At 70.3% G+C, this 55926-nt stretch carries 54 protein-coding genes, 5 tRNA genes and 1 pseudogene (2 of these 60 running past the window's edge); 18 read left to right on the forward strand and 42 right to left on the reverse strand.

What is annotated here, in order from left to right:
- From rplS to ACIOJD_RS00520, 6 genes are all read right to left on the reverse strand, one after another.
- A protein-coding gene (gene rplS / locus ACIOJD_RS00495) for a 50S ribosomal protein L19 (RefSeq protein WP_401907457.1) crosses the window boundary here: on the reverse strand, nt 1-89 show its beginning. Its footprint begins 259 nt before the window's first position; only the first 89 of its 348 coding nucleotides appear in the window; it begins with the start codon at nt 87-89; its stop codon lies off the left edge, out of view.
- Nucleotides 90-219: 130 nt separating this feature from the next.
- Nucleotides 220-1041, reverse strand: a complete 822-nt coding sequence (trmD, locus tag ACIOJD_RS00500; protein WP_401907458.1) for a tRNA (guanosine(37)-N1)-methyltransferase TrmD — start codon at nt 1039-1041, stop codon at nt 220-222.
- Nucleotides 1041-1601, reverse strand: coding sequence for a ribosome maturation factor RimM (gene rimM / locus ACIOJD_RS00505; RefSeq protein WP_401907459.1), 561 nt, complete (start codon nt 1599-1601; stop codon nt 1041-1043). Before rimM ends, trmD begins: the two co-directional genes overlap by 1 nt.
- A gap of 174 nt (nt 1602-1775) precedes the next feature.
- Nucleotides 1776-2015: an RNA-binding protein gene (locus ACIOJD_RS00510; protein ID WP_020868149.1), complete on the reverse strand. Its 240-nt coding sequence runs from the start codon at nt 2013-2015 to the stop codon at nt 1776-1778.
- A 2-nt stretch (nt 2016-2017) separates the two neighbouring features.
- Nucleotides 2018-2464 (reverse strand): 30S ribosomal protein S16, encoded by a 447-nt coding sequence (gene rpsP / locus ACIOJD_RS00515; protein WP_401907460.1) that lies wholly within the window; start codon nt 2462-2464, stop codon nt 2018-2020.
- A gap of 232 nt (nt 2465-2696) precedes the next feature.
- Nucleotides 2697-3290 (reverse strand): hypothetical protein, encoded by a 594-nt coding sequence (locus ACIOJD_RS00520; RefSeq protein WP_401888754.1) that lies wholly within the window; start codon nt 3288-3290, stop codon nt 2697-2699.
- A gap of 654 nt (nt 3291-3944) precedes the next feature.
- On the opposite strand from ACIOJD_RS00520, the gene ACIOJD_RS00525 reads away from it, so the two are divergent.
- The 7 genes from ACIOJD_RS00525 (at nt 3945) to ACIOJD_RS00555 (ending at nt 10494) form a co-directional block, all read left to right on the forward strand.
- The gene (locus tag ACIOJD_RS00525) at nt 3945-4826 is read left to right on the forward strand and encodes a methyltransferase domain-containing protein (RefSeq protein WP_401907461.1); all 882 of its coding nucleotides are present in this window, start codon (nt 3945-3947) and stop codon (nt 4824-4826) included.
- 212 nt (nt 4827-5038) lie between these two features.
- On the forward strand, nt 5039-5416 hold the full coding sequence (locus ACIOJD_RS00530) for a transcriptional antiterminator (protein ID WP_401907462.1): 378 nt from the start codon (nt 5039-5041) through the stop codon (nt 5414-5416).
- A 49-nt stretch (nt 5417-5465) separates the two neighbouring features.
- On the forward strand, nt 5466-5822 hold the full coding sequence (locus ACIOJD_RS00535) for a DUF2620 domain-containing protein (RefSeq protein ID WP_401907463.1): 357 nt from the start codon (nt 5466-5468) through the stop codon (nt 5820-5822).
- A 36-nt stretch (nt 5823-5858) separates the two neighbouring features.
- A complete protein-coding gene (locus ACIOJD_RS00540; protein ID WP_401907464.1) occupies nt 5859-7220 on the forward strand; it encodes a YhfT family protein in 1362 nt (453 codons plus the stop codon).
- A 21-nt stretch (nt 7221-7241) separates the two neighbouring features.
- The gene (locus ACIOJD_RS00545) at nt 7242-8183 is read left to right on the forward strand and encodes a phosphotriesterase (RefSeq protein WP_401907465.1); all 942 of its coding nucleotides are present in this window, start codon (nt 7242-7244) and stop codon (nt 8181-8183) included.
- Between the two features lie 20 nt (nt 8184-8203).
- A complete protein-coding gene (locus ACIOJD_RS00550) occupies nt 8204-9331 on the forward strand; it encodes an aminotransferase class V-fold PLP-dependent enzyme (RefSeq protein WP_401907467.1) in 1128 nt (375 codons plus the stop codon).
- Between the two features lie 2 nt (nt 9332-9333).
- A complete protein-coding gene (locus ACIOJD_RS00555; protein ID WP_401907468.1) occupies nt 9334-10494 on the forward strand; it encodes an alanine racemase in 1161 nt (386 codons plus the stop codon).
- Nucleotides 10495-10925: 431 nt separating this feature from the next.
- On the opposite strand, the gene ffh is transcribed toward ACIOJD_RS00555, so the two are convergent.
- The 5 genes from ffh to ACIOJD_RS00580 all read right to left on the reverse strand — a co-directional run bounded on the left by ffh (nt 10926) and on the right by ACIOJD_RS00580 (nt 18867).
- Complete coding sequence (gene ffh / locus ACIOJD_RS00560; protein WP_401907469.1) at nt 10926-12482, reverse strand: signal recognition particle protein; 1557 nt, start codon at nt 12480-12482, stop codon at nt 10926-10928.
- Between the two features lie 176 nt (nt 12483-12658).
- A complete protein-coding gene (locus tag ACIOJD_RS00565; protein ID WP_401907470.1) occupies nt 12659-15193 on the reverse strand; it encodes a [protein-PII] uridylyltransferase in 2535 nt (844 codons plus the stop codon).
- A gap of 237 nt (nt 15194-15430) precedes the next feature.
- Nucleotides 15431-15769, reverse strand: a complete 339-nt coding sequence (locus tag ACIOJD_RS00570; protein WP_401907471.1) for a P-II family nitrogen regulator — start codon at nt 15767-15769, stop codon at nt 15431-15433.
- Nucleotides 15766-17052, reverse strand: coding sequence for an ammonium transporter (locus ACIOJD_RS00575; protein WP_401907472.1), 1287 nt, complete (start codon nt 17050-17052; stop codon nt 15766-15768). The genes ACIOJD_RS00570 and ACIOJD_RS00575 overlap by 4 nt, the downstream gene beginning before the upstream one ends.
- A gap of 336 nt (nt 17053-17388) precedes the next feature.
- Nucleotides 17389-18867, reverse strand: a complete 1479-nt coding sequence (locus ACIOJD_RS00580; RefSeq protein ID WP_401907473.1) for a hypothetical protein — start codon at nt 18865-18867, stop codon at nt 17389-17391.
- A gap of 424 nt (nt 18868-19291) precedes the next feature.
- Between ACIOJD_RS00580 and ACIOJD_RS00585 the strand changes: the two genes are divergently transcribed.
- On the forward strand, nt 19292-19939 hold the full coding sequence (locus ACIOJD_RS00585) for a bifunctional DNA primase/polymerase (protein WP_401907474.1): 648 nt from the start codon (nt 19292-19294) through the stop codon (nt 19937-19939).
- A gap of 328 nt (nt 19940-20267) precedes the next feature.
- On the opposite strand, the gene ftsY is transcribed toward ACIOJD_RS00585, so the two are convergent.
- Complete coding sequence (gene ftsY, locus ACIOJD_RS00590) at nt 20268-21482, reverse strand: signal recognition particle-docking protein FtsY (RefSeq protein ID WP_401907476.1); 1215 nt, start codon at nt 21480-21482, stop codon at nt 20268-20270.
- Between the two features lie 171 nt (nt 21483-21653).
- Between ftsY and ACIOJD_RS00595 the strand changes: the two genes are divergently transcribed.
- Nucleotides 21654-23144: a cytosine permease gene (locus ACIOJD_RS00595; RefSeq protein ID WP_401907477.1), complete on the forward strand. Its 1491-nt coding sequence runs from the start codon at nt 21654-21656 to the stop codon at nt 23142-23144.
- Between the two features lie 113 nt (nt 23145-23257).
- Here ACIOJD_RS00595 and ACIOJD_RS00600 read toward each other — a convergent pair whose 3' ends face one another.
- From ACIOJD_RS00600 to ACIOJD_RS00615, 4 genes are all read right to left on the reverse strand, one after another.
- Nucleotides 23258-24673 carry a sugar porter family MFS transporter gene (locus tag ACIOJD_RS00600; protein WP_401907478.1) on the reverse strand — a complete coding sequence of 472 codons (1416 nt, stop codon included), beginning with the start codon at nt 24671-24673 and terminating at the stop codon, nt 23258-23260.
- A gap of 234 nt (nt 24674-24907) precedes the next feature.
- Nucleotides 24908-28801, reverse strand: coding sequence for an AAA family ATPase (locus ACIOJD_RS00605; protein ID WP_401907480.1), 3894 nt, complete (start codon nt 28799-28801; stop codon nt 24908-24910).
- 213 nt (nt 28802-29014) lie between these two features.
- On the reverse strand, nt 29015-29233 hold the full coding sequence (locus ACIOJD_RS00610) for a hypothetical protein (protein ID WP_401888707.1): 219 nt from the start codon (nt 29231-29233) through the stop codon (nt 29015-29017).
- Between the two features lie 392 nt (nt 29234-29625).
- The gene (locus ACIOJD_RS00615) at nt 29626-29907 is read right to left on the reverse strand and encodes an acylphosphatase (RefSeq protein ID WP_401888704.1); all 282 of its coding nucleotides are present in this window, start codon (nt 29905-29907) and stop codon (nt 29626-29628) included.
- Between the two features lie 134 nt (nt 29908-30041).
- On the opposite strand from ACIOJD_RS00615, the gene ACIOJD_RS00620 reads away from it, so the two are divergent.
- Nucleotides 30042-30968: a CAP domain-containing protein gene (locus tag ACIOJD_RS00620; RefSeq protein ID WP_401907482.1), complete on the forward strand. Its 927-nt coding sequence runs from the start codon at nt 30042-30044 to the stop codon at nt 30966-30968.
- Between the two features lie 64 nt (nt 30969-31032).
- Nucleotides 31033-31452, forward strand: a pseudogene (locus ACIOJD_RS00625) (winged helix-turn-helix transcriptional regulator); the annotation flags it as partial.
- Here ACIOJD_RS00625 and mutM read toward each other — a convergent pair.
- The 9 genes from mutM to ACIOJD_RS00670 form a co-directional block, all read right to left on the reverse strand.
- A complete protein-coding gene (gene mutM, locus ACIOJD_RS00630; protein ID WP_401907484.1) occupies nt 31431-32399 on the reverse strand; it encodes a bifunctional DNA-formamidopyrimidine glycosylase/DNA-(apurinic or apyrimidinic site) lyase in 969 nt (322 codons plus the stop codon). The pseudogene ACIOJD_RS00625 and the gene mutM overlap by 22 nt on opposite strands.
- A gap of 146 nt (nt 32400-32545) precedes the next feature.
- Complete coding sequence (gene rnc / locus ACIOJD_RS00635) at nt 32546-33409, reverse strand: ribonuclease III (protein ID WP_401907486.1); 864 nt, start codon at nt 33407-33409, stop codon at nt 32546-32548.
- A gap of 19 nt (nt 33410-33428) precedes the next feature.
- Nucleotides 33429-33602, reverse strand: a complete 174-nt coding sequence (gene rpmF, locus ACIOJD_RS00640; RefSeq protein WP_003965982.1) for a 50S ribosomal protein L32 — start codon at nt 33600-33602, stop codon at nt 33429-33431.
- Nucleotides 33603-33604: 2 nt separating this feature from the next.
- Nucleotides 33605-34243 carry a YceD family protein gene (locus tag ACIOJD_RS00645; protein ID WP_401908824.1) on the reverse strand — a complete coding sequence of 213 codons (639 nt, stop codon included), beginning with the start codon at nt 34241-34243 and terminating at the stop codon, nt 33605-33607.
- 178 nt (nt 34244-34421) lie between these two features.
- The gene (locus ACIOJD_RS00650) at nt 34422-35648 is read right to left on the reverse strand and encodes an ATP synthase F0 subunit B (protein ID WP_401907488.1); all 1227 of its coding nucleotides are present in this window, start codon (nt 35646-35648) and stop codon (nt 34422-34424) included.
- A gap of 98 nt (nt 35649-35746) precedes the next feature.
- Entirely contained in the window at nt 35747-36226 is a 480-nt protein-coding gene (gene coaD / locus ACIOJD_RS00655) for a pantetheine-phosphate adenylyltransferase (protein ID WP_401908827.1), read from the reverse strand.
- Nucleotides 36227-36252: 26 nt separating this feature from the next.
- The gene (gene rsmD, locus ACIOJD_RS00660) at nt 36253-36837 is read right to left on the reverse strand and encodes a 16S rRNA (guanine(966)-N(2))-methyltransferase RsmD (RefSeq protein WP_401907489.1); all 585 of its coding nucleotides are present in this window, start codon (nt 36835-36837) and stop codon (nt 36253-36255) included.
- Nucleotides 36838-36944: 107 nt separating this feature from the next.
- On the reverse strand, nt 36945-39164 hold the full coding sequence (gene recG / locus ACIOJD_RS00665) for an ATP-dependent DNA helicase RecG (RefSeq protein WP_401908829.1): 2220 nt from the start codon (nt 39162-39164) through the stop codon (nt 36945-36947).
- A gap of 82 nt (nt 39165-39246) precedes the next feature.
- Entirely contained in the window at nt 39247-40881 is a 1635-nt protein-coding gene (locus ACIOJD_RS00670) for a DAK2 domain-containing protein (protein WP_401907491.1), read from the reverse strand.
- Between the two features lie 189 nt (nt 40882-41070).
- Here ACIOJD_RS00670 and rpmB point away from each other — a divergent pair, with 189 nt between their 5' ends.
- Nucleotides 41071-41256 carry a 50S ribosomal protein L28 gene (gene rpmB, locus ACIOJD_RS00675; protein ID WP_003957616.1) on the forward strand — a complete coding sequence of 62 codons (186 nt, stop codon included), beginning with the start codon at nt 41071-41073 and terminating at the stop codon, nt 41254-41256.
- A gap of 113 nt (nt 41257-41369) precedes the next feature.
- Here the strand turns inward: rpmB and thiD are convergent, their stop codons facing one another.
- A complete protein-coding gene (thiD, locus tag ACIOJD_RS00680; RefSeq protein ID WP_401907493.1) occupies nt 41370-42185 on the reverse strand; it encodes a bifunctional hydroxymethylpyrimidine kinase/phosphomethylpyrimidine kinase in 816 nt (271 codons plus the stop codon).
- Nucleotides 42186-42337: 152 nt separating this feature from the next.
- Nucleotides 42338-43309 (reverse strand): thiamine-phosphate kinase, encoded by a 972-nt coding sequence (locus tag ACIOJD_RS00685; RefSeq protein WP_401907495.1) that lies wholly within the window; start codon nt 43307-43309, stop codon nt 42338-42340.
- 206 nt (nt 43310-43515) lie between these two features.
- Here ACIOJD_RS00685 and ACIOJD_RS00690 point away from each other — a divergent pair, with 206 nt between their 5' ends.
- Together ACIOJD_RS00690 and ACIOJD_RS00695 are read left to right on the forward strand one after the other, a co-directional pair.
- Entirely contained in the window at nt 43516-43749 is a 234-nt protein-coding gene (locus tag ACIOJD_RS00690; RefSeq protein WP_329823058.1) for an Lrp/AsnC ligand binding domain-containing protein, read from the forward strand.
- A gap of 213 nt (nt 43750-43962) precedes the next feature.
- The gene (locus ACIOJD_RS00695; RefSeq protein WP_401908831.1) at nt 43963-44457 is read left to right on the forward strand and encodes a DUF3515 domain-containing protein; all 495 of its coding nucleotides are present in this window, start codon (nt 43963-43965) and stop codon (nt 44455-44457) included.
- A 42-nt stretch (nt 44458-44499) separates the two neighbouring features.
- On the opposite strand, the gene ACIOJD_RS00700 is transcribed toward ACIOJD_RS00695, so the two are convergent.
- From ACIOJD_RS00700 to ACIOJD_RS00710, 3 genes are read right to left on the reverse strand one after another with little or no spacing between them, the layout of a single operon-like run.
- Nucleotides 44500-45681 carry a D-alanine--D-alanine ligase family protein gene (locus tag ACIOJD_RS00700; protein WP_401907497.1) on the reverse strand — a complete coding sequence of 394 codons (1182 nt, stop codon included), beginning with the start codon at nt 45679-45681 and terminating at the stop codon, nt 44500-44502.
- 34 nt (nt 45682-45715) lie between these two features.
- A complete protein-coding gene (locus ACIOJD_RS00705; protein WP_401907499.1) occupies nt 45716-46717 on the reverse strand; it encodes an NAD(P)H-dependent glycerol-3-phosphate dehydrogenase in 1002 nt (333 codons plus the stop codon).
- A complete protein-coding gene (locus ACIOJD_RS00710; protein ID WP_401907500.1) occupies nt 46714-47460 on the reverse strand; it encodes a lysophospholipid acyltransferase family protein in 747 nt (248 codons plus the stop codon). The genes ACIOJD_RS00705 and ACIOJD_RS00710 overlap by 4 nt, the downstream gene beginning before the upstream one ends.
- 159 nt (nt 47461-47619) lie before the next feature.
- Between ACIOJD_RS00710 and cofC the strand changes: the two genes are divergently transcribed.
- Nucleotides 47620-48309: a 2-phospho-L-lactate guanylyltransferase gene (gene cofC, locus ACIOJD_RS00715; protein WP_401907501.1), complete on the forward strand. Its 690-nt coding sequence runs from the start codon at nt 47620-47622 to the stop codon at nt 48307-48309.
- 191 nt (nt 48310-48500) lie between these two features.
- The gene (locus ACIOJD_RS00720) at nt 48501-48704 is read left to right on the forward strand and encodes a hypothetical protein (RefSeq protein WP_401907503.1); all 204 of its coding nucleotides are present in this window, start codon (nt 48501-48503) and stop codon (nt 48702-48704) included.
- Between the two features lie 228 nt (nt 48705-48932).
- Here the strand turns inward: ACIOJD_RS00720 and ACIOJD_RS00725 are convergent, their stop codons facing one another.
- From ACIOJD_RS00725 to leuC, 4 genes are all read right to left on the reverse strand, one after another.
- Nucleotides 48933-49574, reverse strand: coding sequence for an HU family DNA-binding protein (locus ACIOJD_RS00725; protein ID WP_401907504.1), 642 nt, complete (start codon nt 49572-49574; stop codon nt 48933-48935).
- A 143-nt stretch (nt 49575-49717) separates the two neighbouring features.
- Nucleotides 49718-49945, reverse strand: a complete 228-nt coding sequence (locus tag ACIOJD_RS00730) for a hypothetical protein (RefSeq protein WP_401888668.1) — start codon at nt 49943-49945, stop codon at nt 49718-49720.
- Nucleotides 49946-50049: 104 nt separating this feature from the next.
- On the reverse strand, nt 50050-50658 hold the full coding sequence (leuD, locus tag ACIOJD_RS00735) for a 3-isopropylmalate dehydratase small subunit (protein WP_401907505.1): 609 nt from the start codon (nt 50656-50658) through the stop codon (nt 50050-50052).
- Nucleotides 50659-50660: 2 nt separating this feature from the next.
- The gene (gene leuC / locus ACIOJD_RS00740) at nt 50661-52100 is read right to left on the reverse strand and encodes a 3-isopropylmalate dehydratase large subunit (RefSeq protein WP_401907507.1); all 1440 of its coding nucleotides are present in this window, start codon (nt 52098-52100) and stop codon (nt 50661-50663) included.
- 183 nt (nt 52101-52283) lie between these two features.
- Between leuC and ndgR the strand changes: the two genes are divergently transcribed.
- Nucleotides 52284-53000: an IclR family transcriptional regulator NdgR gene (ndgR, locus tag ACIOJD_RS00745; protein ID WP_006383662.1), complete on the forward strand. Its 717-nt coding sequence runs from the start codon at nt 52284-52286 to the stop codon at nt 52998-53000.
- A gap of 158 nt (nt 53001-53158) precedes the next feature.
- Here ndgR and ACIOJD_RS00750 read toward each other — a convergent pair whose 3' ends face one another.
- Nucleotides 53159-53641: a DUF4188 domain-containing protein gene (locus ACIOJD_RS00750; protein ID WP_401907508.1), complete on the reverse strand. Its 483-nt coding sequence runs from the start codon at nt 53639-53641 to the stop codon at nt 53159-53161.
- 96 nt (nt 53642-53737) lie between these two features.
- Between ACIOJD_RS00750 and ACIOJD_RS00755 the strand changes: the two genes are divergently transcribed.
- The gene (locus ACIOJD_RS00755; protein ID WP_401907509.1) at nt 53738-54394 is read left to right on the forward strand and encodes a MerR family transcriptional regulator; all 657 of its coding nucleotides are present in this window, start codon (nt 53738-53740) and stop codon (nt 54392-54394) included.
- Nucleotides 54395-54448: 54 nt separating this feature from the next.
- Here ACIOJD_RS00755 and ACIOJD_RS00760 read toward each other — a convergent pair.
- From ACIOJD_RS00760 to ACIOJD_RS00790, 7 genes are all read right to left on the reverse strand, one after another.
- Nucleotides 54449-54521: transfer RNA gene (locus tag ACIOJD_RS00760), tRNA-Glu, on the reverse strand.
- Nucleotides 54522-54538: 17 nt separating this feature from the next.
- Nucleotides 54539-54610, reverse strand: a tRNA-Gln gene (locus ACIOJD_RS00765).
- Between the two features lie 13 nt (nt 54611-54623).
- Nucleotides 54624-54696, reverse strand: a tRNA-Glu gene (locus ACIOJD_RS00770).
- A 61-nt stretch (nt 54697-54757) separates the two neighbouring features.
- Nucleotides 54758-54830 (reverse strand) — tRNA-Glu (locus ACIOJD_RS00775).
- An 18-nt stretch (nt 54831-54848) separates the two neighbouring features.
- Nucleotides 54849-54920: transfer RNA gene (locus ACIOJD_RS00780), tRNA-Gln, on the reverse strand.
- 88 nt (nt 54921-55008) lie between these two features.
- Entirely contained in the window at nt 55009-55728 is a 720-nt protein-coding gene (locus tag ACIOJD_RS00785) for an HAD family hydrolase (protein WP_401907511.1), read from the reverse strand.
- A gap of 51 nt (nt 55729-55779) precedes the next feature.
- On the reverse strand, nt 55780-55926 hold the end of the coding sequence (locus ACIOJD_RS00790; protein WP_401907513.1) for a hypothetical protein. The gene runs 225 nt beyond the window's last position; 147 of the gene's 372 nt are visible here — the last part of the coding sequence; the start codon falls outside the window, past its right edge — the gene reads right to left on this strand; its stop codon occupies nt 55780-55782.

The following is a 55926-nucleotide window of genomic DNA, read 5'->3' on the forward strand; positions in this document are numbered from 1 at the left end:
ACGTGGACGTTCACGGTGTCACCGGGGCGGAAGGCGGGGAGGTCGCTGCGGAGCGACGATGCGTCGACTACGTCGAGCAGGCTGGACATGGAGGTCTGCTTCCTCGTTGATGCCACAGGTCATCAACGGATGTCGAGAGGAGAGTCTGAGGTGCCGTTCACGTCGGGCGGGCGTCTTTCCCCCTGTGGCAGGGGCGCACGTCGGACGTACAGCAACGGCTCATTCTTCCACGGCCTCGGGCCTTCGCCAAAATCGGCCGCCGGGCTCCGGTGACCAGCCCAGGATGGAGAGCATCTCGCGGTCCTTCTTGTCGAAGGCCGAGGGATCGCAGCGCTCGATGAGGTCCGGCCGGTTGGCCGCCGTACGCCGGAACGCCTCGTCCCGCCGCCAGCGCGCGATCCTGCCGTGGTGCCCGCTGAGCAGGACGTCCGGAATCCCGCGACCGCGCCACTCGGGCGGCTTGGTGTAGACCGGCCCCTCCAGCAGATCGGCCATCGCGCCGGGGGCGAAGGAGTCGTCGCGGTGCGACTCGGCGTTGCCGAGGACGCCGGGCAGCAGCCGGGCCACGGCTTCGGTGATCACCAGGACGGCGGCCTCGCCACCGGCGAGCACGTAGTCGCCGATGGAGACCTCGACGACCGGTATCCGGGTCGCGTACTCGTCGATGACCCGTCGGTCGATGCCCTCGTAGCGGGCGGGCGCGAAGAGCAGCCAGGGCCGCTCGGAGAGCTCCACGGCGAGCTCCTGGGTGAACGGGCGGCCGCTGGGGGTGGGAACGACCAGGACGGGGCCATGGGCGCCCGACTCGTACCCGCTCGCCAGGGCGTCGTCGAGAGCCTCGCCCCACGGCTCGGTCTTCATGACCATGCCGGGACCGCCGCCGTAGGGAGTGTCGTCGACCGTGTTGTGCCGGTCGTACGTCCACTCCCGGAGGTCGTGCACATGTACGTCGAGCCGCCCGCGCGCGCGGGCCTTGCCGACGAGCGAGACGTTCAGGGGGTCCAGGTACTCCGGGAAGATCGTGACGACATCGAGCCGCATCAGCCGCCGCCCTCGCCGGACTCGTCGTCCTTGCCGGAGGCGATCACGGCCCGGTCGTCGATCAGGCCCGGCGGGGGGTCGATCACGGCCCGCTGTTCCTCCAGGTCGATCTCGGTGACGATCTCGCCCACGAAGGGGATCATCACCTCGCTGCCGTCCGGCCGCTCCACGATGAACAGGTCCTGCGACGGCAGGTGGGAGATCTCGGTGATCCGCCCGATCTCCGTACCGTCCGCCAGGACGACATCCAGGTCCATCAGCTGATGGTCGTAGAACTCCTCGGGGTCCTCGGGGAGTTCCTCCGGGTCGATCTCGGCGATCAGCAGGATGTTGCGCAGGGCCTCGGCGCCCGTACGGTCGCGTACGCCCGCGAAGCGCAGCAGCAGCCTGCCGCTGTGCACCCGGCCCGTCTCGATCGTCAGCGGTCCGGCCGAGGCCGGTTCCGTGGCGAGTACGGCGCCGGGTCCGAGCCGCAGTTCGGGCTCGTCCGTACGCACCTCGACGGTGACCTCGCCCTTGATCCCATGGGCCCGGCCGATCCGCCCGACTACCAACTGCACCTGCACACCGCCTCTTCGCGGCAGCGCCGCCGCCGCTCTCGTGGACGTGGCTGCTCACCGCTGTGGATCCTCGATTGATGGTTGCTGTCACCGATTGTCGCCGTCACCACCGGAAACAACGCGGGCCGGGAAGAGCCGTGGCCCTCCCCGGCCCGCGCCGGTGTGTCAGCTGTGTCAGCGAACCTGGTCCACGTCGACGAGGTCGACGCGGATACCGCGACCGCCGATGGCGCCCACAACGGTCCGCAGCGCACGCGCGGTGCGGCCGTTACGGCCGATCACCTTGCCGAGATCGTCCGGGTGCACCCGGACTTCCAGCACCCGGCCGCGGCGCAGGTTGCGCGAGGCGACCTGCACTTCGTCCGGGTTGTCGACAATGCCCTTCACGAGGTGCTCGAGAGCCTCCTCGAGCATGATCAGGCCTCGGTCGACTCGGCGGCGGCCGAGGACTCGGTCCCGGCTTCGTCGGCCTTCTTGTCGGTCTTCTTCGCCTTCTGAGTGATCGCCTCACCCTTGGGCTCGTCGCCGGCGTCCTTCACAAGGGCCTCGAAGAGAGCACGCTTGTCGGCCTTCGGCTCCGGCTGGAGCAGCGGCGCGGGGGCCGGGAGGCCCTTGTGTGCCTGCCAGTCACCGGTGAGCTTGAGGATCGCGAGAACCGGCTCGGTCGGCTGGGCGCCGACGGACAGCCAGTAACGCGCGCGCTCCGAGTCGACCTCGATACGCGAGGGGTTCTGCACCGGGTGGTACAGACCGATCTCCTCGATGGCCCGGCCGTCACGGCGGGTACGGGAGTCGGCGACGATGATGCGGTAGTGAGGCGAACGGATCTTGCCCAGACGCTTCAGCTTGATCTTGACTGCCACTGGAGTGGTGTCTCCTGGTCTTGACGTGGTTGGGCACAACGGGATGCCGCGTGGGGTTGCGGTACCCGATCCGCCCGATGGACGCGTCAGCCGGAGGAGAGAGGGGTCCTGTGCGACTGTCGAGTACGGCTGGCCATTCTGCCACACAGCCGCGGCGGGACATGACCCGGCCGATCTCCCGCCGCGGTACGGAGCGGGCCGGGACCGGGTCCCGCCCGCCTCGGGGCGCGTCTCAGCTCGCGGCGGCGACCACTTCCGGGATACGGAAGGGCTTGCCGCAGCCCCCGCAGACGATCGGTGCCTGGGCGAGGACCGAGGGAACGACCCGTACGTTCCGACCGCAGTCGCAGACCGCTTTGACGCGCACCCCGCCCCCGGACGAGCCGTGCCGGGCGGCCGGACCCCGGAAACTGCGCTTGGTGTCGGAGGCCGTCGCGACCGTGTGCGCCTTGAGCGCACGCTGGAGGCGCTCGATGGTGGGGCGGTAGCGCCGCTTCGCCTCGGGGCTGAGCGAGACCAGGGAGAAACCACTGCTGGGATGCGGCTCCTCCGGATGGTCAAGACCCATCTCCTCGGCGATCGCGAGGAATCGGCGGTTGTGATAGCGGCCCGCCCGCGAGGTGTCGCGGACGCCTCTGGCCGCGGCGATGCCGTGGACCGCTTCGTGAAGCAGTCGTTCGAAGGAGAGCTCGGCGCCACAGGCGGACGAGGACTCTCCGATCAGGGACTCTGGCGCGGCAAGATCCGGCAGCTCGGGGTGGGACCGCTGAATGTCGGCCCACGCCTGCGCCAGCTCTGCGGCGAGAACAGGTGGTGTCGTGCTCACGTCGTGAACAACGAGCCGGAGCCCTCACGGGTTCCATTCCGGGGCATCTCAAATAATTTGCACGTACCCGTCAGTTGCCATTGATGCGTCCTGACGAGGGCGGGTGCGCTGATCTGCGGAGAAGCTTCGCAGGTCACCTCAAGCCGGTACGTAGTACCGCGTACGCATCGGCGCGTAGACGATCTACGTAAACCGGCATTCCCGAGCCGGAACCCGTACCGGCGGTCCGAGGACGGCCCGCGCCATGCCCCGAGGGCGAACCGAGCCGGAAGAGGTGCTCGGCGAGTGTGGGCGACGGCACACTCCACGACGGCGACAGTACCGGGATCTTGATCCGCTCCGGGTACCGATCCGTCGCTCCGCCGGTGTCCGCGCTTACCCGAATGGCCTAATTGCCACCCTCTCGCGCTCCGGCCCACAGGCGGTCGCACGCCCTCACCATGGCGAAGGCGGGACGGCCGCGAGGCCGGGGAAAAGGAATCGGCCAAGTACGCGGGGGCGCACACCCGGAGCACGCGCTCCACGCCCGCCGCACCCACTGGACGCGGGCACAGATGGGGAGTTCCCTGGCATACGGGGATGCACGCGCGCACATACACGGGGGGGCTGTCACTCAGGGCACTACCGACCTCTCGGCGGATTGGGGCGCTATCCATGACACGTACGCTCGCCCAGTACCACCAGCTCCCTTCGAAAGCGGCCCCGGCACCGGCGGTTCCCGCCGACGCGCGTGCGCGGGCCCGCGACTGGGCCGAGATCCAGGAACGGATGCTGGTGCCGCTCTACGAAGCGGTGTACGAGCGTCTGGAGGTGCGCGCGGGGACGCGTGTCCTCGGTCTCGGCTGCGGCTCGGGGCTCGCCCTGGTGCTCGCCGCCGCCCGGGGCGCACGGGTCACCGGGGTGGACGCCGACCAGGAGCGGCTGGCGCTGGCCCGTGAGCGCCTGCTCACCGGCCGGGCGCGCGGTGGCTCCGGCGGCCGGCCGGAGGACGCCGGGACGCTGCTGCCCGCGCACCGCATGGCCGACGCCACGACCGGGCCCGACCGCACTCCGTACGACCTGATCACCGCCTTCCAGCCGGTCGGCTCCGTGCCGGGCGGCAATCCGGCGCTCGTCCCCTCCCTCGGTACGGCGATACCGCTGGCCTCGCGCGGCACGCCGGTGGTGCTGGCGGGCTGGGGGCCACCGGAGCGCTGCGCCACGGACGCGGTGCTGCGCATCGCGAGCCGGCTCACCGACCGGCTGCGGAAGAGCACCTGGCGCCCGGCGCACCGCGACGACCTGGAGAATGTCGCCGCGCGGGCCGGGCTGAGGCCGGACGGCTCGGGACGGGTCGCCTGCCCGTTCGGGTACGCGGACATGCGCAGCGCGGTCCGCGGGCTGCTGTCGACCGGGGTGTACGACGGAGCGATTCAGGCGACGGACGGACGGCAGGTGGAGAAGGAGATCAGCGAGGCGCTCCATCCCCATATGCGGCGGGACGGCACGGTCTGGATGCCGAACATCTTCCGCTATCTGATCGCCCGCACGCCCTGAGCCGCACGCGCCCGGACGTCCTGCCCGCTGCCCTCACGCGCGGCGTCGGCGGCCCGCCCCCGCTGCACGAAGGCGGCTCGCGCGTGTCACCGTCGACCACGCTTCCGAGGCCGGCGCATGCTCGCCGCGAGGCCGGTGTCCGGCCGTGACCCCACATCCACATTCGTGGTTACCGTCTTGTCGATCTTGTCAGGCATCGCAGGAGGGACCACATGGACGGCCGACTCGCGCTCCGCATCCAGCTGTTCCAGGAGAGCGGCCAAGCCAGGCCCGAGGTCGCCGCGTTCGTGACAGCCGAGCTGAACTCCCTGGCCACCGAGGGGCATCCGGTCACCGAGGCCACGGCCGGCATGCTCACCAGCCACCTGATGATGGCGCTGGGCCGGCTTCTCGACGGCGAGCAGATCGAGGAGTTCGGGACCGACGAGCAGGTGGCGGCCGAACTCGCCGGGTACCCCGGGGCCTTGGCGCGGGCCCGTGCCGTCTCCGTACGGGCCGAGAGAGAACTGGGCGCTCCGCTGCCCGACTCCGAGATCAACTTCCTGGGCCTGCATCTCGCCGCGCTCACCCGGTGCCCGCACGCCTCCTGACCTCACACCCGGTCCTCCGGGACCGCCTCACCTTCTTGGGGAACCAGCCATGACGAAGATCCTCACCGGTGGCGTCGGCAAGTCCGAGGTCGCGGACACCGTTTCCACACTCGCACTCGACGGCCTGGAGATCACGCTCTCCAACGACATGGACGCGGCGGTGAAACTCCGGGCCGGCCAGGCCGACTTCTACCTCGGCACCTGCCACACCGGCGCCGGCGCCTCCCTCGGCATCCTCGTCGGTCTCCTGGGCCGGTCCCTCTGTCACACCTTCGGCCGCTCCGTACCCACCGAGGATCAGGTCGCCGGCCTGCTCGCGGAGGGCAAGAAGGTCTTCGGTTTCGCCATCGATCAGATCGACGTGATCGCCCCGATCTTGGCCCGCGCCATCGCCGCGCGCGGCTGATCCCCGAAGGCCTGCCACGGCACAGAGGAGAGCCCCGTGACCACCGTCCTCGCGGCGAGCCCCGGCCTGGACTTCTCGCGGACGCAGCAACTGACCGTCGTCGCCCTGTGCGCGCTGACCGCCTTCGTCTCACACCTGGCGCTGGCCGTGTTCAACGACGGCGTACGCCCGTTCATGCTCGACTTCATCCAGGGCCGCACCACGCGCACCGCCACCACGGCCGTGTCCTTCGGGCTCTCGGCGGGCTTCGTCTTCGGCCTCGGCGCCCCGATGGCCCTGTCCAGCGGCGTCCTCAACCCCTGGCTGCTCTTCCTGCCCACCGACATCCTGGGCCTCCTCGCGCCCAGGAAGTGGCTGGCACCACTGCTCGGCGGCGCGTGGGGCGCTGTGGTCGTCCTCGGCCTCGACGGGGCCAACCGCGTGGCCCATGACCTGCCCGTCGACTTCCTGACGGCGATGCGGCAGATGTCGACGCCGATCCTGTTCCTGTTCACGCTCTTCCCGGTGCTCGCCATCACCAGACAGTTCGGTCGGCTGCGCGGCGGCATCGCGGCCGTACTGGAACTGGCCCTGGTCATCATGACCTTGAAGCTCTGGCCCACGGTCTTCGCGGGTTCGCTCGCGATGGCGGCCGGAGTGCTGCTGCTCATCGCTTTCGCCATCCGCAAGGACCTCCTTCAACGTACGGCGGACCGCGCCGCCGCCCTGGCGGCCGGGGAGCAGACCGCCGGTACGGGGCGAGTGGAGCCCGCAGACGACCCGATGGCCTCCCTGTTCAGCGCCGGCGCCCTGCGGCTGCGCCGCTTCCTCCCGCTCTTCATGGTCCTGGGCGCCGGGATCTGCGTCCTGGCACAGACGCACATATTCGGCGGCGGCGAGGCGACCAGCTTCCTGATCGCCAAGGGGCAGTACGGCGAGGCCGCCCAGGTCGACTTCTACCGGGTCTTCGGCTTCATCCCGCTGATCGCGACGACCGCGCTCGCCTCCGGCGCGTACGGCATCGCGGGCTTCACGCTCGTCTACCCCGTCGGCTATCTGATGCCGAACCCGTTCCTCGCCGCCGTCGCCGGCGCCGTGGTCCTCGCCCTCGAAGTGCTGGCCCTGTCCGCCCTCGGCAAGGTCCTCGGCAGGCTGCCGAGCGTGCGCGACTCCTCCGAGCATCTGCGCGCGGCGATCACCGAGACGCTGGGGCTGGCGATCCTCTTCGGCTCGCTGCTCGCGGCCCAGGTGATGGGCGGCGGTCTCGCGATCCTCGTCGTCGGCGGGCTCTACCTGCTCAACGAGGCCATGGGCCGGCCGGTGGTGCGGATGGCGGCCGCGCCCGCGGCCGTCATCGTCGGCGGCGTCCTGCTCAACGTCCTCCACTGGCTGGACCTGTTCACCCCGGTCAAGGGCTGACCCCGGAAGGCACCCGTACCCATGCGCCATCTCACGACCGTCGCCGGGCCGCTGCCCGTCTCCGCCGTGCGCGGCCCGGCGCTCGCGCACGAACATCTGGTCCTCGATCTCGACCGTACGGGCGATGGCGCCGCCGTCCTCGACGCGGTACGTCACCGGTCCGCCGTCACCTCCGAACTGGCCGCCCTGCGCGCCGAATTCGGGCTCCGCCTGGTCATCGAGCTGACCTGCCGGGGCATGGGCCGCGACCCGCGCGCCCTGGCCCGTATCGCCGAGGAGTCCGGGGTCGCGGTGGTCGCGGCGACCGGCTGGTACTACGAACCGTTCCACCCGGACGGGACCGGTACCGCGAGCGTCGAACAGCTCACCGCGACCCTGGTCGAGGAGATCGACGGCGGCCTCGACGGCACCGGCATCCGCCCCGGCGTGCTCGGCGAGATCGGCAGCCACGGCGACCGGCCGGGCCAGGCGGAGACCCGTACGCTCCTCGCCGCCGCCCACGCGGCCCTCACCACCGGCCTCTCGGTCGCCACCCACACCCAACTCGGGCGCGGCGGTCTCGCCCAGCTGGAACTGCTCACCCGTACGGGCCTGGCGCCCCACCGGATCTCCCTCGGCCACCAGGATCTGCTCGACGACCCCGCCGTGCACCGCGAACTGGCGGCGGCGGGCGCGTACGTCGCCTTCGACACCGTCGGCAAGGCGAGCTATCAGAGCGACGGCAGCCGGCTACGACTGCTGCTGGCGCTCCTGGAGGCCGGCCACGCGGACCGGGCCCTGCTCAGCTGCGACATCTCACGCCACGGGTATCTGGAGTCGGCTGGCGGCCAGGGATACGGGCACCTCTTCCGGTCCTTCCTGCCAGAGCTGCGCGCGGCGGGCGTGGACGACGACCTGATCGACCTGATGACGCGCCGCAACCCGCTGCGCTTCCTGACCGGCGCCGACGCGGCGGAAATCTGAGATCACGGAGGCGATCCGATATGCCCGCACAGCTGCCCCCTGAGAGGCCGGCACAGCTGCCCCCGACCTTCCCGCTGGCGACGGTCCCCCTGGAGGACGCGGTCACCCGGCAGTTCCGGCTGCTCGAAGCCACCGCCGCGCACTTCGAGGGGCACCAGCTCTTCGAGGCGGACGCCGGTGTCGTGCCGGGGCCCGGCCGTCCCCGGACGACCGCGCGCGTCGAAGCCGTCCTCGCCGACTACTTCGGCGCCGACGACGCGGCCCTCGTCCAAGGAGCCGGTACGGGCGCGATCCGCGCCGCTCTCGGCGCGGCCCTCTCCCCCGGCGATCCGCTGCTGATCCACCGCGCGCCCGTCTACCGGACGACCGCCGTCACCCTGCGCGGCCTCGGAGTCCGCACCACCGAGGCTGACTTCAACGACCGTACGGCGCTCGGGGCGGCCCTGCGCTCCGGCGCGCACCCCTGGGCGTACGTCCAGCACAGCCGTCAGCGGCTCGCCGACTCCTACGATCCGGGCGAGGTCATCGCGGCCTGCCGCGCCGCCGGGGTCCGTACGGTCGTCGACGACAATTACACGGTGATGCGCGTGCCCGCCTCCGGCGTGGAACTGGGCGCGGACGCCTCCTGCTTCTCCCTCTTCAAACTGCACGGCCCCGAGGGCGTCGGCGCGGTCGTCGGCGCACGCGATCTCGTCGCGCGCGTCCGCGCCGACAACTACTCCGGCGGCGGCCAGGTCCAGGGCCACCAGGCACTCGACGCGCTGCGCGCCCTCACCCATGTCCCCGTCATGTGGGCGCTCCAGTCCCAGGTGGGCACCGAGATCGCGGCCCGGCTCACCGCAGGAGAGGTGCCGGGCGTCGCTGAGGTACGGATCGCCAACGCGCAGGACCGCTGCCTGCTGCTGCGGCTGGACCGCCCCGTGGCCCGCGAGCTGCCGGCCGCCGCCGCGCGGCACGGCGCCGCGCCCTATCCCGTGGGCTCCGACTCCCGCTACGAGATCGCCCCGCTCGTCTACCGGTTGTCCGGCTCGGCGCTCGAAGACTCCCCGGAACTCGCCGACTGGACGGTACGGATCAACCCCATGCGGGCAGGTGCCGATCTGGTGATCGGGATCCTCCGCCGTTCGCTGCACGACCTGAAGGGCTGACCGTGTTCCTCGACACCGTCCTCACCCGTAACCCCGCGCTGGTCGATACGGCGACCGCGCTGCACCGGTCCGGTGCCGTCCCGCCCGACACCTACGTCTTGGACGCCGACGCCGTCGAGGCCAATGCCGCGCTGCTGGCGGCCGAGGCCGAGCGGCTCGGGCTCTCGCTCTGGTTCGTGGTGAAGCAGTTCGGCCGCAATCCCGCGCTGATCCGGGCGGTCGCCCGGCACATCCCCCGGTTCGCCGCGATCGACCCGCCCGAGGCGCGGGCCCTGCACGCGGCGGGCGCGCGGGCCGGCAACCTCGGGCACCTGGTACAGATCCCGCGCCGCGACCTGCCCGAGATGCTCGCGTGGCGGCCGGAGGCGGTGACCGTCTTCGACCTCGCCAACGCGCGGGCCGTGTCGGACGCCGCCGGTGCACTCGGCTTCGTACAGGACGTGTTCGTACGGATCGAAGGCGCCCCGGGCTCCGTCCACCCGGGCCAGGAAGGCGGCATACCACTGGACGCGCTGGACGACTTCGCCGCCGTGGCCGAACAGCTGCCGTCCCTGCGCATCGCGGGCGTCACCGCCTTCCCCTGCGTCCTCCGCGACCCGGCCACGGGCCTGCTCGCACCGACCGCCACATTCGAACTCGCCCTCAGGGCAAGGGAACTGCTGAGCACGCGCGGTCACCACCCCCTGAAACTCAGCGCGCCCAGTGCCACCTCCATGGCGTCCCTGCCGCTGCTGGCCGAACTGGGCGCCACGCACGGCGAGCCGGGCCACTCCCTCACGGGTACGACGCCCCTGCACGCGGCCGATCCGCACCAGCCGGAACAGCCCGCCTATGTGTACGTCAGCGAGGTCTCCCACCTCCTCGCGGACGGACGGCCCGCGCTGTACGGAGGGGGCTTCTACGCTCGCGGCGGTATCCGCGACGCGCTCCTGCCGCGCACCGGCGTGCGCCTTCCCGTACAGGCGGCGCCCGCCGAGAACATCGACTACTACCGACTGCTGGACGCACCCCCGCCCGGTGCCGTCAGGGCCGGTGACACCGCCGTACTCGCCTTCCGTACGCAGATCTTCGTGACCCGCTCGACGGTCGCGATCGTCTCCGGCCTCGCCACGGGGAACCCCCGGCTGACGGGCCTGTACGACGCGCGGGGGCGGGCACTGTAGGGAACCCGGCGTCCGGCGGGGGTACGGGCCTGTGGTCCGGGTGCGGGTTGTTGCCGGGTGCCGCTCCGGGGTCATGTCCTGCACTGCACGATGTACGGCGCGTGCGGGTCTCGTACCTGAGTGCGGCCGGGTGTGCGCCACAAATCGCGCTTTACGTTCCGGACACGACCCCTGCGCGACCCCCTTCACCGCCCGTCACAGACCACCCCCACCGGGCGGCAGGCGGCGAACCGGCGGGAGGGGGTCGGGGTCGCAGGAGGTGACGTGTCCGGACGTAAAGCGTGATGTGTGCCGCACGACAACCCGCACCCGAAAACAAGCCCGCACGCGGCGTAAATCATGCGGTCCGGACATGCGCCTCCGGAGGCCCCGGCCCCCGCACCACCCATGGCACACACCGCACCCGCACCCGCACCCGCACCCGCCGGCAATCAGCCCATGAACTTCTTGAACTCGTCCGGCAGCTCGAAGTTCTTGTCCTGCTCCCCGGCCGGCAGGCCGAACGCGCCGCCCGACTGCGCCGCCTCTTCCCGCCGCGCCGCCGCCGCCTGCTCCTCGGCCTTCCGCTTCATCGGGTTGCCCGACCGCTGCTTGCCCTTGGCCTGCTTCTGCTTCTTCTTCGTACGGCCGGCCCCGCCGCCCATCCCCGGAACGCCCGGCATCCCCGGCATCCCGCCGCCCTGCGCCATCTTGGACATCATCTTGCGGGCCTCGAAGAACCGCTCCACCAGGTTCTTCACCGCGCTGACCTCGACACCGGAACCCCGTGCGATACGGGCCCGGCGCGAGCCGTTGATGATGACCGGGTCGGTGCGCTCACCCGGGGTCATCGACTTGATGATCGCGGCCGTACGGTCCACGTCCTTCTCGTCGATGTTGTTGATCTGGTCCTTGATCTGCCCCATGCCGGGCAGCATGCCGAGCAGCTTGCTGATGCTGCCCATCTTCCTGACCTGTTCCATCTGCGCCAGGAAGTCGTCGAGCGTGAAGTCCTTGCCGCCCTTGCTGCTCGCCAGCTTGGAGGCCATCTTCTCGGCCTCGGCCTGGTCGAACGTCTTCTCCGCCTGCTCGATGAGGGTGAGCAGGTCACCCATGTCGAGGATGCGGGACGCCATGCGGTCCGGGTGGAACGCGTCGAACTCGTCCAGCTTCTCGCCGTTGGAGGCGAACATGATCTGCTTGCCGGTGACATGCGCGATGGAGAGTGCGGCACCGCCGCGCGCGTCGCCGTCGAGCTTGGAGAGCACGACGCCGTCGAAGCCGACGCCGTCGCGGAAGGCCTCCGCGGTGTTGACGGCGTCCTGGCCGATCATCGCGTCGACGACGAAGAGGACCTCGTCCGGGTTGACCGCGTCGCGGATGTCCGAGGCCTGCTTCATCAGCTCCTGGTCGATACCGAGGCGGCCCGCGGTGTCGACCACGACGATGTCGTGCTGCTTGGTCTTCGCGTACTCGATGGAGTCCTTGGCGACCTTGACCGGGTCGCCGACGCCGTTGCCCGGCTCCGGCGCGTACACCGCGACGCCCGCGCGGTCGGCGACGACGGAGAGCTGGTTGACGGCGTTCGGGCGCTGGAGGTCACAGGCGACGAGCAGCGGGGTGTGGCCCTGGCCCTTGAGCCAGAGGCCGAGCTTTCCGGCCAGGGTGGTCTTACCGGCGCCCTGGAGACCCGCGAGCATGATCACGGTCGGCGGCTGCTTGGCGAAGCGCAGGACGCGGGTCTCGCCGCCGAGGATGCCGACGAGCTCCTCGTTGACGATCTTGACGACCTGCTGGGCCGGGTTCAGCGCCTGGGAGACCTCGGCGCCGGCGGCGCGTTCCTTGACCTTGGCGATGAAGGCGCGGACGACGGGCAGCGCCACGTCGGCTTCAAGGAGGGCGATACGGATCTCGCGGGCCGTGGCGTCGATGTCCTCCGGGCTGAGGCGCCCTTTGCCCCGGAGGCTCTTGAATGTGGCTGCGAGGCGGTCGGAGAGAGTGTCGAACACGGCGGTCGCGAATCCTCAGGTCGGGAGCGGATGAGGGGGCTGTCCCATACAGCGTCGTGCTATGCAGGGCAGACCGTCCCCCAGGGTATCCGCCCCCGTGCGGTGTGGTCTGCCCTGCGGGTGGCCGGGCCGTACGGGAAGGGCCCCGCGCCCGGTCCCCCGGCCACCCGGATCCCTTACCCGAGCGCGCTCTCCAGCGCCTTCGCGAGGGCCACGGCGTCCGCCTCGGGCAGCGGCGAACCGTCGCCGCGTGTGACATAGACGGTGTCCACCGCGTTCGCGCCCAGCGTCGACACGTGCGCGCTGCGTACCCGTACCACCGCGTCCTCCAGCGCGCGTCCGATGCGGTGCAGCAGCCCCGGTGCGTCCTGGGCGCGGACCTCGATGACCGTCGCGTGGTGCGAGGCGGTCGTCGGCGCTGCCGTCACCCGTGGTGGCGGCGCCTTCACGCCACGGCGCCGGGGGTACGCGGCCTCGCGTTCGGCGAGCTTGGACGCGATGTCCAGCGAGCCGTCCAGGGCCCGTACGAGATCGGCGCGGAGGCGGGCGGCCTGCGGCAGTGAGCCGTATTCGGCGGCCACGCGCCAGCTCAGCAACAGGACCTCGGAGCCCTTGCCCGGTACGGAGGTCTTGCCCGGTACGGGGCTCTTCCTCGGTACGGAGGCCTTCGCCGGCCCGGGGGCCTCGTCCAGCTCCGAGGGAAGCTCGAACGCGCGCAGATCGGCCGCCCGTACGGTGAGCCGGTGCAGGGCGAGGACACCCGCGACGGCGGGCAGCACGCCCGGCTGTTCGGGCAGGGCGATGAGCAGTTCGACGCCGACGGGTTCCGGTACGTCGTCGTCCTCCCGGCCGTCCTGCGGTGTCTCGGTCTGGGCATGCAGCGCCAGGACCGGGCCGCCGGTACGCAGCGCCTCGACGGCCAGCCGTTCCTGCTCCGCGCTGGGCGCGGTGGGCTCGGGCTCGGCGGGGTCGTCACCGGCGATGACGGCGGCGACCCGGGCGACGAGGTCGTCGACGAGCGAGGCGCGCCAGGACGACCAGGCCGCGGGGCCGGTGGCGAGGGCGTCGGCCTCGGTGAGGGCGTGCAGCAGCTCCAGGGTGCCGAGCGAACGGACCCGGGTGGCGACGGAGTCGACGGTCGCCGGGTCGTCCAGGTCGCGCCGGGTGGCGGTGTCGATGAGCAGCAGGTGGTGGCGTACGAGGGTGGCGATGACGTCCATGTCGTCGCGGTCGAAGCCGATCCGGGAGGCCACGTCGCGGGCGATGACCTCGCCGGCCACGGAGTGGTCGCCCGGCCAGCCCTTGCCGATGTCGTGCAGCAGGGCGCTGATCAGCAGCAGGTCGGGGCGGCCAACGCGGCGGGTCAGCGACGAGGCCTGAACGGCGGTCTCCACGAGGTGGCGGTCGACGGTCCAGGTGTGGACGGCGTTGCGCTGGGGCCGGCAGCGGACCCGCTCCCAGTCGGGCAGGAACTGGGTGATCAGGCCTTCGGCTTCGAGGGCTTCCCAGACGGCGACGGTCGACTCGCCCGCGCCGAGCAGGGTGATGAGTTCGTCGCGGGCCTCGGCGGGCCAGGGCACCGGCAGCGGCTTGGCCGCGTCCGCGAGGCGCCGGACGGCGTGCAGCGAGATCGGCAGTCCGGCCTGGGCCGCGGCGGCCGCGGCCCGCAGGGGCAGGACGGGGTCGCGTTCGGCGCGGGCCGTGCGGGCGAGGACGGCCTCGCCGTCCTGTTCGACGACGCCTTCCGCGAGCGGGGAGCGTTCCGGGGCGGGTTTGCCGCCGAGCATGGCCTTCAGCCGGGGGCGGACGGACCGGGAGCGCAGCACCCGGTTCACCTCGCGCCAGGTGACGTCGGAGGCGTACGAGACGGTGCGCGCGGCCTCGTACACCTGCCGCAGCAGGACGTCGGCGTCCAGCAGGCCGAGTTCGGCTGCGACCGGGTCCTGTTCCTGGAGGGCGAGCCGGTCGGTGGCCCGGCCGGTGGTCAGGTGCAGGGCGTCGCGTACGTCGAGGAGGGCGCGGCGGGCCTCGGAGAGCCCTTCGCGGGGCGCGTCGGCGAGCCAGGAGGCGGCGACGGCGCGCAGCGCGGTGGCGTCGCGCAGTCCGCCGCGGGCTTCCTTGAGGTCGGGTTCGAGCAGGAATTGCAGCTCGCCCTGGCGCTCGGCGCGGTCCTGGCACAGTTCGTGCAGGGCGGGCAGCCGCTTGGGCGCGGTGTTGCGCCAGTCGGCGAGGATGGCGGTGCGGACGCCCGCGACCAGGCCCAGGTCGCCGGCGATGTGCCGCGCGTCGAGCAGGCCGAGTTGCGCCTTGAGGTCCTCGGAGGCGGTCTTGCGCGCTTCGGCGGGGGTACGGACGGAGTGGTCGAGGGCGAGCCCGAGGTCCCAGACCGGGTACCAGACGCGGTCGGCGAGGGCTGCGATGGCGTCCGGGCCGGAGCTGCCGTCGTGCAGGAGCAGCAGGTCGAGGTCGCTGCGTGGGGACAGCTCTCCGCGGCCGTAGCCGCCGACGGCGACGAGCGCCGCGCCGCGTACGCCGGATTCCCGCGCGGCGGTGGTGAACAGCGCGTTCAGCCAGTCGTCGGTCAGCTTGGCCAGGGCGGTACGGCGCGGCGGCCCTGACCGCGTCTTCTCCTGGAGAAGACGCAGCCGGGCCGCCGCATAGCCGCTGGGTCCCGAGTCCTTCTGGTCGGTTGTCTCTTCGAGGCTCGTCACCCAGTCGTTCCGTTCTCTAGTGCCGCGACCGGCAATGTTTGCCCGTCGAGGAGCGGCGTCCGGTGCACTGCACTCGCTTCGCTCGCTCCGTCTCGGCCATCTGATTCACCCTTCGGACGCCGAGCGTGATCGCAAGGCGGCCGGAAGCCTTGGCAGCGGTGCCACCTGGGCTTGTGGCCAACGCCGCGAGCGCGCGTGCCGGGCGTCGCGACGAGGCAAACATTGCCGGGAGGGGCATCAGAGTGCGTCCGGGCCGCGTTCGCCGGTCCGGACCCGGACCGCCGTGTCGACCGGAACACTCCATACCTTCCCGTCACCGATCTTGCCGGTGCGGGCGGCCTTGACCACCACGTCGATGAGCTCGTCGGCGTCCGCGTCGTCGGTCAGTACCTCGATACGGATCTTCGGTACGAGATCGACGGTGTACTCCGCACCTCGGTAGACCTCGGTGTGGCCGCGCTGGCGGCCGTATCCGCTGGCCTCCGTGACCGTGAGCCCGTGGACGCCGAAGGCCTGGAGGGCCTCCTTGATCTCGTCCAGCCGGTGGGGCTTCACGACTGCGGTGATGAGCTTCATGCGTCCACCTTCTTGTTCGCCGCGGCGGCGGGGGGAGTCTGGTTCGAGCCGGCGACGCTACTACGTCCCGACGGCGAGCCTCCGACCGCGCTGTAGTCGTAGGCGGATTCGGCGTGGTAGGCCATGTCGACGCCGCTGGTCTCGTCGTCCTCGGAGGCCCGGAAGCCGATGGTGGCATCGACGATCTTGGCGAGGATCCAGGAGACGACGAAGGAGTACGCCATCACCGAGAAGGCACCGACGGCCTGCTTGCCGAGCTGCGTGGCACCGCCGACGCCGTCGACCGCGAGGACACCGACGAGCAGGGTGCCGATGACACCGCCGACGAGGTGGACGCCGACCACGTCGAGCGAGTCGTCGTAGCCGAGCTTGTACTTGAGGCTGACGGCCCAGGAGCAGAGGGCACCGGCGACGACGCCGATGAGCAGGGCGCCGAAGGGGTTGACGGCGGCACCGGACGGGGTGATCGCGACGAGTCCGGCGATCGCGCCGGAGGCGGCGCCCAGCGTGGTGAACGCGCCGTGCCGGATCCGCTCGTAGATCAGCCAGCCGAGCATCGCGGCGCCGGTGGCGATCTGCGTGTTGAAGGCCATGATCGCGGCGGTGCCGTCGGCGGCGAGCGCGGAGCCGGCGTTGAAGCCGAACCAGCCGAACCACAGGAGGGCCATGCCGAGGACGACGAGCGGCAGGCTGTGCGGCCGCATCGGGTCCTTCTTGAATCCGATCCGCTTGCCGACGACGAGGACCGCGGCGAGCGCTCCGACACCGGCGTTGATGTGCACGGCCGTACCACCGGCGAAGTCGATCACGCCGAGCTTGAAGAGCCAGCCGTCGGACTGCCAGACCCAGTGGGCGACCGGGAAGTACACCACGCTGACCCAGAGGGTGATGAACAGCGCCCACGCGCTGAACTTCACCCGGTCGGCGAGCGCACCGCTCATCAGCGCGGGGGTGAGGACGGCGAACATCAGCTGGAAGAGGGCGAAGGCGAAGACCGGGATGCCTTCCTTGCCTCCGGTCAGGGTGTCGACGGAGATGCCCTGGAAGCCGATGTGGTCGAAGTTGCCCAGCAGACCGCCGCCGATGTCGTCGCCGAAGGTCAGCGAGTACCCGTAGAGGACCCACAGCACGCTGACGATGCCGAGCGAGATCAAGGACATCATGAGCATGTTGAGGGCACTCTTCACCCGCACCATGCCGCCGTAGAAGAATGCCAGGCCGGGCGTCATCAGCATGACGAGCGCGGCACTGATCAGTACGAATGCGGTATCTGCGCCATTCAAGGCCAGCGTCTCCTCGTGGTCGGAACGGCCCGTGCGGATGCTCAAGCTAAATGTGGGCCGACTGTGCTGAGGACATTGACGCAACGCGGTTTCGGCCAGTGCAGCTCGATGTTTCACGCCAGTGACGAAGACGTCTCCTGTGTTACGGGCCGATGAACCGCCGGATCGCGGCATCGGGCCCCGATACCCTCTGCGGGCATCGGAAACCGGCCGCGGCCGTCACCCTGCTGTCCTGGCGGCGGGGGAGCCGTGTCGGGCTGTACGGGGTGAGGGCCACGGCCGGAGCTTCGGCGGGGCAGGGGCCGGACGGCCGGCGTCCGGAAGGCCGCCGCGGGCTCAGACGGCCTCCGCGGACTCGGGCAGCTGAGCGGTGAGCAGATCGGTGAGGTCGGCGATATCGGATACGTCGGCGAAGTCCCTGGCAGCGGTGTCGACGGTCTTGCGGAGCCGGGTGTTCACCCGTTCCGAACGCACCCGCCGCGCCACCTTCAGGGCCTTCTGAGCCAGCTCCGTGGACTGCTCGGGCTCCCTCTTGAGGAGGTGGACCGTGGCCATGCCGATCAGGTTCAGCGCATACGACCGCTGATGCTCCTCGTCCGCCCCGAACAGCTCGACGGCCCGCCGCATGACCGGCTCGGCGAGGGAGGCGTAGGTGGGGCTGCGACCCGCGACATAGGCGAGGTCGCGGTACGAGTGGGCGTTCTCCCCGTTGAGCTCGGCCTCGGAGAAGAAGCGGATCCAGTCGGGCTCCGGCTCGCCGTCGAGCCCGGCGTCGGTGAAGGTGTCCTCGGCCATCCGGACGGCCCGCTTGCACTTGCTCGGCTGCCCCATGTTGGCGTACGCGCGAGCCTCCATCGCATACAGCATGGCCTGGGTCCGGGGGGTGGCGCAGTCCCGGCTCCCGTACTGCGCGAGATGGATCAGCTCCAGCGCGTCGTCGGGCCGTCCCAGGTGAATCATCTGACGGCTCATGGAGGACAGGACGTACGAGCCGAGCGGCTTGTCCCCGGCCTCCTTGGCGGCGTGCAGGGCGAGGACGAAGTACTTCTGGGCATTGGGCTGGAGACCGACGTCGTAGCTCATCCAGCCGGCCAGCTCGGCCAGCTCGGCGGCGCACCGGAAGAGCCGCCGGGCGGTGGCCTCGGGCTGCGGCTCCTGGAGCAGGTCGGTCACCTCGTGCAGTTGCCCGACGACCGCCTTGCGGCGCAGTCCCCCGCCGCACTGCGCGTCCCACTGCCGGAACATCGCGGTGGTCGACTCCAGCAGCTCCAGCTCCGGATTGGAGAGCCGGGAGGGCCGGTGCGCGGAGACCGCCTCCACGTCGGGCCGGCCCTGGTCGCCCGACGGGGCGGGCACCAGCCAGCGCTGCATGGGTTCGACGAGGGCGGGCCCGGCGGCCAGCGCCAGCGAGGAGCCGAGGAAGCCACGGCGCCCCAGCATCAGGTCACTGCGGGAGAACTCACTGATCAGGGCGACGGTCTGAGGCCCGGCCCAGGGCAGGTCGACACCGGACACCGAGGGTGACTGATGGGCGGTGCGCAGTCCGAGATCCTCGATGGCGACAACGGAGCCGAAGCGCTCGGAGAACAGCTCCGAGAGAATGCGTGGGATCGGTTCGCGTGGATTCTCCCCGTCGAGCCAGCGGCGCACGCGCGAGGTGTCCGTACTGATGTGATGCGCGCCCATCTGACGCGCCCTGCGGTTGACCTGACGCGCCAATTCGCCCTTCGACCAGCCACTGCGTAAAAACCACGAACCGAGTTGCCCGTTCGGGCGCTTGCCGGTATCCGTACCGCCTGCGCCACTGCCACCCACTGGAACGCCCCCATTCGCCGATGCCCTGTCGCGAACCGCTACCAGAATGCCGTGCCGGGCGGCCGCCCGTCCGAAGGTCGCATCCTTCGAACAGGAAACCGAGTTGCCCTTGGCATACCCACGGGAGTGTCCTACCCCGGGATTCACGCACTCAAAGTAATCCTACGATCACCCCTCCAGCGAGGGTGATTGCACAATCGCCACCATTCGCCACCCCTTCGAATGAACTCCCTTGCGGCCAGGCACGATTCACTTGACACGCGACAACACGAGGTGAGGGAAGTGTTGTGCGCCGGAGCGCATGTTTCGGCTCGCACCACTCCGAATGCTTCTACACGCTGCCGGGACCGCCCCGGCAACAACGGAGCGTCACCGGCACACTGCGACTCGTAACCACCGGCGAGTTCGACCCGTTGGAGGGGGCATGGGCTTCACGATCGGCGGCATCCGCGAGCTGCGGTCCGGCTCACGCCGCCGCGGCCGCACATCGGAGTGCACCGCGGTGGCGGAGTACACGGGACTCTGGGGCTGGGACGTCGCTCCCGGCGCGCGAGCCGGGAACGGCCGGTGCTCCTGCGGCGACACGGGGTGCGCCTCACCGGGCGACCACCCTCTGGAATTCAGCCCGGAGATCCCGGCCGGCGCCACACTCGACGATGTCGCCAAGGCTTGGTCGGACGTACCGGACGCGACGGTACTCCTGCCGGTGGGCCGCGGCTTCGACATCATCGACGTCGCGGAACAGGCGGGCAGCCGGGCACTGGTCCGGCTCGAACGGATGGGCCTCCCGGTCGGCCCGGTGACGGCGACCCCGACGGGCCGCGCGCACTTCTTCGTAGCACCGGGCGGCGCGGCCGACTTACCCGGTCTGCTCTACCGGATGGGCTGGGACGACGCCGACCTGGACCTGCACGCCCTGGGTCCTGGCACATACGTGACAGCCCCGCCCTCGGAGTTACGGGGCCTGGGCCCGGTCCGCTGGCTACGACCACCATCTCTGGACACGGCGGCGGCGCCACCACAGGCCCGACTGCTGCTCGGCACGCTGGCATACATCAGCCACCGAACGTAGCGCCTCCCGGCGGGTCCGGGGTGCGTCGTCGGCTCGGGCCGGTGGTTCATGTCCGGGTTGTTGCCGGGTGCCACAGACCACCCCACACGCGCCGGGGGCCGACCGCCCACCGGCCCGCAGGCGGGGCGACCGGCGGGAGGGGGCCGGGGTCGCAGGAGGTGACGTGTCCGGACGTAAAGCGTGATGTGTGCCGCTCACGAACCCGCGCCCGAAACACACACCCGCACGCGGCGTAGATCATGCAGTCCGGACACGCTCCTCCGGAGGCCCCGGCCCCCGCATCCCCCACACACCGCACCGCACCCCCCGCCGGACGGCGAGACCGCAACTACTCCCCGATCAGCGCGTCCACGAACGCCTCCGCCTCGAACGGCGCCAGATCGTCCGCCCCTTCGCCCAGCCCGACCAGCTTCACCGGCACCCCCAGCTCGCGTTGGACCGCGATCACGATCCCGCCCTTCGCCGTACCGTCCAGCTTCGTCAGCACGATGCCCGTGATGTCCACGACCTCCGCGAACACCCTCGCCTGCACCAGCCCGTTCTGCCCGGTCGTGGCATCCAGGACCAGCAGCACCTCGTCCAGCGGCCCGTGCTTCTCAATGACCCGCTTGACCTTGCCCAGTTCGTCCATCAGGCCGGTCTTGGTGTGCAGTCGGCCCGCCGTGTCGATGAGGACGACGTCCGCGCCCTCCGCGATGCCTTCCTTGACCGCGTCGAAGGCGATCGACGCCGGGTCGCCGCCCTCGGGGCCGCGTACCGTACGTGCGCCGACCCGTTCGCCCCAGGTCTGGAGCTGGTCCGCGGCGGCCGCGCGGAACGTGTCCGCCGCGCCGAGCACGACGGAGCGGCCGTCGGCGACGAGTACGCGCGCCAGTTTGCCGGTCGTCGTGGTCTTGCCGGTGCCGTTGACGCCGACGACCATCACCACGGCCGGGGTGTCCACACCGCTCTCGGTCTTGACGGCGCGGTCGAAGTCCGTGTCGAGGAGCTTCAACAGTTCCTCGCGCAGCAGCGCGCGCAGTTCCTCGGGCGTGCGCGTGCCGAGCACCCGTACCCGCTCGCGCAGCCGCTCGACCAGTTCCTGGGTCGGCGCGACTCCGACGTCCGCGGTGAGGAGGGTGTCCTCGATCTCCTCCCACGTGTCCTCGTCGAGGTGCTCGCGGGAGAGCAGTGTGAGCAGCCCCTTGCCGAGGGAGTTCTGCGAGCGGGCGAGCCGGGCGCGCAGCCGGACCAGTCGGCCGGCCGAGGGTTCGGGGATCTCGATGGCCGGCGCGGGCGGCTCGGCCACGACCGGATCCTCGACGGCGACCGGCGTCCCGGTGGCGTCCGGGAGGCCGACCTCCTCGATCGTGCGGCGCGCTTCGTCGCGCGGCGTCTGAGCCTCGTCTCCGACATGCGGCTCGGCGGGCGGGGCCGTGACGGTCGGCGTACTCGACGGTGCCGACGGCGGCAGCCGCTTCTTCTTGCGGCTGCCGACCACGAGCCCGCTGATCGCGCCGACCGCGACCAGGGCGATAACTACAACAAGGATGACAATTTCCATAACGCTCCCCAGTATCAGCCACGGCCGAGACCGGCCCTCGCGTCAGAGGATCGCACAAGCATCCAGGTCTCGATTTGGACCTTTTGTACCGAACATACGATGCTGGGGGTTCTGGGTTCGCCCGGAGTCCGCTCCCTCTGGAGCCCCGCCACCTCTGTACGGAGCCTCTCCATGCCCCACGCCTCCGCATCCGAAGGCGCGATCGAGACCCGTGGTCTTGAACCCGTCCCGGACGGTGAACGCACCGGCCGTGTCCGGGAACTCTTCCCCACCTGGGTCGCCGCCAACATCAGTGTGCTGCTGCTCACGATGGGCGCCGGCCTGATCGTCTTCAACGGCCTGAACTTCTGGCAGGTGCTGGTGGTGGCCGTCGCCGCGCCTGTCGTCTCGTACGGCATCGTCGGGCTGATCTCGCTCGCCGGCAAGCGCGGCGGCTCGCCCGGTATGGCCCTCTCCCGGGCGGTGTTCGGCCAGCGCGGGAACCTGTTCCCGGGAACGCTGATCTGGATCGCCCGCTGGGGCTGGGAGACCATCAACGCGGTGACGGGCGCGTATGCCGTACTGACGGTTCTGGACCTGCTCTTCGGGGTCAGGAGCGGTACTCCGCTGATCGTGCTGACGCTGGTCCTCTTCGTGGCGGGCACGTTCCTGGTCTCGGGGCTGGGTATCAACGCGCTGCGGGTGTGCAGCACTTGGTCGGCCTATCTCTTCGGCGCCTTCAGCGTGCTGGTGCTGGTGTATCTCGTCGCCAACACGGACTGGTCGGCCGTCTTCGGCAAGCCGGCCGGATCGACGGCGATGATGATCGCGGGCATCGGCACCATCGCGGCGGGTGGCATCAGCTGGGTGCCCTCGGGCCCCGACTTCACCCGCTACCTGCCGCGTAACGCCTCCGGCCGGGCCATGGTCGCTTCCACGATCGGCGGCGCGGGGATCGTGGTGCTTCCGATGGTGCTGATGGGCGCGGTGATGGCGGTCGGTACGCCGGATCTGGCCGACGCGCAGGACCCGGTGTCGTTCATCGGCAAGCTGCTGCCCACCTGGATCTCGGTGCCGTACCTGCTGATCGCCCTGGTCGGCATGGTCCTGATCAACTCGATGTCGATGTATTCGGCGGGCTTCACCGCGCAGACCCTGGGCATCAGGCTGCCGCGTGCCTGGGCCGTCAGCGTGAACGCCGTGATCAGCCTGGTCTTCGGCTTTCTGCTGATGGTGGTGGCCACCAGTTTCCTCGGCTCGTTCATCTCCTTCCTGACGCTGCTCGCGGTGGCGTTCTCGGCATGGATCGGCGTCTTCGGGGTGGACATGCTGCGGCGGCGTACGTATGACGGCGCGGCACTGATGGACACCACGCGCACCAGCGCCTACTGGTACCGGGGCGGCTTCGCGCCGTCGGCGATGGTGGCCTGGGGCACGGCGCTGGTGGTGGGGCTGCTGTTCACGGAGGTGGACTGGTTCGCCGGCCCCCTCGCCGGGACCTGGATCGGGGAGAACGGTCTGGGCTGGGTGGTCACGACCGTCGTGGCGGCGACGCTGTACGCGGTGCTGCCGCGCGAACGGACTCCGGCCCCGGCCGCCGGTACGAGGACCGGGACCGGAGCCGGGGGTCAGGAGGACGGCGAGGAAGAGCCCGAGGCCCTGCCCATACGCAGGCCCGCATGAAGCCCCGCATGAAGGCGCCCGCATGAAGCCCCGCATGATGGCGCCCATACGCAGGCCCGCGTGAAGGCGCCCGTACGAAGGGCCCGCGTGAAAGCGCCGCCGCCGGACAGGCCCTAGCCCATCTCCTCCAGTGTCTTGCCCTTCGTCTCCTTCACGAACAGCAGCACGAAGGGGATGGAGAGCACGGCGAAGCAGGTGTAGATGATGTACGTCGCCGAGAGGTTCCAGTCGGCCAGGCTCGGGAAGCTCGCGGTGATGGCCCAGTTGGCGATCCACTGCGCCGAGGCGGCGACACCGAGCGCGGCGGCGCGGATCCGGTTCGGGAACATCTCGCCGAGGAAGACCCAGACGACGACGCCCCAGGACAGCGCGAAGAAGAGCACGAACACATGGGCCGCGATCAGGGCGACCGTGCCCTGTGTGGTCGGCAGCTTGCCGTCGACGAGGTCCGCGGAGAACGCCCAGGCCTCGAAGGCGAGCGCGATCGCCATTCCGGCGGAGCCGACGAGCGCGAGCGGCTTACGGCCGACCCGGTCCACCAGGACCATCGCGATCACGGTACCGATGATGTTGACGATCGACGTCGTGAACGAATAGAAGAACGAGCTGGACGGGTCGATGCCGACCGACTGCCAGAGCGTCGCCGAGTAGTAGAAGGCGACGTTGATGCCGACCAGTTGCTGGAAGACCGAGAGCCCGATGCCCACCCACACGATGGGCAGGAAGGAGAAGCGGCCCAGCAGGTCCTTGAAGCTCGACTTGTGCTCGCGGTGCATCGCGTGCTCGATCTCGGCGACCCGGGCGTCCAGGTCGACGCCCTTGCTCTCGACCTCGGAGAGCACCTCCTTGGCCCGGTCCTTGCGGCCGACCGAGATCAGGAATCGCGGCGACTCGGGGATCGCGAAGGACAGCAGCCCGTACAGCACCGCCGGGACGACCATCACACCGAGCATCCACTGCCAGGCCTCCAGGCCCAGGAGCTTGCCGCGCTGATCCCCGTCGGCGAGTTGGAGGATGCCGAAGTTCACCAGCTGGGAGACGGCGATACCGACGACGATCGCGGCCTGCTGGAAGGAGCCGAGCCGACCGCGGTAGGCGGCCGGTGAGACCTCGGCGATGTAGGCGGGGCCGATCACGGACGCCATGCCGATCGCGAAGCCACCGATGATGCGCCAGACCGCGAGGTCGTAGATGTCGAAGGGCAGCGCGGAGCCGATCGCGCTGATGGTGAAGAGGGCCGCGGCGATCTGCATGCAGCGGATCCGGCCGATCCGGTCGGCGATCCGGCCGGCCGTGGCGGCCCCGATCGCACAGCCGATCAGCGCGATGGCGATGACTTGGGCGAGGGCCGCGGAACCGATGTCGTACTTGCCTCGGATACCTTCGACGGCGCCGTTGATCACCGAACTGTCGTAGCCGAAGAGGAAGCCGCCCATCGCGGCGGAGGCCGTGATGAAGATGACATGGCCGAGGTGCTCGGGGTGGGCCGCTCGACCTCCGGGCGGTGGCACCTGATCTGTGGTGGTCACGTGTACTCCTGGGGCCGCCCGGCTGCGTTGCCGGGCGTGGGTGGGCGAGCCCTTCAAGTGGGGCATAACTTGCCGTCAGGCACCACTTGAAGGCAAAAGCAACGCGACCGAGAGTATGCCTCCAAGTTTCTAAGGAAACCCCGGGGGTTGGTCCACCCTTCATGCCACTTTTGTCCACCCCTTGATCCGCAATTGCTTCAAGTCCTGAAGTTAAAGGCCCGCATGAATGGGGTATTAGCGCAGCCGCTGACTGATGACCTTGGACACGCCGTCGCCCTGCATGGAGACCCCGTACAGCGCGTCCGCGACCTCCATCGTCCGTTTCTGATGCGTGATCACGATGAGCTGGGAGCTCTCCTGGAGTTCCTGCATGATGCGGATCAGCCGCTGGAGATTGGTGTCGTCCAGCGCCGCCTCGACCTCGTCCATCACATAGAACGGGCTCGGCCTGGCCTTGAAGATCGACACCAGCAGCGCCACGGCGGTCAGGGAGCGTTCGCCGCCCGAGAGCAGCGACAGCCGCTTGACCTTCTTGCCCGGGGGCCTGGCCTCGACATCCACTCCGGTGGTCAGCATGTGCTCGGGGTCGGTGAGGATCAGCCGCCCCTCACCGCCCGGGAAGAGGCGTGAGAAGACCCCCTCGAACTGCTCGGCCGTGTCCCGGAACGCCTCGGTGAAGACCTGCTCGACCCGCTCGTCGACCTCCTTCACCACCACGAGCAGATCGGCCCGGGTCTTCTTCAGGTCCTCGAGCTGTTCGGAGAGGAATTTGTGCCGTTCCTCCAGCGCCGCGAACTCCTCGAGGGCGAGCGGATTCACCTTCCCGAGCTGCTGATACGCCCGTTCGGCCGCCCTGAGCCGCTTCTCCTGCTCCGCCCGTACGTAGGGCACCGGACGGTGGCTCGGGTGCTCCGGGTCGTCCGGCAACTGCTCCCCGTCGGCGGGCGGGGACGGTGGTACGAGCTGGTCGGGGCCGTAGTCGGCGATCAGCCCGGCCGGCTCCACGCCCAGTTCCTCCAGGGCCTTGGCCTCCAACTGCTCGATCCGCAGCCGCTTCTCCGCGCCGAGCACCTCGCCCCGGTGGACGGAGTCGGTGAGCTTGTCCAGTTCCCCCTTGATGTCACGGCCCTGGTTCCGCTCGGCGACCAGTTCCCGCTCCCGTTCCCCCTTGGCCGCCTCGGCCGAGACGCGCTCGGCCTCGGCCCGTACGACCGATACCTCCACATGCGCCAGCAGTTGCCGGGCACCGGCCGCGACGGCGCCGGCGACCTGGGCCTCGTGGCGCAGGCGCGCCCGCCGCTGCTCCGCGCGCGCCCGCGCTTCGCGCTCGGCGCGCGCCGCTCGGTCGAGTGAGTCGGCCCGGCCCGCGAGCCCCTTCACCCGCTCCTCGTGGGTACGGACCTGGAGCCGCGCCTCCATCTCGGTCTGCCGGGCGTTGGCGCCGTCGGCGGCGAGCCGGTCCCGTACGGAGGTGTCCGGCTCCTCCTCCACCGGCGCCTCCTGCGCGACCAGCAGCCGCTCCGCGAGCTCCTCCGCCTCGGCGGTGGCGCGCTCCAGCGCCTCCTGGGCCCGCGCGGCGGCCGTGCTCGTCCGCTCGGCCTCGCCCTCGGCTCCACGTGCCTGGCCGGAGAGCCGCCCCAACTGCCCGGAGACGGCGGACTTCTCCCGGTCGGCGGCCCGGCGCCGCTCCCCCGACTCCTCTACGAGCGCGGCGCACTCGGCCCGCCGCTCGGTGGCGCGACGCTGCCCCTCGTCCAGTTCCTCGCACCGTACGGCCAGCTCCGCCAGTTCGGCGGCGGCCTCGTCGACAGATGCCTGAACCTCCAGCAGACTCGGTGCCCCGGCGGACCCTCCCTGCGCGAAGTACGCCCCGAGCACATCGCCCTCGGCGGTCACGGCGGTGAGCGAGGGCCGTGCGGCGACCAGGGCCTCGGCGTCCTCCAGCGTGCCGACCACGACGATGTCCCGCACCAGGTGCCGTACGGCCGTCAGCAGCGCGGCGGGCCCGCGCACGAGATCGCCGGCGTACGGCGGGTTGTGCGTGTCGACGGCGGTACCGACCGCCGCGCCGTCGCCGCCCGTGGCGATCTGCGCGGACAGCACGCCGGAGGCGCCGACAGGACCGATGGGATACGGCGCTGATCCCGCGTCCCGGCCCGCCACCGCACGGCCGCCGTGCGGCCCGTCGGTGCCCTGGCCCGGGACGCCCCCGGTGGGGCACGGGCCGGGCGCGCCCCGCGACTCGTCGCCTGCCCGGTCGGCGAGGACACCGGCCGTACCTGACTCGCCCCGGCCGGACGCCGAGCCGTCCCCGGAACCCGTCGCCCCCACGCCCCGTACCCCGTCGGTGCCTTGGCCGGGCACGACGCCCTCCCGGCCGTCCGGCGTCCCGACCGGCCCGGCATCCGCGCCCGCCCCCAGGAGCAGCGCCGCCCGGCCCGCGTCCTGTCGGCGCAGGAGGCGGATCGCCTCCGCCGCCGCCGTCGGCCCGTCGACCGCGATCGCGTCGGCGGCCGCGCCCAGCGCCGCCGCCACGGGGATCTCGTGACCGGGGGTGACGGTGAGCAGTTCGGCGGCCGGGCCGAGGAGGCCCGAGAGGCGGTCGCGGGCTTCGAGCAGGGCGCCCGTGCCGTCCTTGCGGCGCAGGCCGAGCGCGAGCGTCTCGTGACGGGCGGCGAGGGCCGCGCGTTCGCGTTCCGCCGTGGTGGCGGCGTCCCTGGCCGCCGACAGGGACGCCTCCGCGTCCGAGAGTCCGCGCCGGGCCGTCTCGTACCGCTCGGCCAGTTCGTGGTCCTCGGCGTCCAGGCCGTCCACCTCGGCCTTGAGCTGTTCGTACTCCTCCCGCGCGGCGGCCGCGCGCTCCCCGGCCTCGTCGCGGGCGGCGGCGAGGCGGCCGATCTCCGCCTGGGCGGAAGCGGCCCGGCTCCGGGCCGCGTTGACCTGGCCGTGCAGCCGGGCGAGCCCCTCGCGGCGGTCGGCGATCGCGCGGGCGGCGTCCTTGAGACGGCGTTCCTCGGCGGCCAGTTCGCGCTCCAGTTCGGCGCGGTGCGCGACGGTGTCCTCGCGGGCGTGCTCGGCCGCCTCCAGCGCGGCCTCCAGCTCCGCCTCCTGCTCGCGGATGCGGGCGGCCTCCCGCTCCATGTCCTCGGGGTCGCGGCCCCTGCGCTCCTCCGTGGGGGCCTCGGTGGCACTCTTCACCCGCGCGTCTGCCAGCGAGACCGTGCCGCGTACCCGCTCGGCCAGCTGCGACAGCTCGTACCAGGTCTGCTGGGCCCGCTGGAGCCGGGGCGCCAGCCGGCGTACCTCGTCCTCCAGCTCCGCCTCCCGTGCCAGCGCCGCCTTGAGCCGGTTCTCCGCGGCCTCCTTGCGCTGCTTGAGTTCGGCTTCGTCGGCGATCTCCGTACGGAGTGCCTCGCGCAGCCGCACCAGGTCGTCGGCGAGCAGCCGCAGCCGCGCGTCCCGCAGGTCGGCCTGGATGACGGCGGCCCTGCGGGCGACCGCGGCCTGCCGTCCGAGCGGCTTGAGCTGGCGGCGCAGTTCGTCGGTGAGGTCCTGGACGCGGGCGAGGTTCGCGCGCATCGCGTCCAGTTTCCGCAGCGCCTTCTCTTTCCGCTTGCGGTGCTTCAGGACTCCGGCGGCCTCCTCGATGAACGCCCGGCGACCCATCGGATCGGCGTGCAGTACGGAGTCGAGCTGGCCCTGTCCGACGATCACATGCATCTCACGGCCGATACCGGAGTCGGAGAGCAGCTCCTGAATATCGAGAAGACGGCAGGTATCGCCGTTGAGCTGGTATTCGCTGCCGCCGTTGCGGAACATGATCCGCGTAATGGTGACTTCCGCGTAGTCGATCGGCAACGCACCGTCGGAGTTGTCGATGGTGAGGGAGACTTCCGCGCGGCCGAGCGCCGGCCGCCCGGTCGTCCCGGCGAAGATCACGTCTTCCATCTTGCCGCCGCGCAGTGATTTGGCGCCCTGCTCTCCCATGACCCAGGTGAGCGCGTCCACCACATTGGACTTACCGGAACCGTTCGGGCCCACGACGCAGGTGATACCGGGCTCGAAGCGCAGCGTCGTGGCGGAGGCGAAGGATTTGAAACCGCGCAGGGTCATGGCCTTGAGGTGCACGCCGTCGGACTCTACCGGGCCACGATCGTCCACCGTCGGTTTCACCACTGAACGCGCAGGGCACATCAGACGTTAAGAAAGCCCGTCGGCGCCAACAATGCTTCGTACAGCGGAAGTTCATACAACGGAAGACGGAAAGAAAGAAGGGACGCCGAAGCGTCCCTTGCATATCTTGCGAGAGTGTCTCTCACCTGACCCCGAACGGGGTTGTCGTCAGGTGAGCGCGGGCTCCGCCTGGGGTACATCAATGTCGATGCCGTCGAGCAACGAATCTCCGGGGTGCTGTGCGACGGCAGCGTTCAGCGAGTCGTTCTCGGACTGGATCCGTACAAGCTCGGATTCAAGATCCTGGACGCGCTGCTGAAGCCGTCGCATCTCGGCGAGGAGTCGCGGGTCGGAGCCGCCGACATAACCGAGAAGCGCCTTTGCCATGATGGATGGTCCTCCACAAATGAGTGACCGACCGAATGCGGTTGGGTCGTGAGGGAAATCGCACCCGCGGTGCCTGGCAGCGCTTGTTCATCACTGCTGTTCCTACTGCGGTTCTTACTGCCAAACAGCTAAGGTGCGCGGGGATTCCAGAGTCTCACCAAAAAGTTTGACGGTCAACACGATCACAGCCGGGGCCGACGGGCAGCCCGGGGGCACAGGGCCGCGAAGGCGCGGCGCCGGCTCTCTCTCGGGGCCCTGGGGGCGTGGAGATCATCGTTAGTCCGGCAGCCTGGCACGACTGGCCGTTCTTGGCAACCACCAGGTCATCGCTGACCTGCGCATGTGCCACGGGCACTCCTCCTGTCCCGCGGGCCCCGCACAGGGGGCACGTGTCACCGGATCGCGAAGCTCTCGTAGCCGCCGCGCGGGGTGTCCCAGATCTCAGTGACTCCGTCTACGCGCCCGGGTGTGTCGGAGGACCGCAGCCACTCCAGCAGGCGGTGGCAATTCTCACGTGGCCCCTCGGCGACCACCTGAACCCTGCCGTCGTCCAGATTGAGGGCGAATCCGGTGAGGCCGCCGATCTCCAGAGCGTTCGCCCTGGTGAACCAGCGGAAGCCCACTCCCTGTACTCGGCCGCGCACCCAGGCGGTAAGTCGTGCGTCGTCGTTCATGCCCGCAAACTAACCGGCCAATTGCCCGCTGTCCCGGGCGCCCCCACACCTCATGCCGTACAGTCCGATCGCATTGAGGTTCACCCGAACGGGTGAGTCACCTTGCCGTCGAGCGCATGAGGAAGGCACAGCAGATGGGACGCCACCGACGCTCCGCCGCCGTACCACCCGCTGATCATTCCGCGGACGGTACGGCAGGCGCGCACCCCGAAGGCGTGCGCCGTAAGAGACGAATAGCCAAGCCTGTACGTACGGGACTGCTCGGCGCGTCCGCGGCCATGGCCGTGGGAGCCGTGGCCGTCGCCTCGGGGCTGCTGCCCGGTGGCGGCCAGTACACGCTCGGCGACAGCGGCAACGGCGGGCCCGTCCGCGCCGACTCCGCGCCCGAGCTCCACACACAGGGCGGCGCCTCCGCCGACTCGTCACGCGAGACCTCCGAGAGCCCCAGCCGCGGCTCCGAGAGGGCGAAGGGGCCGACGAAGTCGGCGTCGGCCACGCCGACGAAGCCGTCCGCCACTCCTTCGAAGGAATCGAAGGAGCCGACGAAGTCGAAGTCCGCCGCCGCCCCGGCGAAGACGCGGGAGACCGACAAGAGTTCGGCGCCCTCCACGCCCACCAAGACCCCGGTGCCCACGAAGACGGAGTCGACGCCCTCGACCGCGGCGCCCACCGCCGACGACAGCACCAGCCCGATGGAGGCCGAGGTGCTCTCGCTGGTCAATCAGGAGCGGGACAAGGTGGGCTGCAGCCCCCTGCGCGCCGACGCCTCCCTGGGCAAGCTGGCGCGGGACTTCAGCGACGACATGGCAGCGCGCGGCTTCTTCAGCCACACCGACCCGGACGGCAACACCCCCTGGGACCGGGCCGACAAGGCGGGCGTCAAGGGTCTCGGCGGCGAGAACATCGCCCGCGGCCAGGCCACCGCGCAGGCGGTGATGGACTCCTGGATGAACAGTGAGGGCCACCGCGCGAACATCCTGAACTGCGACTACACGCGGCTCGGCGTCGGTGTCCACACCGGTTCCGGCGGCCCGTGGTGGACGCAGGACTTCGGCTTCTGAGCCGCTGCTAACTTCTCGAAAGCGCCATCCATCGGGTGGCGCTTTCCGGTTGTAAGGTGTCGATGTGGACGGTCTTCCTCCTGCCGACGGCACCTCTCGCGACGGCACCTCTCCCGATGACGGTCTCGCCTTCGACGTCTTCTCCCGGCGGTGCCCCTCGCGTTCCACGCTGGAGCATGTGACGGGCCGCTGGGGCAGCCTGACGCTCGGCGCCCTGTACGAGAGCGGCTGCCGCTTCAACGAACTGCGGCGACGCGTCGACGGCGTGAGCGAGAAGATGCTCTCCCAGACCCTGCACGCGCTGGAACGGGACGGTCTGGTGCACCGCCACGCGCATCCGGTCAATCCGCCGCGCGTCGACTACGAACTGACCGCGCTGGGACGGGATGTCTCGGGACGGCTGTTCGGTCTCATCCAGCTGGTGGAGGGACGGATGCCCGAGGTGCTGCGGGCTCGGGAGCGTTACGACTCGTCGCGGACCGGCGGAACCGCGCCCGGCGACGGAACGGCACCGGCCGAAGAGGCTGCACGGGCCGAAGAGGCGGCACCGGGCGAGGAGACGGCGCGCGACGACGTCACGACACGCGGCGGCCGCTGACAGCGCGGACAGAAGTAGCTGGAGCGATTCATCCAGGGCCGCCGCCGCATGGGCGTGCCACACCGGCGGCACGGCTCGTCCTCGCGTCCGTACGCGTCCAGCGACCGGTCGAAGTACCCCGATTCGCCGTTCACATTGACGTACAGGCTGTCGAAACTGGTGCCGCCGACGGCGAGCGCCTCGTTCATCACGTCCCGTACGTGGCCGAGCAGTTCGACGGAGCGCGGCCGGGTGAGCGCCGCGGTGGGGCGCTCGTAGTGAAGTTTGCCGCGCCAGAGCGCCTCGTCCGCGTAGATGTTGCCGACGCCGCTGATGAGGGACTGGTCGAGCAGTGCGCGCTTGACCGTCGTACGGCGCAGCCGCAGCGCGGTGTGGAAGGCGTCGTCGTCGAAGTCCGGGTCGAGCGGGTCGCGGGCGATGTGCGCGATGACGTCCGGCAGTCCGTCGGGGGAGTTGTCGTGGACGGAGAGCCCGCCGAAGGTGCGCTGGTCGACGAAGCGCAGCTCGGTGCCCAGGTCGTCGGCGAAGCGGATCCTGATCCGCAGATGCTTCTCGTCGGGAGCGGTCTCGGGCTGGACGAGGAGCTGGCCGCTCATCCCGAGGTGGCCGAGGACCGAGGCGTCCGTGTCGGCGAGAGTGAGCCAGAGGTATTTGCCGCGCCGGCGGGCCGTACCGATGGTGTGCCCCTGAAGGCGGGCCGCGAAGTCGGCGCCGCCGGCGGTGTGCCGCCGTACCGCGCGCGGATGCAGTACCTCGGTCCCGGCGACCGTACGGCCGCTGACCCAGCGTTCGAGTCCACGCCGGACTACTTCGACCTCGGGCAGCTCGGGCACAGGGACTCCTCGGAAGGGACGAGGTTCTGTCCGACCGCACAGAACCCGGGGCAGGGGCGGGCCGGCGCGGGCGCCGGAACGGTGAACGCCCCTCGGGTCGTCGTACGACGACCCGAGGGGCGCACCAGGAAGGAGAGCACGGACCGTCAGGCGTTGGCCGGGTCCGCGGGTGCCTGCTCCGGCGGGGTCGAAGGGGTGTCGGCGGCCCCTTCGGCGTCGGCGTCGACGTCTTGTTCAACGTCGGCGTCGGCGGCGGTCTTCCCCGCCGCTGCCCGTTCGTCCGCGGCGGCCTGGATGGACCGCCAGGCGGACTCCGCGGCCTGCTGCTCCGCTTCCTTCTTGCTGCGGCCGGTGCCGGTGCCGTACGAGACACCACCGACGCGGGCGGCAGCAGTGAAGGTCTTCTCGTGGTCCGGGCCTGTCTCCGAGACGAGATACTCGGGTACTCCGAGACTCTCCGCCGCGGTCAGCTCCTGGAGACTGGTCTTCCAGTCCAGGCCGGCCCCGAGATTCGAGGACTTCTCGATGAGCGGGTCGAAGAGCCGGTGCACCAGCTCGGACGCCACTTCGAGGCCCTGGTCGATATAGACGGCGCCGATCACCGCTTCGAGGGTGTCGGCGAGAATGGACGCCTTGTCCCGGCCACCCGTGCCCTCTTCGCCCCGGCCGAGCCGGATGAAGGAGCCGAGTTCGAGGCCGCGGCCCACTTCCGCCAGCGCACGTGAGTTGACCACCGCGGCCCGCAATTTGGCCAGTTGGCCTTCAGGCAGATCGGGGTGGGTGCGGTACAGCGTGTCCGTGACCACCAGGCCGAGCACCGAATCCCCGAGGAATTCGAGCCGCTCGTTGGTGGGCAGACCGCCGTTCTCGTACGCGAACGAACGGTGGGTCAGTGCACGCACCAGAAGGGCGGTCTCGAGCTGATACCCGAGCCGCCCTTCCAGAAGCGTGTGGGACGAGGCTGTACTGACATTGTCTGTCTGCTTCTTGGCAGGGGACAGTTCAGACATCGAGCCTCTCACCAGCCGCTCAGACCTCGAGGACCTGGCGCTTGTTATAGGTGCCGCAGCTCGGGCACGCGATGTGCTGCAGCTTCGGCTCCTGGCAACGCTCGCACGAAACCAGGGTGGGGACCGCAGCCTTCCACTGCGACCGGCGGTGGCGCGTGTTGCTGCGCGACATCTTCCGCTTCGGAACAGCCACGGCTACTTCTCCTGCTTCTCGTCGACGCCCGCTTCGGCGCCGCCCATGTTGTCCTTCTCGCCGTCCTTGACGGTCTCGGCGAGTCCCTGCAGCGCCGCCCAACGGATGTCGACGGCGTCATGGTGGTGGTCCGGGTTCTCGTCCAGCCTGATCCCGCATTCGGAACACAGGCCGGCACAGGTCTCCCGGCACACCGGCTGCATCGGCAGTGCGAGCACCACCGCATCACGCAGCACTGGTTCGAGGTCGAACAGTCCGTCCTCGATGAAGAGCCTGTCCTCGTCGTCCTCGGCGTCGTCGTCGGGCTCCGCACGGGTGCGGCCCCGGTCATCGGCGTCGTGGTACGAGAACATCTCCTGGAAGTCCGCTGCCACCTCTTGGCGCAGCGGCTCCAGACACCTTACGCACTCCCCCTCGGCCGACGCACGGGCGGTGCCCGTGACGAGCACCCCTTCCATGACCGATTCGAGTCGGAGGTTCAGCTCCACGGGCGCCCCCTCGGGCGCTCCGATGACGCCCGCGATACCGAGGTCCTTGGGCGCGGGCACCGAGCGGGTCAGCTTCTGGAGCGCACCAGGACGCCGCCCCAGCTCGTGTGTGTCGAACACGAGGGGGTTGCGATGGTCGAGGCGCGCGTTCAGGGTTTTTCCCGCTTTCGGATCGTGGGGGTGGGCCGCCACCGTCGCGGAAGCGAAGCGGGCAGCCGGAGCCGCGGACATACACGCGGCCGAAGAGCCAGGGTACTGGACCAGCCGCCGTAGGCCCAATCCGGTTGCCGGTCGACAGCCGTACAGGGCCCCCGGAGGCTTCGGGAGGCCCTCAGCGTCCCTGCTCGTACCTGCGCAGCTGGTCGAGGTCGATCATGCTGGTGTCGAAGAGGCTGGTCTCGTCGAGCGCGCCCTGCTGCCCGGAGCCCGGCGGCAGTGCCTGCTGCTGGGGCTGGGCCTCGGGCTGCTGCCAGCCGTAGTTCGGGTCGTACGCGCCCTGGCCCTGCGCCTGCCCCTGGTCGTAGCCCTGCTGCTGGTACGTGTACGGGTCCTGCTGGTAGCCGTACGAGGAGTCCTGTTGCTGATAGCCCGCGTAGCCGGGCTCGGTGTATGCGGGGTCCTGGTAGCCGGCGCCCGCCGCGGCTCCCGGATAACCGGCGGCGACCTCCTCAAAGCCGGTGCCGGTCTGCGCGTAGCCGGGGTCGTTCTGCGCGTAGGCGGGATCGGCGTACGGCTGCCGGCCGGGCATGGCCGGGGGCAGCGGGGGCGCTGCCGGGACGGGGGGCTGCTGCTGTGCCGGGACCTGGGGCTGGGCGAGGCCTCGGGGGGTGTCCGCGAGGCCGGCCAGATAGTCCGCGTCGCTGGTGCGCCCCTGCGGGCCCGCCGCGTCCTGGGCCGCCATGTGCGCCCCGAGGTCGTCCGAGTCGGTACGGCCGTGGAGCTTCTGCCGGCCGCGTCCGACCGCTTCGAGCGTCTTGGACAGCACGGCCTCGAAGGCGCCGATCTTGGCGTCCACGTATTCGTCGGCCCGCTGGATCAGGGTGCCGGGGTCGGCGCTGTACTCGGGGGCGTCGTCGTCCTCGGAGCTGCCGTATCCCGCCCCGTCGCCGCCGGGAGAGCGGCCGAGCAGCTTCTCGCGGCCGCGGTCGACGGAGCCGATGGTCTTGGTGAGGACGACCTCGAAGTTGGCGAGCTTCGAGTCGACGTAGTCGTCCGCCTCCGCGCGGACCTCCTCGGCCTCCCTGCGGGCCTCGGCGAGGATACGGTCGGCCTCCTCCTGGGACTGGCGGGCGACCTCGGTGTCGGCGAGGAGCGTGGAGCGCTGGGCGTGTGCCGCCTCGATGATGCGGGCGGCCTCCTGGCGGGCCTGCTCGGCGAGCTGCTCACGGCCGCCGATCAGCTCCTGGGCCTGCGCCAGCGAGCCAGGGAGCGCGTCCCGTACCTCTTCGAGCATCGCGAGCAGCTCGGCGCGGTTCACCACGCACGACGCCGACATGGGCATGGAGCGGGCGTTCCCCACCGTGTCGACGATCTCGTCGAGCTTCTTCTGCACGTCCACCGGGTGCTCGCCACTCTCTCAGCTGGTTTGGAGACGGACGCAACGACTGTACGGCCAGGAGGAGCCCCTCCGACACCGACTGACGGACCGTCAGTTCCTCATCGCTCGCCGAGCCGCTCCGTCAGTGCCGCGTGGACGGCCGGGGGCAGCAGGTGGGAGACGTCTCCGCCCCAGGTCGCGACCTCCTTGACCAGGGAGGAGGAGAGGAAGCTGTAGGTGGGGTTGGTGGGGACGAACAGGGTCTCGACTCCCGAGAGCCCGTTGTTCATCTGGGCCATCTGGAGTTCGTAGTCGAAGTCGCTGACGGCGCGCAGGCCCTTGACGATGGCCGGGATGTCGCGCTGCTTGCAGAAGTCGACGAGCAGGCCGTGGAACGCCTCGACCTCGACGTTGCCGAATTCGGCGGTGACCTCTCGGATCAGGGCCATCCGCTCGTCGACCGTGAACAGTCCCGTTTTCGACTGGTTGATCATGACTGCCACATGTACGACGTCGTACAGCTTGGAGGCGCGGGCAATGATGTCGAGATGTCCATTGGTGATGGGGTCGAAGGACCCCGGACAGACGGCGCGGCGCAACTGAATTCCCTCGCTCTCCGGTCCGGTCATCGTGCGTCTTCACACATAGAGGCGGCGCGACCGTACCAAAGCGTTCCCTCGCCGTAGCGACGGGACCGAAGTGCGTCGAACCCCGCGGGCCAGCCGAATTCTCCGCCCCTCGTGCTGCGTTCCACCGTGGCGAGCGCAGCGCCGCCGATCCAGCCTTTGGCCCGGAGTGTGAGCAGGATCTCCCGAAGATCGTCGTCGGTGACGGCGTACGGCGGATCGAGGAAAATCAGGTCGTACGGGGCGGCCGGGGGCGGCCCCTGGACGACCTGTTCGGCCTTGCCGGTGCGGACCTCGGCGCCGGGCAGGCCGAGCGCCGTCACGTTCTCGCGGACGGTACGGGCGGCGCGGGCGTCGGCCTCGACGAGCAGGGCGTGCGCTGCGCCGCGCGAGAGGGCCTCCAGGCCGACGGCGCCGGAGCCCGCGTACAGGTCGGCGATCCGGATGCCTTCGAGGGTGCCGAGAAGCGATTCCCAGCTGGAGAAGAGGCCCTCGCGCGCGCGGTCGGACGTGGGGCGGGTGCCGTTGCCGGGCGGGACGGCGAGGCGGCGTCCGCCGGCCGCACCGGCGATCACGCGGGTCATGGGTGTCGGTCCTCGGTTCGTGGGTGGGGCGACGCGTACTCCCCCACGATATGGCGTACGCCCCGGGACCCGGCCGGTGCGCGAGCCCCCGTCCCGCCTCTCGCCCCTCACCCCTTGTCGAGGTACTGCTCCCGTTCCGTGTCCAGGAGCGCGTCCAGCGCCGTCAGGAGCTCCGGGTAGCCCGCCAGCTCCGGGTCCCCGGCGACCACCGTGACGGCCTCCTCGCGGGCGGCGGCGATGACCTCCTCGTCCTCGATGACCGCCAGCATCCGCAGTGAGGAGCGCACTCCGGACTGCGCCTGGCCGAGGACATCGCCCTCACGGCGCTGTTCGAGGTCGATACGGGACAGCTCGAAGCCGTCGAGCGTGGCGGCGACCGCGCCGAGCCGGGCCCTGGCGGGGCTCGCCTCCGGCATGTCGGTCACCAGCAGACAGAGACCGGGGGCCGAGCCGCGGCCCACCCGGCCGCGCAGCTGGTGCAGCTGGGAGACGCCGAACCGGTCCGCGTCCATGATCACCATCGCTGTGGCGTTCGGGACGTTCACCCCGACCTCGATGACCGTGGTCGCGACGAGGACGTCCACCTCGCCGGCCGCGAAGCGGCGCATCGTGGCGTCCTTGTCGTCGGGCTGCACCCGCCCGTGCAGGACCTCGATCCGCAGACCGGCCAGCGGCCCCTTGGTGAGCTGCTCGGCGACCTCCAGGACCGCGAGCGGCGGCCGCTTCTCCGCGTCGTCCTCCGGGGCCGCCTTCGCCTTCTTCCTGGCCTTCTCGTCCTCGTCGTCACCGATGCGCGGGCAGACGACGTACGCCTGGTGCCCCTTGCCGACCTCCTCGCGCACCCGCTCCCAGGCACGCGCGAGGAAGTGCGGCTTGTCCTGGGCCGGGACCACATGGCTGGCGATGGGCGAGCGCCCGGCGGGGAGCTGGTCCAGGACGGAGGTCTCCAGATCGCCGAAGACGGTCATCGCGACCGTACGGGGAATGGGCGTGGCCGTCATGACCAGCAGATGCGGGGGCTGTTTGCCCTTGGAGCGGAGCGCGTCGCGCTGCTCCACCCCGAAGCGGTGCTGCTCGTCCACGACGACCAGACCGAGGTCGTGGAACCGCACCTTGTCCTCGATCAGGGCGTGCGTACCGATCACGATCCCGGCCTCGCCGGTGACCAGGTCGAGCAGCGCCTGGCGCCGGGCCGCCGCGCCCATGGAGCCGGTGAGCAGCACGACCTTCGTGGCGCCTTCGGCGCCGCCGAGCATCCCGCCCTGGGCCAGCTCGCCCATCATCTCCGTGATGGAACGGTGGTGCTGCTGGGCGAGGACCTCGGTGGGCGCCAGCATGGCCGCCTGCCCGCCCGCGTCGACGACGTTGAGCATCGCCCGCAGCGCGACCAGGGTCTTGCCCGAGCCGACCTCGCCCTGGAGCAGCCGGTGCATGGGGTGTTCGGTGGCGAGGTCCGCGAAGATCTCGGCGGTGACCTTGAGCTGGCCGTCGGTGAGGGTGAACGGCAGCTTGGCGTCGAACGCGTCGAGCACACCGCCCGCCACGGGCCGGCGCGCCACGGCGGGGAGTTGGGCGTCCGCGTACCGCCGCCGGGCGAGCGCGACCTGGAGCACGAACGCCTCGTCCCACTTCAGCCGCTGCCTGGCGTCCTCGATGTCGGCCTTGGTCTCGGGCCGGTGGACCTTGAGCAGCGCCTCCGGCAGCGACGCGAATCCGCGTCCCTCGCGCAGCGCTTGAGGCAGCGGATCGACGGCTTCGACGGCCCGGGGCAGGACCGCGTCGAGCGCTTTGGTGATCTTCCAGGACTCCAGTCCTTTGCACGCCGGGTAGATCGGGATCAGCTTCCCCGCGAACCCGTCGACGGCGTCCGTCGCGTCGTCGTCCTCCGCCGCCTCCCCGGTGGACCGGCCCAGCGGCACATATGTGGGGTGCGCGAGCTGGAGCTTGCGGTTGAAGACGGACACCTTGCCCGCGAACATCCCCCGGCTGCCCGGCGGCAGCTCCTTGTGCGGCTTGTGGATACCCCGGCCGAAGAAGACCAGTTGGAGCCGTCCCGTGCCGTCGGTGAGGGTGATCTCCAGACGCTGGCCCCGGCCGTGGTTGAAGGTGTGCACCCGGGAGTCGGCGACCTGGGCGACCACGGTGACGTCCTCGTCCAGCGGCAGATCGGAGAGCGTGGTCAACTGACCGCGCTCCTCGTACCGCCGTGGGTAGTGGTGCAGCAGATCGCCGACCGTGTGCAGGTCGAGGTGTTCGGCCATCACCTTCGCGGTGGCGGGGCCGAGCGTCTTCTTGAGAGGTTCATCCAGCGCGGACACGCGATCTATTGCACACCACGGCACCGACAGTCGTCGCGCACCCTGAGATCTCCGCAGGTCAGAGCCGTGCCATGGGAAGCGGTCGGCCGCTTCACTCCACCCCGACGAGCAGCGGCACGGACTGCCGGCCGCCCCGGTAGACCACGGTGTCGACGGCCAGATACCCGTCGCGTACGTACCGCTCCAGGCGGTCGGCGAGGGTCTCCGGCAGGTCCTCGCCGAGCACGAGGGTGACCAGTTCGCCGCCGGCCGCGAGCATCCGGGAGAGGACCGCTTCGGCGGTCGCGGCGAGATCGGCGCCGATCACTGCGACGTCTCCGTCGATCAGTCCCAGGACGTCCCCGGCCTGGCAGATCCCCACCGAGGTCCACGACTGCCGCTCGGCGAAGGCCAGTTCGGCGTAGCGCGTGGCTCCGGCCGCGCTGGTCATCGCGACGACGTCCTCGTCGAAGTGGCGCTCCGGCTGGTGGACGGCGAGCGCCGCGATGCCCTGGACGGCGGCCCGGGTCGGGATGAGGGCGACCCGTACCCCTTCGGTACGGGCCTGTTCGGCCGCCGCCGCCGCGGTGTGCCGCAGGGCCGCGTCGTTCGGCAGCAGCACCACCTCGCGCGCGTGGGCGCGCCGGATCGCCTCGACCAGCTCTCCGCTGGCGGGCGGCTCCCCGGGGCGCGCGAGGACGGTCGTCGCGCCGGCCTCGGCGCACAGTCCCGCGAGCCCTTCGCCGGGGACGACCGCGACGACGGCCCTCTGGGCCTGCTCCTTCGGCGGCTCGGCCGCGGCGTCGAAGTGGCTGATCCGGATGCGGTACGGGCGCCCCGCCTCGACCCCGGCCTCCACGGCGGCGCCCGCGTCGTCGACGTGTACGTGGACGTTCCACAGCCCGTCGCCGCCGACGACGACCAGGGAGTCGCCGAGGCCGTCGAGCCGCTCCCGGAGCCGTGCCACGGCGCGGTCGTCCGCCTCCAGGAGGTAGATCACCTCGAAGGCGGGCCCGTCGCCGGTGGCACGGGGCTCGCTCGCCGCGGGCGCCTCGTACCGCCGGTGGCTCATCGGGAAGACGGCCGGCGCCTCGCCCGTGAGGGTGTGCGCCAGCGCGCCCAGGACGGCCAGCAGGCCCCGTCCGCCCGCGTCCACGACGCCCGCGCGCCCGAGCACGGCCAGTTGGCCCGGGGTGGCGTCGAGCGCGGCGCACGCGCCCGCGTACGCCGCCCGCACGGCCGCCACGTCCCCCGCCGGTCCGCCGTCCCGCGCCGTACGGTCCACGGCGCCGGCCGCGTCCGCCGCCGCGCCCGCCACACTGAGGATCGTGCCCTCGACGGGATGCGCGACGGCCTCGCGGGCCAGCTCGGCGGCCCTGCGCAGCGCGTGGGCCAGCCGGTTCCCGTCCTCGTCCGCAGCCGGGGCCGCCAGCACCTCCGCCATCCCCCGCAGCAGCTGCGCCAGGATCGTCCCCGAATTCCCCCTGGCCCCGATCAGCGCGCCGTGCGCCATGGCCCGTACGGCATCGGCCGGAGCGGGCACGGAGGCACCGGTCTCGTGCGCGGCGAAGACCGCCTCGACCGCCCCGGCGGCCGACTCCACGGTCAGATACAGATTGGTGCCGGTGTCACCGTCCGCGATCGGATAGACGTTGATCGCGTCGATCTCCTCGCGCTCCCGGCCGAGGGCCTCCAGCGCCAGCGAGCACCAGCTCCGCACCGCTGCGGCGTCGAGGATCTGCGGCACCTGCGGGGTCCTCCTTGGGCGGCTGAGCTGTGATGCGAGAAGGGTATAGTTTTCTCGTACCGAGGCAGTCGTTGTATGCTGCTGCGGTTGCCCGATGAAAGTCGGGCCAATCCCCGGCAACGCGACATCAGGAACTGATCAGCCACGCCGGTTTCTCTGTACGAGCATCTGAAGTCTTTGGAGTGACCCGTGGCTGCCAACTGCGACGTCTGCGGCAAGGGGCCGGGCTTCGGCAACAACATTTCGCACTCGCACCGCCGTACGTCCCGTCGCTGGAACCCGAACATCCAGCGCGTGCGTGCCGTGGTCGGTCGGACGCCGAAGCGGCTCAACGTCTGCACATCGTGCATCAAGGCCGGCAAGGTCTCGCGCTGACGCCTGCGTCGTAGCGCAGCCCCTGCGGTTGCCTTGAGAAGCCGGTCCACCTCGGTGGACCGGCTTTTTGCCGTGCCCTGGGCCGCTCCCCTCGCCGGGGCGGCCTCGCCGGGTCAGCGAAGGCGCCACCCGTGGTCCACCGGACCGATGCCCGCACCCAGCGGGAAACCGTTCAGGATCGCGCCCGTCACATAGTCCTTGGCGGCCAGCACGGCTTCCACCACACCCTGCCCGCCGCCCAGCCCAGCGGCGATCGCCGACGCGAGGGTGCAGCCCGTGCCGTGCGTATGCCGGTTGTCGTGACGCGGCGCCCGCAGCCAGTGTTCCTCGTCACCGTCCGTCAGCAGATCCACGGCGTCTCCCGGCAGATGCCCGCCCTTGATCAGCACCCAGCGGGGTCCGAAGGCGAGCACCGCGTCCGCCGCCCGCCGCAGCTCCGCCTCGTCCTCCACCCGTACGCCGGTGAGCTGGGCCACCTCGTCCAGGTTGGGGGTGGCGACGGTCGCGGTGGGCAGCAGCAGTTCCCGCACGCCGTCCAGGGCCGACGCGGCCAGCAGTGGATCACCGTGCTTGGAGACCCCGACCGGGTCGACGACCACGGGGGCGTCGGTCTCGGCGAGCAGTTCGGCGACGGTCCCGACCAGTTCGGCGGAGGAGAGCATTCCGGTCTTCACGGCCTGAACGCCGATGTCGTCGACAACACTGCGGTACTGCGCCCGTACGGCCTCCGCGGGCAGCTCCCAGGCGCCCTGGACACCCAGGGAGTTCTGCGCCGTGACCGCCGTGAGCACGCTCATGCCGTGCACACCGAACGCCAGCATGGTCTTCAGATCGGCCTGAATGCCCGCACCGCCGCCGGAATCCGATCCGGCGACGGTGAGGACACGGGGAGGTACGCGCGGTGGGGAAACATGTTCGGATATCGGCATGGAACCGAATCTACCGGGCGTGAACGGACCTGGATCCGCCGGGCGCGCACGCCCGCGCCGTTGAACGACCGCAGCGGCGACGGGCCGCGGTCATGAACGGCCGTGGCCCTGCTCACGACTGCCAACGACCGTGACGCGTACGGCCGTCCCGCTCACAGGGCGTCCTCGATGTCCCCGAAGTGGTCCCAGCCGCCCTTCATGGTCCACGGCGCCCCGTCGACCGTCACCTGAGGCAGCGCCGAGGGGTTGAGGACCTCACCGATCACCTTCCAGCGGGCCGGCAGCTTCACGTCCGGCGGGAACGTGGCGACGATCGCGTGGTCCTCTCCGCCGGTCAGCACCCACTGGATCGGATCGATACCGACCGCCTGCCCGATGTCGTTCATCTGCGTGGGGATGTCGATCAGACCGGAGCGCAGATCGATACGGACCTTGCTGGCCTCCGCGATGTGCCCGAGGTCGGCGACGAGTCCGTCGCTGATGTCGGTCATGGCCGTGGCGCCGAGGCCGGCCGCCGCCGGACCCGCGTGGTACGGCGGCTCCGGCCTGCGGTGTGCCTCGACGAAGGCGCGGGGCGACCGGAAGCCCCGCGAGAGCACCGCGTGCCCGGCCGCCGACCAGCCCAACCAGCCGGTGTAGGCGATGACATCGCCCGGCTGCGCGCCGGACCGGGTCACCGGTTCATGGTTGCGCAGATCGCCGAGTGCCGTGATCGCGATGGTGATGGTGTCACCGCGCACGACATCCCCTCCGACCACGGCCGCGCCAGCGACCTGGCACTCGTCACGGATGCCGTCCATCAGCTCGGTCGGCCAGGTGACCGGGAGTTCGGCCGGTACGACCAGGCCGAGCAGCAGCGCGGTGGGTACCGCGCCCATCGCCGCGATGTCGGCCAGATTCTGCGCGGCCGCCTTACGGCCGACGTCGTACGCCGTCGACCAGTCACGGCGGAAGTGCCGTCCCTCCAGCAGCAGGTCCGTACTCGCCACGACCCGTCGGTCCGGCGCGGCCACGACCGCGGCGTCGTCGCCCGGCCCGAGCCGCACCGCCGGGGTGGTGGTGAGCCGGGAAGTGAGCTCCCTGATGAGCCCGAACTCCCCCAACTCCCCCACGGTTCCCTTCACCGAGTCTCCCTTCCCTTCGCCGGGCCGCGCTTGCGGTCGCGGACCGTCACTGCCGTAGGTACCGTCATGGCACACGTCGACTTCTGTCTTCTGTACACCGCACCGCGAGCGCCACCGGACGCGCAGGTCTCCCCGTGGCGCGTGGCGACGCGATACCGTGGCGTCTCTTCTCCCCACATGATCCTCGTGGCCGCCCTGGAGGTTCCGTGGTACAGGCGTACATCCTTATTCAGACCGAGGTGGGAAAGGCGACGACCGTCGCCGAGACCATCGCCAAGATTCCGGGAGTGATCCAGGCCGAGGACGTCACAGGCCCTTACGACGTGATCGTGCGTGCCCAGGCCGACACGGTCGATGAACTGGGACGCATGGTCGTCGCCAAAGTCCAGCAAGTGGAAGGCATCACCCGCACCCTGACCTGCCCGGTCGTACATCTCTAGGGCTGTCCGCGGATGCCTGGTGGCGTCACGATCCGTCCGTATGTGACGGGCGACGTCACGGGGCCGGGGTACGCACCTCACCGCGTTGTCGTCACTCATCATGGCGCCCTGCCTCGATTCTCCGCCTCGCGGTGCGCGTACCCCGGCCCGTTCGCTCTGCCGCCCGCCGCGTGCGGGCGGATCCGGGCCTCCGTCTACGCTTGGCCGGTGACCATTTCCCGCCACCTGCCGTCCCGTCGCAGGCTATCCGGCCGTACGCTCCTGTGGCTGCCCGCGGTTGCCCTGCTGGCAGCGGTAACGGGCTGTTCCTCGTCCGGCGCGAAGGCGTCGGCCACTGTTCCCAGCCCGACCACCGAGGAGGCCGCGCTCTGCCGCGCGCTCCACAAGGAACTGCCGAAGACCGTCGCGGACCTCGACAGGAACGATCCCGAACCGCGTTCCGAACTGACCGCCGGGTGGGGGGACGCCGCGATCGTACTGCGCTGCGGTGTCCCCCGGCCCGAGAAGATGAGCGACGCCCAGTCGGACGCAGTGCAGGCCGACGGCGTCAACTGGATGCTGGAGGAACGGGACTCCGGCCCGCGCTTCACCACCACGTACCGCAAGACTTACGTGGAGGTCACGCTGAGTTCGCGGTTCAACCACGACTCCACTCCGCTCGCGGATCTGGCCGTACCGGTCAAGAAGACGGTCCCGTCCAGCCTGTAGCACGGCGGTCGGCGGCACGCACCGTACGCGGAGCGACAGGCCCTAACGCAGACCGGTCGAACGGCGCAGCGCCGCCTGGATCAGCAGATCCACCAGCTCCGCGTAACCGACGCCCGTCTCCTGCCACATCCGCGGGTACATGGAGATCGGGGTGAAGCCCGGCATCGTGTTGATCTCGTTGATGACGAACTCACCGTCCTCCGTGAGGAAGAAGTCCGCGCGGACCAGTCCCTCGCAGGACGTCGCCTCGAACGCCTCGACCGCGAGCCGCCGTACCTCCGCCGTCTGTTCGTCGGTGAGCGGCGCGGGCACCAGTCCGGCGGCCGAGTCGATGTACTTGGCCTCGAAGTCGTAGAAGTCGTGCGAGGTGACGGGCGGGATCTCGGCCGGGAGGCTGGCCCGCGGGCCGTCCTCGAACTCCAGCACCCCGCACTCGATCTCGCGACCGCGCAGCAGTGACTCCACCAGGATCTTGGGGTCGTGGCGCTGCGCCTCGGCGACCGCCTCGTCGAGTCCCGAGAGGTCGTCGACCTTGGTGATGCCCATGGAGGAGCCCGCTCGGGCGGGCTTCACGAAGAGCGGCCAGCCGTGCTCGGCAGCGAAGTCCACGATCTTCTTGCGGGCGGCGGCGCCCTTGCCCGCGGCGCCGTCGTCGGAGATCTGCTCCCATTCGCGGGGCCTGATCACCAGATACGGGCCGACGGGCAGCCCGAAGGAGGTGAACACCCGCTTCATGTACTCCTTGTCCTGCCCGACGGCCGAGGCGAGGACGCCCGCACCGACGTACGGGACACCGGCGAGCTCCAGCAGACCCTGGAGGGTGCCGTCCTCCCCGTACGGGCCGTGCAGTACGGGGAAGACGACATCGACCTCGCCCAGCGCCTTGGGCACGGAGCCCGGCTCGCTGTAGACGACCTCGCGGCTGCCCGGATCCACGGAGAGGACGACAGCGCCGTCGGTGGACTCGGCGATCTGCTCGACGCTCGGCAGGGTCCGGTCGGCGATGGCCATCCGGTCCGGATCGTCGGCGGTGAGCGCCCAGCGGCCGTCGGTGGTGATGCCGATGGGCAGGACGTCGTACTTCGTACGGTCGATGGACCGCAGTACGGCACCCGCCGTGACCACCGAAATGGCGTGCTCGGAGCTCCGGCCGCCGAAGACGACGGCCACGCGTGGCTTGCGGAGCTGCTGCTCAGGGCTCTGGGAGGAGTTCTCGCTGCTCATATCGCGATGAGCGTACCTGTTGGTAGCCGCCGAGTCAGCGGCGCTCGGGCTTGGCGCTGCGTGACATCAGTTCCTTCAGCGCGACGAGCGGCGGCTTCCCGTTGTGGACGATGTCCACGACCGTTTCCGTGATGGGCATGTCGACGGCGTGGCGGCGGGCCAGATCCAGCACGGACTCACAGGACTTGACGCCTTCGGCGGTCTGCTTGGTGACCGCGATGGTCTCCTGGAGGGTCATCCCGCGGCCGAGGTTGGTGCCGAAGGTGTGGTTGCGGGAGAGCGGCGAGGAACAGGTCGCGATCAGGTCGCCCATGCCGGCGAGGCCGGAGAAGGTGTGCGGGTCGGCGCCCATGGCCAGTCCGAGCCGGGTGGTCTCGGCGAGTCCGCGGGTCATCAGGGAGGCCTTGGTGTTGTCGCCGAGGCCCATGCCGTCGGCGATACCGACGGCGAGCCCGATCACGTTCTTGACCGCTCCGCCGAGTTCGCAGCCGACGACGTCGGTGTTGGTGTACGGGCGGAAGTACGGGGTGTGGCAGGCGGACTGGAGCCGCTGGGCGACCGATTCGTCGCGGCAGGCGACGACGGCCGCGGCCGGCATCCGGCTCGCGATCTCCTTGGCGAGGTTGGGTCCGGTGACCACGGCGACGCGGTCGGGCGTCACCTTGGCGACCTCCTCGATCACCTCGCTCATCCGCTTGGCGGTGCCGAGTTCGACGCCCTTCATCAGCGAGACGAGCACGGTGTCGGCGGGCAGTACGGGCGCCCACTCCGCGAGGTTGCCGCGCAGCGTCTGCGAGGGCACCGTGAGTACGGTGAACTCGGCGCCGCGCGCGGCCTCCTCCGGGTCGGTCGTGGCCCGTACGCCGACGGGCAGTTCGAAGCCCGGCAGGTAGTCGGGGTTGGTACGGGTGGTGTTGATGGAGTCGGTGATCTCCGGGCGGCGGCCCCAGATCGTCACCTCGCACCCCGCGTCGGCGAGGACCATGGCGAACGCCGTCCCCCACGAACCCGCTCCGAAGACGGCGACCCGCGTCACTTCGACCCCTCTTCCGCGGCTTTGCGCCGCTGTTCCGCCCTGGCCTGACGATGGTCGTACAGGGCCGTGGGCACCGGCTCTCCCCGCAGCTCGGAGAGCAGCTCCGTGATGGCGGCCATGATGACCTCGGTCGCCTCGCGCAGCAATTCCGGGTTCATCTCCTGGTCGTAGAACCGCGACAGGTCCACGGCCGGCCCGCACAGGATGTGGTGCGTCTTGCGCGGGAAGAGGTCGAGTCGCTTGGCGTACGGCGGCAGTACGTGGTTGGCGCCCCACTGCGCGACCGGAATCACCGGGCACTTGGTCTGGAGGGCGACCCGGGCGACACCGGTCTTCGCGGTCATGGGCCACAGGCCGGGGTCGCGGGTGAGGGTGCCCTCGGGATAGAAGGCCACGCACTCGCCGCGCTCGACGGCGTCGATGGCCGCCCGGAAGGCGCTCAGCGCGTCGCTGGTCTCGCGGTAGACGGGAATCTGACCGGTGCCGCGCATGACGGACCCGATGAATCCCTTGGTGAATAGGCCGTGCTTGGCGAGGAAGCGCGGAACGCGGCCGGTGTTGTACTGGAAGTGGGCGTAGGCGAACGGGTCGATGTGCGAATTGTGGTTCACCGCGGTGATGAATCCGCCGGCGGCCGGAATGTACTCGCCTCCCCGCCAGTCCCGCTTGAGCAGAACGATCAGCGGCGGTTTGGCGATGACTGCAGCCAGGCGGTACCAGAAGCCGATTCTGCGGCGGGACACTCGGACACCTTCCTCTTCCTCGCCTGGGCTCGCTGCCCGGCTGCCGGGGCCCAAGTCTCGCCCCGGGCCCCCGCTCTGTCGAGAACACCGTACGCCTCGCGTGCGGGGCCGGCCCTGCGGGCAGGGACGGTGCCGGGCCACAATAGAGGGCCGATACACATGGACGGAGAGTTCGCCACGGACACCGACCCGATCATTTGCTGGTCCTTGGTCATCCCGCTCAAACCACTCCGGCTCGCGAAGAGCAGGCTCGCCGGAGCCGCGGATGACGTGCTGCGTCCGCGACTGGCCCTCGCGTTCGCCCAGGACACCGTCGCGGCGGCGCTGGCCTGCCATGTCGTGCGGGATGTGGTCGTCGTCACGGACGATCCGACGGCGACGGTGGAACTCACCGCACTGGGGGCGCGTGTCGTGCCGGACGCTCCGGCGGGCGGCCTCAACGCCGCGCTGGCGCACGGCGCGCGGGCCGTCAGGGCGGTACGGCCACGGGCTTCCGTTGCCGTTCTCAACGCGGATCTTCCGGCGCTGCGTCCCGGTGAGCTGGCCGATGTTCTGAAGGCCGCTGATCCTTTTCCGCGTGCTTTTCTCGCCGACGCCGCCGGAATCGGTACGACATTGCTGACAGCCGCGCCGGGTACGGAATTGAATCCGGCTTTCGGCGGTCCGTCCAGGCGCCGGCATTTGTCCTCGGGAGCGGTAGAAATCGCGCTGACCGGGGTGGATTCCGTACGGCAGGACGTCGATACCGGCGACGATCTACGGGTGGCGGCGGCGCTGGGACTGGGAACGCACACGGCTCTGCGGTACGCGGGAGACGGAGATCTCCGGGCCTCTCGGCCGGGCTCCTGAGCGGGGATTGCGCGGCCATTGCTCCGGGCGTGGAGCGGGCATCGCTCCGGGCCCGGAGCGGGGCATTGAGCGGGGCCCCAAGCGGGATTTCGGCCGGGCCGGGGCGGGGCTTTCGGCCGGGCTCCGAGCGGGCATTGAGCAGGCTCCGGGGCGGGCACCGGGCAGGGCTCCGAGACCGATACGCTGCGGCTATGCACGCGACCTCGTACACATACGATTCCGAGACCCGCTGCGGGAGTGTGCTGCTGGACGACGGCACCCCGGTGGAGTTCGACGGTGCGGCCTTCGACGCCGGCGGCCTGCGGATGCTCCGGGTGGGGCAGCGCGTGCGGATCGAGACGGAGGGCGAGGGCGCGTCCCTGCGCATCACGTTGGTGACGCTCCAGACGTTCTGAGCCCCGGGCGCCGGGCGTTGCGTGCCCTTCGAGCCGCCGGGACCCGAGGCCGCCGGGCTCCGAACTCCGTGGCGCACCGCCGGCTCCCGGGTGCGCTGCCGGCTCCGAGGCGCACCGGCTTGGGTTCCTCGGCACCGCCGCGTACGTCCATGCCCCCGTACAACGCCGCGGGCCGGGCTCCCCGAGGGGAGGCCCGGCCCGACGCGTGTGGCCCTGTGCCGCTCTGTCCTACTTCTTCCTGGCGGCGGTCTTCTTCGCGGTGGCGGTGCGCGCGGTCGCCTTCCTCGCGGGCGCCTTCTTGGCGGTGGCCTTCTTGGCCGGCGCGGTCTTCTTCGCTGTGGCCTTCTTGGCCGTACCGGTGGCCTTCTTCGCCGCCGATGTCTTCTTGGCCGTGGTCTTCTTGGCGGCCGTGGTCTTCTTGACCGCGGTCTTCCTCGCCGCCGTGGTCTTCTTCGCCGCCGTCTTCTTGGCGGTGGTGGCCTTCTTGGCGGTGGCCTTCTTGGCCGCGGCCTTGGCGGTCGTACGGGTGGAAGATCCGCCCGAGAGGCTGCCCTTGGGGGCCTTCTTGACGGCCACGTCGTTCTTGGGGAGCTTCTTCGAGCCGCTGACCAGGTCCTTGAAACCCTGGCCCGCGCGGAAGCGCGGCACCGAGGTCTTCTTGACCCGTACGCGCTCACCCGTCTGCGGGTTGCGGGCGTAACGGGCCGGGCGGTCGACCTTCTCGAACGAGCCGAAGCCGGTGACCGAGACCCGGTCGCCGGCGACCACTGCACGGACGATCGCGTCGAGTACCGCGTCGACCGCGTCCGCGGCCTGCTGTCGGCCTCCGACCTTGTCGGCAATCGCTTCTACGAGCTGCGCCTTGTTCACGTCTTCCCCTTCGGAGACATTGCCAGAACGAAAGTGTTCAAGCTTTTTCGCACGTTAGGCAGATATATACCGCAAATCAAACACGAAACGGGCTAATCACCCTAGTGCCGCAACGAAGTCGACCTGGCTGAGAACCGCCCTGGTCAGTCGCCTTCTGGAAAACGACCCTCGTCCAGGTCCTTCATCAAGCGGTCCAGTCGCCTTGCCGCATCCGGCAGATCGTGCTTCGCCGCGGCCGTGATGACCAGCAGCTTCCTGGAGAGTGCCATCCTTACGCCCTCCGGGACTTGCAGTCCACGCACTCGTGTGTGCGCTTCTTTCAGTTGTTCGGCGACTAACCCATAGAGCTTGAGTTGGCTGTCGCGTTCCATGCACCGATTGTGCCATCTGGGGCGAGTTGTCGCCCGACGGGGGCTCAACAAGCAACTGCACCCCCTGCCCGGAGGCAGGGGGTGCAGTTGGGTAAAAGCGCTGATCAGGCGGTAATTGTGCGCGGTTTGAAGGCCGGCCGGGAGGCCTCGTACGCGGCGATGTCGGCTTCGTTCTGAAGGGTGAGGCTGATGTCGTCGAGCCCGTTCAGCAACCGCCAGCGGGCGTTCTCGTCAAGTTCGAAATCAGCCGTAAGCGCTGCTCCGTCGGGGGCGATCGCCCGGACCTGGCGCTTCTCCAGGTCCACGGTGATCTCGGCCTTGGGGTCACTCTCCGCGATCTTCCAGAGGGTGTCCACGACCGGCTGCTCCAGAACCACGGTCAGCAGACCGTTCTTGAGCGAGTTGCCGCGGAAGATGTCGGCGAACCGGGAGGAGATGACGGCCTTGAAACCGAAGTTCTGGAGGGCCCAGACGGCGTGTTCACGGGAGGATCCGGTGCCGAAGTCGGGACCGGCGACGAGCACCGTGGCGCCCGTGTACTCGGGCTGGTTGAGGACGAACGACGGGTCCTTGCGCCAGGCCTCGAACAGGCCGTCCTCGAACCCGTCGCGGGTGACCTTCTTGAGCCAGTGGGCCGGGATGATCTGGTCCGTGTCGACGTTGCTGCGGCGCAGCGGTACCGCACGGCCGGTGTGGGTGGTGAAGGCTTCCATGGTTATCGCGCTCCAGCGGGCGTACGGGCGCCGGCATCGGCGTCGGACAGATCGGCGGGCGAGGCCAGATGGCCCAGCACGGCGGTGGCGGCGGCGACCTGGGGAGAGACGAGGTGGGTACGGCCGCCCTTGCCCTGCCTGCCCTCGAAGTTGCGGTTGGAGGTGGACGCGGAGCGCTCACCGGGCGCGAGTTGGTCGGGGTTCATGCCCAGGCACATCGAGCAGCCCGCGTGCCGCCATTCGGCGCCCGCGCCGGTGAAGACCTTGTCCAGGCCCTCCGCGACGGCCTGGAGCGAGACCCGTACCGAACCGGGAACGACCAGCATCCGTACGCCGTCGGCGACTTTGCGGCCGTCCAGGATCGAGGCGGCCGAGCGCAGGTCCTCGATACGGCCGTTGGTGCAGGAGCCTACGAAGACGGTGTCGACCTTGATGTCGCGCAGCGCCTGCCCTGCGGTCAACCCCATGTATTCCAGGGCCTTTTCGGCGGCGTAGCGCTCCGAAGCGTCCTCGTACGAAGCCGGGTCGGGGACGTTCGCGGAGAGCGGGGCGCCCTGGCCGGGGTTGGTTCCCCAGGTGACGAACGGGGCCAGTTCCGCGGCGTCGATGAAGACCTCGGCGTCGAAGACCGCGTCGTCGTCGGTGCGCAGCGTCTTCCAGTACGCGACCGCCGCGTCCCAGTCCTCGGCCGCCGGGGCGTGGTCGCGGCCCTGGAGGTAGGCGAAGGTGGTCGCGTCCGGGGCGATCATGCCCGCCCTGGCGCCGGCCTCGATGGACATGTTGCAGATGGTCATCCGGGCTTCCATCGAGAGCTTCTCGATGGCGGAGCCCCGGTATTCGAGGATGTAGCCCTGGCCGCCGCCGGTGCCGATCCTGGCGATGACGGCGAGGATCAGGTCCTTGGCGGTGACGTCGTCGGCCAGGTCGCCCTCGACCGTGATGGCCATGGTCTTGGGGCGGGACAGCGGCAGCGTCTGGGTGGCCAGCACGTGCTCGACCTGGCTGGTGCCGATACCGAACGCCAGGGCGCCGAAAGCGCCGTGGGTGGAGGTGTGGCTGTCGCCGCAGACCACGGTGGTGCCGGGCTGGGTCAGTCCCAACTGCGGGCCCACGACATGGACGACGCCCTGCTCGACGTCGCCCAGCGGGTGCAGACGCACGCCGAAATCGGCGCAGTTCTTGCGCAGCGTCTCCAACTGGACACGGGAGACCGGGTCCGCGATGGGCTTGTCGATGTCGAGGGTCGGGGTGTTGTGGTCCTCGGTAGCGATGGTGAGGTCGAGCCGCCGGACCGGCCGGTCGCTCTTACGGAGGCCGTCGAAGGCCTGGGGACTGGTCACCTCGTGCAGCAGGTGCAGATCGATGAAGAGGAGGTCGGGCTCGCCCTCTGCGCGCCGGACGACATGGTCGTCCCAGACCTTCTCCGCGAGTGTCCTACCCATCGCTTTCCCTCCGACCGGCCTTGTGCGGGCCGGCGCTCCTAGAGATATGTGGGCCTCGCCCGTTCCCCCACGTGCCGGACGACGGCTGGGGCCCCGTTGGTCCTCGGGCCCGTACATACAGGTTGGCAAGTTCCCTGGGAAATTGAACTTGCGTTTCACAGAGTGAGACGCGAGTATCGTTTCATGGACAACTCTAGCGGCGTCGGCGTTCTCGACAAGGCTGCTCTGGTATTGAGCGCCCTGGAGTCCGGTCCGGCCACCCTCGCCGGGCTGGTCGCGGCGACCGGGCTCGCACGGCCCACGGCCCATCGACTGGCCGTGGCACTGGAACACCACAGGATGGTGGCGAGGGACATGCAGGGCCGGTTCATCCTCGGCCCGCGGCTGGCCGAGCTGGCCGCCGCGGCCGGTGAGGACCGCCTGCTGGCCACGGCCGGACCGGTACTCACCCATCTCCGGGACCTGACCGGCGAGAGCGCGCAGCTCTACCGCCGGCAGGGTGACATGCGGATATGTGTAGCGGCGGCGGAGCGGCTCTCGGGCCTGCGGGACACGGTCCCGGTCGGTTCCACCCTGACCATGAAGGCGGGCTCCTCGGCCCAGATCCTGATGGCCTGGGAGGAGCCGGAGCGGCTGCACCGCGGTCTTCAGGGGGCGCGGTTCACGGCGACGGCCCTCTCGGGCGTACGGCGCAGGGGCTGGGCCCAGTCGATCGGCGAGCGGGAGCCGGGCGTCGCCTCGGTCTCGGCGCCGGTACGGGGACCCTCGAACCGCGTGGTCGCGGCCGTCTCGGTATCCGGACCGATCGAGCGGCTCACACGGCATCCGGGCCGTATGCACGCACAGGCGGTGATCGACGCGGCGGGGCGGCTGAGCGAGGCCCTGCGCCGCACCGGCTGATCCCTTCCACGGTCACCGCCCCCCTCTGCGACCTCCACTCCCCCTCTTGGCTTCACCTTCCTCACCTGGCCTTTTCTCACCTGGCCCGCCCCATCTGCCCGTCAGTACCGGTAGGCCGCTCCAACGCCGCAGCGGCCACACCGGTACCGGGACCCGCGTTATGAGGCCAGCCGGTCCGCCGCACGCTCCCCGCGGCTGCCCACCGGCGCGACCCCGGTGGCCTCTCCGAGGCCGAACTCCGGCATGTTGATGTACACGCTCTCGTACGAGCCCGCCGGCACGACATACGTCTCGTGCCAGAACCCCACCTTGCCCCGGCCGGCCCGCAGCCGGCGGTTGAAGGCCGCCCAGGCGGGGCGGTGCTCCTGGTCCGGCGCGGACGCGTAGGCGAGGAGCTTCTCCTTCGAGCTCCAGTACTGGACGACGTACACCAGCCTCGGCCCGCCCAGCAGAATCCGGGCCCCGATCAGCCCGCTCCCCTTGTCCCGCGACAGCTCTTTCAGCATGCGCGGCATCGCCCGCGCCACGGGCCACCAGCTGCGCGGCGCACGGAACTTGTTGATGCGCATCCCGATCAGGAAGACGGTCGTCTCCCCGTCGGCGCGTGCGGTCATCCGCCCCTCGATCGGCTTCGCACTCATGACGGTCACTCCTCCCGGACCAAGGCCCCCACACACTGGATAGCGTCACTATCCATGCTTGGATAGTGACACTCTCCAAGGGAAGGTGCAACCGGAATGCGCATGGCGGAGCTCAGCGAACGCAGCGGGATCACCACCGCCACGATCAAGTACTACCTGCGCGAGGGGCTCCTGCGGCCCGGCCGCCGGATCAGCGCCACCCAGGCCGAGTACGACGAGGAGCATCTGCGCCGGCTCCGGCTGGTCCGGGCGCTGATCCAGGTGGGCCGGATGCCGGTGGCGACCGCGCGGGAGGTGCTCGTGGCGGTGGAGGACGAGTCGCTCGACCGCCATACGCGCCTGGGCGCGGCACTCTGGGCACTGCCGGACGGCTCTTCGGGCGCGGGCGGATCGGACGCGGATGCCGCGCACGAGGCGGCACAACTCCGCGTGGAAGACCTGCTGGAGCGGCTCGACTGGACCTTCGCGCGCGAAAGGAGGGACGAATCCCCCGCGTACCGCATGCTCGTCCGCGCCGTCGCCGGCCTGTCGGTGACCGGCTATCCGTGCACGGTCGAGGATTTGCTGGCGTACGCGCGCCCCGCCGCCGAACTCAGCGTCGTGGACCTGGACATGGTGGAGCGGTACGAGCCGGGGAGTGAACAGGTCGAGGCGGCGGTGGCGTTGACCGTGCTGTACGAACCGGTGCTGCTCAGCCTTCGCCGACTGGCGGAGACCGAGGAGTCCAACAGGCGCTTCGGCAGCGGGGATTGAGGCCTGGGAATAAGAAGTGGCCCTCCCCTTGAGGGGAGGGCCACTTCTCGTACGTACCCCCGACCGGATTCGAACCGGCGCTACCGCCTTGAGAGGGCGGCGTGCTAGGCCGCTACACAACGGGGGCCTTGCAGTGAACCTGCGCTGGGCTACCAGGACTCGAACCTAGAACAACGGAACCAGAAACCGCCGTGTTGCCAATTACACCATAGCCCATGGTATAGACCAGTACCCCCGACCGGATTCGAACCGGCGCTACCGCCTTGAGAGGGCGGCGTGCTAGGCCGCTACACAACGGGGGCCCTAGCGATCCTGCATCGACGTGTCCAGGTGCGACCCGAAGACGTCGGAGAGAAGGATCTGTACCCCCGACCGGATTCGAACCGGCGCTACTGCCGTGAGAGGGCAGCGTGCTAGGCCGCTACACAACGGGGGCGTTGCAGAAAGATCTGCGCTGGGCTACCAGGACTCGAACCTAGACTAACGGAACCAGAAACCGTCGTGCTGCCAATTACACCATAGCCCACCAAAACTCAACCCCCGTAAGGGGGTTTGTTTGGCTTGCGCCTTCCGCCGGACCTTTTCGGGCCTCTTTGGGCGGCGCAGGAAGAACATTACCCGATCGCGGACAGCGCTCCAAAACGAGTATCCCCACGCAGCAGGGCGGGAAGCTGCCCGAGATCGGTGATCCGCACCAGTTCCGGACGGCCACCGAGCCCGCCCCGGTCCAGCCAGATCCCGGCGAGCCCCGCGGCCGCGGCGCCACCTGCGTCGATGTCCGGTTCATTGCCCACGTACGCCACTTCTCCCGGCTCCAGGGCCAGCGCGTCGCAGGCGGCCAGGAAGGCGGCGGCGTCGGGCTTGGCGACCCCCAGCTCGGCGGAGCACAGGACGGCTTCGAAGTGCTCGCGCACGCCCAGGACACGCAGTTTGCGGTCCTGGTTCAGGAGGCTCGCATTCGACAGAACGGCCTGCCGGTAGTCGGTGGCCAGCAAGTCCAGCACGGCGAGACTGTCGGGAAACAGCTTCCAGGCGGCCTCGTAGTGAACAACATGCTGCTCGAACCAGGCCTCCGCCTCGGCATCACCGAGCGCCAGCCCGAGAAAGTCCCGGACCCGCTCGCGCCGCTGCCCCGGAAAGTCCGTCTCCCCGGCGACGAACCGCGCCCAGTGCAGATCGGCGAGCTCGCGCCAGCGGCCGAGGGCCTGATCGACGGAGCTGAACGAGCCCGGCAGTCCCACACCGGCGAGATGCCTCCGCATGCCGGCACGGTCCGCGCCGGTGTGATCGAAGAGGGTGTCGTCGATGTCCCAGAGCACGGCGCGGATCGGCATACGACGACGGTATCGCGCGGCTCCGACGGCACTCATGGCTTACCGGCACGTTCACGGCTTGCCGATGTCGACCGCCCACACGCCCGTGCCGTCATAGGCATCCGGGGCCGCCGTCAGCACCTGCCCCTCGAACGCGCCCGAAACCGCGGCGAACACCGCATGCGCGGAACGCCAGTCGGCACCTGCCGCCGTGATCTC

Origin of the sequence: Streptomyces sp. NPDC088116 (assembly GCF_044741745.1) — a bacterium.
In the GTDB taxonomy this organism is placed as follows: Bacteria; Actinomycetota; Actinomycetes; order Streptomycetales; family Streptomycetaceae; genus Streptomyces.

What these genes read in the sequence shown, in the direction of transcription:
- ACIOJD_RS00545 (WP_401907465.1), top strand. Translation starts at nt 7,242, where the DNA reads ATGCGCCATCTCACGACCGTCGCCGGGCCGCTGCCCGTCTCCGCCGTG.
- thiD (WP_401907493.1), bottom strand. Translation starts at nt 42,185, where the DNA reads ATGCCGATATCCGAACATGTTTCCCCACCGCGCGTACCTCCCCGTGTC.
- ACIOJD_RS00535 (WP_401907463.1), top strand. Translation starts at nt 5,466, where the DNA reads ATGACGAAGATCCTCACCGGTGGCGTCGGCAAGTCCGAGGTCGCGGAC.
- rnc (WP_401907486.1), bottom strand. Translation starts at nt 33,409, where the DNA reads ATGTCTGAACTGTCCCCTGCCAAGAAGCAGACAGACAATGTCAGTACA.
- ndgR (WP_006383662.1), top strand. Translation starts at nt 52,284, where the DNA reads ATGGACAACTCTAGCGGCGTCGGCGTTCTCGACAAGGCTGCTCTGGTA.
- leuD (WP_401907505.1), bottom strand. Translation starts at nt 50,658, where the DNA reads ATGGAAGCCTTCACCACCCACACCGGCCGTGCGGTACCGCTGCGCCGC.
- ACIOJD_RS00720 (WP_401907503.1), top strand. Translation starts at nt 48,501, where the DNA reads ATGCACGCGACCTCGTACACATACGATTCCGAGACCCGCTGCGGGAGT.
- ACIOJD_RS00700 (WP_401907497.1), bottom strand. Translation starts at nt 45,681, where the DNA reads ATGAGCAGCGAGAACTCCTCCCAGAGCCCTGAGCAGCAGCTCCGCAAG.
- ACIOJD_RS00750 (WP_401907508.1), bottom strand. Translation starts at nt 53,641, where the DNA reads ATGAGTGCGAAGCCGATCGAGGGGCGGATGACCGCACGCGCCGACGGG.
- ACIOJD_RS00615 (WP_401888704.1), bottom strand. Translation starts at nt 29,907, where the DNA reads ATGAACGACGACGCACGACTTACCGCCTGGGTGCGCGGCCGAGTACAG.
- ACIOJD_RS00510 (WP_020868149.1), bottom strand. Translation starts at nt 2,015, where the DNA reads ATGCTCGAGGAGGCTCTCGAGCACCTCGTGAAGGGCATTGTCGACAAC.
- ACIOJD_RS00785 (WP_401907511.1), bottom strand. Translation starts at nt 55,728, where the DNA reads ATGCCGATCCGCGCCGTGCTCTGGGACATCGACGACACCCTCTTCGAT.
- ACIOJD_RS00610 (WP_401888707.1), bottom strand. Translation starts at nt 29,233, where the DNA reads ATGGCAAAGGCGCTTCTCGGTTATGTCGGCGGCTCCGACCCGCGACTC.
- ftsY (WP_401907476.1), bottom strand. Translation starts at nt 21,482, where the DNA reads ATGGAAATTGTCATCCTTGTTGTAGTTATCGCCCTGGTCGCGGTCGGC.
- ACIOJD_RS00755 (WP_401907509.1), top strand. Translation starts at nt 53,738, where the DNA reads ATGCGCATGGCGGAGCTCAGCGAACGCAGCGGGATCACCACCGCCACG.
- ACIOJD_RS00595 (WP_401907477.1), top strand. Translation starts at nt 21,654, where the DNA reads ATGCCCCACGCCTCCGCATCCGAAGGCGCGATCGAGACCCGTGGTCTT.
- cofC (WP_401907501.1), top strand. Translation starts at nt 47,620, where the DNA reads ATGGACGGAGAGTTCGCCACGGACACCGACCCGATCATTTGCTGGTCC.
- ACIOJD_RS00530 (WP_401907462.1), top strand. Translation starts at nt 5,039, where the DNA reads ATGGACGGCCGACTCGCGCTCCGCATCCAGCTGTTCCAGGAGAGCGGC.
- leuC (WP_401907507.1), bottom strand. Translation starts at nt 52,100, where the DNA reads ATGGGTAGGACACTCGCGGAGAAGGTCTGGGACGACCATGTCGTCCGG.
- ACIOJD_RS00570 (WP_401907471.1), bottom strand. Translation starts at nt 15,769, where the DNA reads ATGAAGCTCATCACCGCAGTCGTGAAGCCCCACCGGCTGGACGAGATC.
- ACIOJD_RS00550 (WP_401907467.1), top strand. Translation starts at nt 8,204, where the DNA reads ATGCCCGCACAGCTGCCCCCTGAGAGGCCGGCACAGCTGCCCCCGACC.
- rsmD (WP_401907489.1), bottom strand. Translation starts at nt 36,837, where the DNA reads ATGACCCGCGTGATCGCCGGTGCGGCCGGCGGACGCCGCCTCGCCGTC.
- ACIOJD_RS00730 (WP_401888668.1), bottom strand. Translation starts at nt 49,945, where the DNA reads ATGGAACGCGACAGCCAACTCAAGCTCTATGGGTTAGTCGCCGAACAA.
- ACIOJD_RS00585 (WP_401907474.1), top strand. Translation starts at nt 19,292, where the DNA reads ATGGGCTTCACGATCGGCGGCATCCGCGAGCTGCGGTCCGGCTCACGC.
- trmD (WP_401907458.1), bottom strand. Translation starts at nt 1,041, where the DNA reads ATGCGGCTCGATGTCGTCACGATCTTCCCGGAGTACCTGGACCCCCTG.
- ACIOJD_RS00620 (WP_401907482.1), top strand. Translation starts at nt 30,042, where the DNA reads ATGGGACGCCACCGACGCTCCGCCGCCGTACCACCCGCTGATCATTCC.
- ACIOJD_RS00525 (WP_401907461.1), top strand. Translation starts at nt 3,945, where the DNA reads ATGACACGTACGCTCGCCCAGTACCACCAGCTCCCTTCGAAAGCGGCC.